The organism is Arthrobacter sp. W4I7 (assembly GCF_030816215.1).
In the GTDB taxonomy this organism is placed as follows: Bacteria; Actinomycetota; Actinomycetes; order Actinomycetales; family Micrococcaceae; genus Arthrobacter; species Arthrobacter siccitolerans_A.
In genome coordinates this window covers 2,464,010-2,521,680 of the sequence record NZ_JAUSXU010000001.1, presented here as the reverse complement: position 1 = coordinate 2,521,680, position 57,671 = coordinate 2,464,010, and the positions used below count along the sequence as shown (strand labels likewise).

General features: G+C 61.7%; 48 protein-coding genes and 1 pseudogene (2 of these 49 running past the window's edge). 27 read left to right on the top strand and 22 right to left on the bottom strand.

Going from position 1 to position 57,671, the window contains the following annotated elements; translation table 11 throughout:
- The 3 genes in view from QF047_RS11510 to QF047_RS11500 are tightly spaced (at most 32 nt apart) and all read left to right on the top strand, a layout consistent with a single transcriptional unit that may run on beyond the window.
- Positions 1 to 351: the 3' portion of a TetR/AcrR family transcriptional regulator gene (locus tag QF047_RS11510; RefSeq protein WP_307277044.1), read on the top strand. It extends 255 nt beyond the left edge of the window; only the last 351 of its 606 coding nucleotides appear in the window; its start codon lies off the left edge, out of view; it ends in the stop codon at positions 349 to 351.
- Between the two features lie 10 nt (positions 352 to 361).
- Entirely contained in the window at positions 362 to 1,123 is a 762-nt protein-coding gene (locus QF047_RS11505; RefSeq protein ID WP_307277040.1) for an SDR family NAD(P)-dependent oxidoreductase, read from the top strand.
- 32 nt (positions 1,124 to 1,155) lie between these two features.
- Positions 1,156 to 2,400, top strand: coding sequence for an acyl-CoA dehydrogenase family protein (locus QF047_RS11500; RefSeq protein ID WP_307277037.1), 1,245 nt, complete (start codon positions 1,156 to 1,158; stop codon positions 2,398 to 2,400).
- Positions 2,401 to 3,490: 1,090 nt separating this feature from the next.
- Here the strand turns inward: QF047_RS11500 and QF047_RS11495 are convergent.
- Genes QF047_RS11495 through QF047_RS11480 form a run of 4 tightly spaced genes read right to left on the bottom strand, consistent with a single transcriptional unit; the run spans position 3,491 to position 8,673 of the window.
- Positions 3,491 to 4,657: a CaiB/BaiF CoA-transferase family protein gene (locus tag QF047_RS11495; RefSeq protein WP_307277035.1), complete on the bottom strand. Its 1,167-nt coding sequence runs from the start codon at positions 4,655 to 4,657 to the stop codon at positions 3,491 to 3,493.
- Complete coding sequence (locus QF047_RS11490; RefSeq protein ID WP_307277031.1) at positions 4,654 to 5,796, bottom strand: acyl-CoA dehydrogenase family protein; 1,143 nt, start codon at positions 5,794 to 5,796, stop codon at positions 4,654 to 4,656. The genes QF047_RS11495 and QF047_RS11490 overlap by 4 nt, the downstream gene beginning before the upstream one ends.
- Before the next feature lie 16 nt (positions 5,797 to 5,812).
- A complete protein-coding gene (locus QF047_RS11485) occupies positions 5,813 to 7,060 on the bottom strand; it encodes a CaiB/BaiF CoA-transferase family protein (protein ID WP_307277028.1) in 1,248 nt (415 codons plus the stop codon).
- Positions 7,061 to 7,062: 2 nt separating this feature from the next.
- Complete coding sequence (locus tag QF047_RS11480; RefSeq protein WP_307277026.1) at positions 7,063 to 8,673, bottom strand: class I adenylate-forming enzyme family protein; 1,611 nt, start codon at positions 8,671 to 8,673, stop codon at positions 7,063 to 7,065.
- 297 nt (positions 8,674 to 8,970) lie between these two features.
- Here QF047_RS11480 and QF047_RS11475 point away from each other — a divergent pair, with 297 nt between their 5' ends.
- Positions 8,971 to 10,089, top strand: a complete 1,119-nt coding sequence (locus tag QF047_RS11475; RefSeq protein ID WP_307277023.1) for a Rieske 2Fe-2S domain-containing protein — start codon at positions 8,971 to 8,973, stop codon at positions 10,087 to 10,089.
- A gap of 609 nt (positions 10,090 to 10,698) precedes the next feature.
- Here the strand turns inward: QF047_RS11475 and QF047_RS11470 are convergent.
- Both QF047_RS11470 and QF047_RS11465 read right to left on the bottom strand, forming a co-directional pair.
- On the bottom strand, positions 10,699 to 11,418 hold the full coding sequence (locus QF047_RS11470; protein WP_307277020.1) for a FadR/GntR family transcriptional regulator: 720 nt from the start codon (positions 11,416 to 11,418) through the stop codon (positions 10,699 to 10,701).
- Positions 11,419 to 11,638: 220 nt separating this feature from the next.
- The gene (locus tag QF047_RS11465) at positions 11,639 to 12,781 is read right to left on the bottom strand and encodes an acyl-CoA dehydrogenase family protein (protein WP_307277017.1); all 1,143 of its coding nucleotides are present in this window, start codon (positions 12,779 to 12,781) and stop codon (positions 11,639 to 11,641) included.
- A gap of 146 nt (positions 12,782 to 12,927) precedes the next feature.
- Here QF047_RS11465 and QF047_RS11460 point away from each other — a divergent pair, with 146 nt between their 5' ends.
- Together QF047_RS11460 and QF047_RS11455 are read left to right on the top strand one after the other, a co-directional pair.
- Entirely contained in the window at positions 12,928 to 14,124 is a 1,197-nt protein-coding gene (locus QF047_RS11460; RefSeq protein ID WP_307277014.1) for an acyl-CoA dehydrogenase family protein, read from the top strand.
- Positions 14,112 to 15,227: an acyl-CoA dehydrogenase family protein gene (locus tag QF047_RS11455; protein ID WP_307277011.1), complete on the top strand. Its 1,116-nt coding sequence runs from the start codon at positions 14,112 to 14,114 to the stop codon at positions 15,225 to 15,227. Before QF047_RS11460 ends, QF047_RS11455 begins: the two co-directional genes overlap by 13 nt.
- A gap of 745 nt (positions 15,228 to 15,972) precedes the next feature.
- On the opposite strand, the gene lhgO is transcribed toward QF047_RS11455, so the two are convergent.
- The 5 genes from lhgO to QF047_RS11430 form a co-directional block, all read right to left on the bottom strand.
- Positions 15,973 to 17,175, bottom strand: a complete 1,203-nt coding sequence (gene lhgO, locus QF047_RS11450) for an L-2-hydroxyglutarate oxidase (RefSeq protein WP_307277010.1) — start codon at positions 17,173 to 17,175, stop codon at positions 15,973 to 15,975.
- A 470-nt stretch (positions 17,176 to 17,645) separates the two neighbouring features.
- Entirely contained in the window at positions 17,646 to 18,401 is a 756-nt protein-coding gene (locus QF047_RS11445; RefSeq protein ID WP_307277008.1) for an SDR family oxidoreductase, read from the bottom strand.
- 16 nt (positions 18,402 to 18,417) lie between these two features.
- A complete protein-coding gene (locus QF047_RS11440; protein ID WP_307277006.1) occupies positions 18,418 to 19,869 on the bottom strand; it encodes an aldehyde dehydrogenase in 1,452 nt (483 codons plus the stop codon).
- A 104-nt stretch (positions 19,870 to 19,973) separates the two neighbouring features.
- Entirely contained in the window at positions 19,974 to 21,176 is a 1,203-nt protein-coding gene (locus QF047_RS11435; protein ID WP_307277004.1) for an iron-containing alcohol dehydrogenase, read from the bottom strand.
- Entirely contained in the window at positions 21,154 to 22,140 is a 987-nt protein-coding gene (locus QF047_RS11430) for an acyl-CoA dehydrogenase family protein (RefSeq protein ID WP_307277001.1), read from the bottom strand. The genes QF047_RS11435 and QF047_RS11430 overlap by 23 nt, the downstream gene beginning before the upstream one ends.
- A 92-nt stretch (positions 22,141 to 22,232) precedes the next feature.
- On the opposite strand from QF047_RS11430, the gene QF047_RS11425 reads away from it, so the two are divergent.
- From QF047_RS11425 to QF047_RS11370, 12 genes are all read left to right on the top strand, one after another.
- A complete protein-coding gene (locus QF047_RS11425) occupies positions 22,233 to 23,363 on the top strand; it encodes an acyl-CoA dehydrogenase family protein (protein ID WP_307276999.1) in 1,131 nt (376 codons plus the stop codon).
- Positions 23,364 to 23,524: 161 nt separating this feature from the next.
- Positions 23,525 to 24,511: a nitronate monooxygenase family protein gene (locus tag QF047_RS11420; protein WP_307276995.1), complete on the top strand. Its 987-nt coding sequence runs from the start codon at positions 23,525 to 23,527 to the stop codon at positions 24,509 to 24,511.
- Positions 24,512 to 24,640: 129 nt separating this feature from the next.
- Complete coding sequence (locus QF047_RS11415; RefSeq protein ID WP_307276993.1) at positions 24,641 to 25,414, top strand: electron transfer flavoprotein subunit beta/FixA family protein; 774 nt, start codon at positions 24,641 to 24,643, stop codon at positions 25,412 to 25,414.
- 36 nt (positions 25,415 to 25,450) lie between these two features.
- On the top strand, positions 25,451 to 26,419 hold the full coding sequence (locus tag QF047_RS11410) for an electron transfer flavoprotein subunit alpha/FixB family protein (protein ID WP_307276990.1): 969 nt from the start codon (positions 25,451 to 25,453) through the stop codon (positions 26,417 to 26,419).
- An 81-nt stretch (positions 26,420 to 26,500) separates the two neighbouring features.
- Positions 26,501 to 27,373: a cytochrome b/b6 domain-containing protein gene (locus QF047_RS11405; protein WP_373427809.1), complete on the top strand. Its 873-nt coding sequence runs from the start codon at positions 26,501 to 26,503 to the stop codon at positions 27,371 to 27,373.
- An 82-nt stretch (positions 27,374 to 27,455) separates the two neighbouring features.
- A complete protein-coding gene (locus tag QF047_RS11400) occupies positions 27,456 to 27,818 on the top strand; it encodes a hypothetical protein (RefSeq protein WP_307276985.1) in 363 nt (120 codons plus the stop codon).
- The gene (locus QF047_RS11395) at positions 27,806 to 28,564 is read left to right on the top strand and encodes an SDR family NAD(P)-dependent oxidoreductase (protein ID WP_307276982.1); all 759 of its coding nucleotides are present in this window, start codon (positions 27,806 to 27,808) and stop codon (positions 28,562 to 28,564) included. The genes QF047_RS11400 and QF047_RS11395 overlap by 13 nt, the downstream gene beginning before the upstream one ends.
- Positions 28,561 to 29,769 (top strand): acetyl-CoA C-acetyltransferase, encoded by a 1,209-nt coding sequence (locus tag QF047_RS11390; protein WP_307276979.1) that lies wholly within the window; start codon positions 28,561 to 28,563, stop codon positions 29,767 to 29,769. The genes QF047_RS11395 and QF047_RS11390 overlap by 4 nt, the downstream gene beginning before the upstream one ends.
- A complete protein-coding gene (locus QF047_RS11385; protein ID WP_307276976.1) occupies positions 29,766 to 30,590 on the top strand; it encodes a crotonase/enoyl-CoA hydratase family protein in 825 nt (274 codons plus the stop codon). The genes QF047_RS11390 and QF047_RS11385 overlap by 4 nt, the downstream gene beginning before the upstream one ends.
- Positions 30,587 to 31,390, top strand: coding sequence for an enoyl-CoA hydratase/isomerase family protein (locus QF047_RS11380; protein WP_307276973.1), 804 nt, complete (start codon positions 30,587 to 30,589; stop codon positions 31,388 to 31,390). The genes QF047_RS11385 and QF047_RS11380 overlap by 4 nt, the downstream gene beginning before the upstream one ends.
- Positions 31,387 to 32,229: an NAD(P)-dependent oxidoreductase gene (locus QF047_RS11375; RefSeq protein WP_307276970.1), complete on the top strand. Its 843-nt coding sequence runs from the start codon at positions 31,387 to 31,389 to the stop codon at positions 32,227 to 32,229. The genes QF047_RS11380 and QF047_RS11375 overlap by 4 nt, the downstream gene beginning before the upstream one ends.
- A 58-nt stretch (positions 32,230 to 32,287) precedes the next feature.
- Positions 32,288 to 33,481: a thiolase family protein gene (locus tag QF047_RS11370; RefSeq protein WP_307276966.1), complete on the top strand. Its 1,194-nt coding sequence runs from the start codon at positions 32,288 to 32,290 to the stop codon at positions 33,479 to 33,481.
- Positions 33,482 to 33,986: 505 nt separating this feature from the next.
- Here the strand turns inward: QF047_RS11370 and QF047_RS11365 are convergent.
- The 7 genes and pseudogenes from QF047_RS11365 to QF047_RS11335 all read right to left on the bottom strand — a co-directional run bounded on the left by QF047_RS11365 (position 33,987) and on the right by QF047_RS11335 (position 40,297).
- Complete coding sequence (locus tag QF047_RS11365; RefSeq protein WP_373427808.1) at positions 33,987 to 34,544, bottom strand: MarR family winged helix-turn-helix transcriptional regulator; 558 nt, start codon at positions 34,542 to 34,544, stop codon at positions 33,987 to 33,989.
- Positions 34,545 to 35,166: 622 nt separating this feature from the next.
- A complete protein-coding gene (gene panD, locus QF047_RS11360; RefSeq protein ID WP_307276960.1) occupies positions 35,167 to 35,592 on the bottom strand; it encodes an aspartate 1-decarboxylase in 426 nt (141 codons plus the stop codon).
- Positions 35,593 to 35,675: 83 nt separating this feature from the next.
- On the bottom strand, positions 35,676 to 35,903 hold the full coding sequence (locus tag QF047_RS11355; RefSeq protein ID WP_307276957.1) for a hypothetical protein: 228 nt from the start codon (positions 35,901 to 35,903) through the stop codon (positions 35,676 to 35,678).
- Positions 35,904 to 36,054: 151 nt separating this feature from the next.
- Positions 36,055 to 37,191, bottom strand: coding sequence for a bifunctional 2-methylcitrate synthase/citrate synthase (locus QF047_RS11350; RefSeq protein ID WP_307276954.1), 1,137 nt, complete (start codon positions 37,189 to 37,191; stop codon positions 36,055 to 36,057).
- 27 nt (positions 37,192 to 37,218) lie between these two features.
- Positions 37,219 to 38,125, bottom strand: a pseudogene (gene prpB / locus QF047_RS11345) (methylisocitrate lyase).
- Positions 38,125 to 39,645, bottom strand: a complete 1,521-nt coding sequence (locus tag QF047_RS11340) for an MmgE/PrpD family protein (protein WP_307276950.1) — start codon at positions 39,643 to 39,645, stop codon at positions 38,125 to 38,127. The pseudogene prpB and the gene QF047_RS11340 overlap by 1 nt, the downstream one beginning before the upstream one ends.
- Positions 39,638 to 40,297 carry a GntR family transcriptional regulator gene (locus tag QF047_RS11335; RefSeq protein ID WP_307276947.1) on the bottom strand — a complete coding sequence of 220 codons (660 nt, stop codon included), beginning with the start codon at positions 40,295 to 40,297 and terminating at the stop codon, positions 39,638 to 39,640. The genes QF047_RS11340 and QF047_RS11335 overlap by 8 nt, the downstream gene beginning before the upstream one ends.
- 433 nt (positions 40,298 to 40,730) lie before the next feature.
- On the opposite strand from QF047_RS11335, the gene QF047_RS11330 reads away from it, so the two are divergent.
- Both QF047_RS11330 and QF047_RS11325 read left to right on the top strand, forming a co-directional pair.
- Positions 40,731 to 42,704 carry an MFS transporter gene (locus QF047_RS11330; RefSeq protein WP_307276943.1) on the top strand — a complete coding sequence of 658 codons (1,974 nt, stop codon included), beginning with the start codon at positions 40,731 to 40,733 and terminating at the stop codon, positions 42,702 to 42,704.
- Positions 42,701 to 43,270 carry a TetR/AcrR family transcriptional regulator gene (locus QF047_RS11325; protein ID WP_307276941.1) on the top strand — a complete coding sequence of 190 codons (570 nt, stop codon included), beginning with the start codon at positions 42,701 to 42,703 and terminating at the stop codon, positions 43,268 to 43,270. Before QF047_RS11330 ends, QF047_RS11325 begins: the two co-directional genes overlap by 4 nt.
- 414 nt (positions 43,271 to 43,684) lie before the next feature.
- Here QF047_RS11325 and QF047_RS11320 read toward each other — a convergent pair whose 3' ends face one another.
- The 3 genes from QF047_RS11320 to QF047_RS11310 form a co-directional block, all read right to left on the bottom strand.
- Entirely contained in the window at positions 43,685 to 43,894 is a 210-nt protein-coding gene (locus QF047_RS11320; RefSeq protein ID WP_307276939.1) for a hypothetical protein, read from the bottom strand.
- Between the two features lie 462 nt (positions 43,895 to 44,356).
- Entirely contained in the window at positions 44,357 to 45,193 is an 837-nt protein-coding gene (locus tag QF047_RS11315; protein ID WP_307276936.1) for an SDR family oxidoreductase, read from the bottom strand.
- 183 nt (positions 45,194 to 45,376) lie between these two features.
- Entirely contained in the window at positions 45,377 to 46,837 is a 1,461-nt protein-coding gene (locus QF047_RS11310) for an aldehyde dehydrogenase (protein WP_307276933.1), read from the bottom strand.
- A gap of 715 nt (positions 46,838 to 47,552) precedes the next feature.
- Here QF047_RS11310 and QF047_RS11305 point away from each other — a divergent pair.
- The 3 genes from QF047_RS11305 to QF047_RS11295 all read left to right on the top strand — a co-directional run bounded on the left by QF047_RS11305 (position 47,553) and on the right by QF047_RS11295 (position 52,270).
- Complete coding sequence (locus QF047_RS11305; protein ID WP_307276930.1) at positions 47,553 to 49,211, top strand: sulfite reductase flavoprotein subunit alpha; 1,659 nt, start codon at positions 47,553 to 47,555, stop codon at positions 49,209 to 49,211.
- Positions 49,212 to 49,239: 28 nt separating this feature from the next.
- Positions 49,240 to 50,742 (top strand): aldehyde dehydrogenase, encoded by a 1,503-nt coding sequence (locus QF047_RS11300; RefSeq protein WP_307276924.1) that lies wholly within the window; start codon positions 49,240 to 49,242, stop codon positions 50,740 to 50,742.
- A 295-nt stretch (positions 50,743 to 51,037) separates the two neighbouring features.
- A complete protein-coding gene (locus QF047_RS11295) occupies positions 51,038 to 52,270 on the top strand; it encodes a cytochrome P450 (RefSeq protein ID WP_307276920.1) in 1,233 nt (410 codons plus the stop codon).
- A 333-nt stretch (positions 52,271 to 52,603) separates the two neighbouring features.
- Here QF047_RS11295 and QF047_RS11290 read toward each other — a convergent pair whose 3' ends face one another.
- Positions 52,604 to 53,407, bottom strand: coding sequence for an SDR family oxidoreductase (locus tag QF047_RS11290; protein ID WP_307276917.1), 804 nt, complete (start codon positions 53,405 to 53,407; stop codon positions 52,604 to 52,606).
- Positions 53,408 to 53,671: 264 nt separating this feature from the next.
- Here QF047_RS11290 and QF047_RS11285 point away from each other — a divergent pair, with 264 nt between their 5' ends.
- The 4 genes in view from QF047_RS11285 to QF047_RS11270 are tightly spaced (at most 51 nt apart) and all read left to right on the top strand, a layout consistent with a single transcriptional unit that may run on beyond the window.
- Positions 53,672 to 54,484: an enoyl-CoA hydratase/isomerase family protein gene (locus QF047_RS11285; protein WP_307276915.1), complete on the top strand. Its 813-nt coding sequence runs from the start codon at positions 53,672 to 53,674 to the stop codon at positions 54,482 to 54,484.
- Position 54,485: 1 nt separating this feature from the next.
- The gene (locus QF047_RS11280) at positions 54,486 to 55,598 is read left to right on the top strand and encodes a CoA transferase (protein WP_307276913.1); all 1,113 of its coding nucleotides are present in this window, start codon (positions 54,486 to 54,488) and stop codon (positions 55,596 to 55,598) included.
- Entirely contained in the window at positions 55,595 to 56,818 is a 1,224-nt protein-coding gene (locus QF047_RS11275; protein ID WP_307276910.1) for a CaiB/BaiF CoA-transferase family protein, read from the top strand. The genes QF047_RS11280 and QF047_RS11275 overlap by 4 nt, the downstream gene beginning before the upstream one ends.
- Positions 56,819 to 56,869: 51 nt before the next feature.
- Positions 56,870 to 57,671: the 5' portion of a thiolase family protein gene (locus tag QF047_RS11270; RefSeq protein ID WP_307276907.1), read on the top strand. 326 nt of this gene lie beyond the right edge of the window; the window shows 802 of its 1,128 coding nt (coding positions 1-802); it begins with the start codon at positions 56,870 to 56,872; its stop codon lies beyond the right edge, outside the window.

Sequence of the window (57,671 nt, the reverse complement as noted above, 5' to 3'; positions counted from 1 at the left end):
GAGGGCCCCTTCACCGCGCTCCAGCAGGCCTACACTGTGACGTCGCGAACGACGCCGGAGCTGCGACAGGGCATTCGTGACCGGGCGCGGATACTCGACGGTGCACCGGCCCTCAAGGCAAGGGCGGCCGGCGAGATCGCCCTGCGCGCCCGTGAGGTGAGCCGCGTGCTGGAGCAGCGGTACCCGGAGGCGGATGCCGGCCGGTTGCGGGTGCTGGCCTCAGCGATGGCGGCCGTGGCGGCCGATGCGTGGAACAGGTGGGTGGAGAGCGATACCGACGACGACCCTGCGGACACCATCGCCGCCGCTATCGACCAGCTCAGGGAAGGCGGTGCAGGGTTCAATGGGTGAGGTGAAGGCTATGCCGGGACCGGATCTGACCGGCCGGGTCGTGTTGGTAACCGGCGGCAGCCGCGGGATCGGCCGCGCAATCGCCGCCGCGATGGCCCGCCACGGCGCGACCGTGGTGATCGCCAGCCGGAAGCTGGGGGCGTGCGAACAGGCCGCGGCCGAGATCCATCAGGAGACCGGTGCCCCCACGCAGGCACGCACCTTCCACGTCGGCAGGTGGGACGAGTGCACGGCCCTGGCCCAGGGGGTGCTCGCCGACCACGGCCGCTGTGACGTGCTCGTCAACAACGCGGGCATGTCCCCGCTGTATGACGACCTCGCCGGCATCACCGAGGAGTACTACGACAAGGTGATGGCAGTGAACCTCAAGGGAGCCTTCCGCCTCGGGGCGCTCCTCGGCCGGCACATGGCCACCGGAGATGGCGGCAGCATCATCAATATCAGCACCATCGGCTCCCTCCGCGCCGGCAGCGACGAGCTTGTGTATGCCATGGCCAAGGCCGGCATGAACGCCCTGACTGTGGGCCTCGCCGAGGCCTACGCGCCGCGCGTGCGCGTCAACGCCATCCTTCCCGGCGCGGTGGCCTCCGACATTGCCCAATCCTGGAGCCCGGAGTATGTCGCGGAGCTTGAGTCCGCTATCCCGGTCGGCCGTCTGGGCCGGCCCGAGGACATGGCCACGGCAGCCGTGTGGCTGGCCAGCGACGGAGCGTCGTTCGTCAACGGTGAGCTCCTCCGTATCGACGGCGGTCAGTACCGCCAGACCAGCTAAAACAAACAACCAACCCACGACGGGAGCACCACATGATTGACTTCACCATCCCCGACGAGGTCGTCGCGCTGCGCAAGCGCGTGGCGGACTTCATCGACACCGACATCGTCCCCTACGAGTCGCAGGTCGGGACCCGCCCCTTCCTCGATATCGTGGGCGAGCTGCAGGAGAAGGCACGGGCCGAGGGCCTGTGGTGCCCCTTCATCCCTACCGAGCTCGGGGGAATGGGCCTAGGCCACCTGGGCAACGCCGTCATCCAGATCGAAGTCGCGCGGACCCGGCACCACCTGGCGGCGTGGGCGATGAACTGCATGGGCCCGCAGGACGCCACCATGCTCGCACTGATGGAGCTCGGCACGCCCGAGCAGAGGGAGAGGTATCTCGGGCCCACCATCGACGGGACCCTGCGGCTATGCTTCGCGATGACCGAGCGCGCGGCGGGAGCCGACGCAACCGGGATGCAGACCACTGCGGTGCGCGACGGTGATGACTGGGTTATCAACGGTGAGAAGTGGTTCACGAGTGGCGGTGCGATGGCCGACGTGGCGCTAGTGATGGCCAAGACCGACCCTGACGCCCCGCGCCATGAGCAGTACACGACCTTCCTGGTCGAGCTGCCGAATCCCGGCTACCAGGTCATACGCAACATCCCAGTGCTCAGCGAGGCGGTCGAGCCGCGTTACGGCGAGGAGGTGCACTTGGCAATGGGCCATGCCGAGATCCGGCTGGAGAACCTGCGGGTGCCGCACGCGAACATTCTCGGTCGCCAGGGCGGAGGGTTCGAGGTCGGACAGCTGCGCCTGGGATATGGCCGCCTGCGCCACGGTATGTGGAGCATCGCCCGGGCCCAGCAGGCACTGGACATGGCCGCAGGCTACGCCAACAAGCGCGAAACCTTCGGTGCACCGGTCGGCAGCCGTCAAATCATCCAGGGCAAGCTGGCCAAGTGCGCCCAGGACCTGTACCTGTCGCGCCTGCTTGTCCTGCACCTGGCGTATAAGCTGGAGAACGGCCAGGACATCACGCAGGAGAACTCCATCGCCAAGAACTTCATCGCCGACATGGAGTCCAACGTCATCGACACCGCGCTGCAGATCCACGGCTCCCTCGGCTACACGATGGACACTCCGCTGGCTGCCTGGTACGCCGAGGTCCGCCAGCAGCACATCGTCGACGGTCCCGACGAGGTCCACGCCTGGCGCGTCGGCCGCAACGTACTCAAGGCCCAGGAGCGGTTCGGGACGACAGCCTCTGCTGCCGGCGGCGACCTGGTCTGAGCGGGCGAGGAGGGTGTCCGGTCCGGCTGCACCTCCTTCCCCAGTCGCCGGACAGGTCCGGCGAGACGCCAACCCAATTAACGATCCCCGACTCCAACGAGTCCGATAAAGAGCAACCACGTGAAGCTGAAGAATGCCGGCGTCGTTGTCACCGGTGCCGCAGGAGGCCCCGGCGCCGGCCCGCGACGCCGTGGCACACGGAGTAGTAGGTCGGTTATGCGCGAGAAGAGAACGACGGCGCGCGGGCGCCGTACGCCCTGGCCACCGGTGACGGCTCCCTTATTGGTGCTGCTACCGCCCGAAAGCTGGCAGAGGCCGGCGCCCTGATGGTCGCCGCGACTTCGACCTCGCCGAGCTCAGCGCGGGGTTGACCAGCCGCTGGACAGACCTCGGGACCTACAGCCACGAGCACTACCGACGCATCACGTCCGTGAACCTGGACGTTCTGTACTGGGCGCCCAAGCCGTCATACCGGGAATGCGGCGCCTTGGCAGCGGAGCGATCGTTGTGGTGGCGTCGGCCCCCGGAGGGGCCCGCCCGTCCTGGTGACCCGCTCTACCGACCACGAAGCACGCCTTGGTCGGGTTCGTCCGGTCCGCTGCGCCCAACCTCGCGTTGCAGGCCGTCACCATCAACTGCCTGTGCCCTGGTCGCGCTCGACACCCAGCTGTCGGGCGCGACCATCGCCGCGCTGCTGGCCAAACCGGGCCGAGGCTGCTTCAGGCCGACGAGGTCGCGGCTTCCATCGAGGCCTTGTTAAATAGACGACTCCGGACGAGTTGTGCTTCAGTCGGGGCACATCGTGGTCGACGTCGAGGCGCCAACCTACGGCTGACGGTCAACTCTACGCACGCAGGCGCCAGGAAAGGGGTGCGATCGGGTGATCGATACGGTCGTAGGGTTCGTGGGACACCAGGACTGTCGTATTGAGCGAGTTCGCCAGGTGATCAATCTTGGCCACCGGCCCGGCTCGGGAGATAAGCCACCTTCTCCTCCAGGGGACTTTCACATCCGAAACAAATGCCCTGTCGTCGCTGACATGCCCATGCCGGCCGCTGGCGTGTACGTCCCGCGCGCGAGACTGAAAGGGTCAGGCCTGCTGCGCGATGCCATCTGCTATCAGCGTATCGACGTCCGGAAGACCCCATCTGGTGAGGGCTTCGCGGGTGTCCGCGCCTGTCGCAGGTGGGGTCCCCTGGATCTGCGCTGGGGTGGCAGAGAAGCGAGGCGCCGGGGCGGGTTGCAGAATCCCGTCGTGTTCGACGAGGACGCCTCGAGCAAGCAGTTGGGGATCCCTTTCCGCCTCGGCGAAGGTCCGAACCGGCGCCACGCAGGCGTCAGAGTCCGAGAAGAGGGCATCCCAATGCTCGAGGTCGCGGGAGGCGAACGCCTTGGCGAGGGCGGTTCTAATTAGGGGCCAAGTGCCCCGGTCATCGCGATCGAGCGGGGCGATCTCTTCGAGATCGAGCAGACGGAGCAGTTCGCCGTAGAACTGCGGTTCCAGCGGGGCCACGGCGACGTGCCGCCCATCGGCGGTGCCATACGTGGCGTACCAGGGACAGCCACCGTCCATGAGATTCTCCCCACGACGGTGGCTCCAGTCGCCGGTGAGCATGAGCTGTCGAATCCCGGTGGTGAGTAGTGCCGTGCCGTCGGTGATCGCTGCATCGACAACCTGGCCGGGAGCACCGCATTTTACCGCGTACAAGGCGGACACGATGCCGATGACGGCGAAGGCGCCACCGCCGCCGAAGTCGCCGACCAGATTCAGCGGGATCACGGGGGCATCGGGGGCGCCGATCGCGTGCAGCACACCGGTCCGGGCGATGTAAGTCAGGTCGTGCCCGGCGGTGTGGGCGAGGGGGCCGTCCTGTCCCCATCCGGTCATCCGGGCGTACACCAGGTCGGGGTTGCGGGCATGGCAGGCGGTTGGTCCGATCCCGAGCCGCTCGGCCACACCCGGACGGAAAGTCTCGAGCAGCACGTCGGCTGTCTCGACCAATGACAGGAGTGCTTTGAGGCCTCGTGGGTGCCTGATGTCGAGGACTACCGAGCGACGACCTCGGTGCAGTGTGTTGAGGCGGGGGTTTTCCGGGCCCATCAGCCCGCCGCCGCCGGGCCGGTCGATGCGGAGCAGGTCGGCGCCCATGTCGGCCAGCATCATAGCCGCGAACGGTCCGGGGCCGATGCCGCCGATTTCGAGGACGCGGACGCCGGCCAACGGGCCGGTCGCGGTGCTCGTCGCCGGGGCGCTCATGATTCGAGAGAGCGGCCGATGAGGTCCTTCATGACCTCGTTCGTGCCGCCGTATAGGCGCTGGACGCGGGCGTCCCGCCAGAGCCGGGCGATCTCGTATTCGTTGATGTAGCCGTAGCCGCCGAACATCTGGAGGCAACGATCGACGACGCGCCACTGCAACTCGGTGGTCCACCACTTCGCTCCTGCGGCCTCTGTGTCGGAGAGCGTGCCGGCGTTGGCAGCCATGACGCATCCGTCAACGTAATGCTCGGCGATCCCCAATTCGGTCACCATCTCCGCGAGCGCATGGCGGTTGACCTGGAATGTGCCGATAGGCTGCCCGAATGCGTGGCGGTCCGCCGCGTACGCCCGGGTGAGGTCGAGCGCACGCTTGGCCTGGGCGACGGCGGTGTAGGCGATGCTGAGGCGCTCTTGGGCCAGGTTGCGCATCATCAGGTAGAAGCCGCGGTTCTCCTCGCCGAGGAGGTTCTCTCGCGGGACGCGGACGTCCTCGAAAATCAACTCGGTTGTGTCGAGCGAACGCTGGCCGATCTTGTCGAGCTTACGGCCGCGGGAGAAGCCGGCCATGTCTGACTCCAGCACCAGCAGACTAATGCCGCGGTGCCCTGCGTCGGGGTCGGTCTTGACCGCAACGAGCACGAAGTCGGCGAGCAGGCCGTTGCTGATGAATGTCTTTGAGCCGTTGACCACGTAGTGGTCCCCGTCGAGACGGGCGCGAGTCTTGATGTTCTTGACGTCGGAACCGGCTCCCGACTCGGAGATCGCCAGCGCCGAGATCTTCGTGCCGGAGACCAGGTCGGGCAACCACCGCGCCTGCTGCTCGGGGGTTGCCAGCCCGACGAGGTAGGGGATAATGATGTCGTTCTGCAGGGGGAAACCCAGTCCGGTCGCCCCGGTGCCGTAGTACTCCTCGGCCATGATCATATTGAACCGCAGGTCGCGGATGCCGAGGCCGCCGAATTCCTCGGGCGCTTCCCAGCCGAGGAGACCGGCCTCGCCGGCGGCCAGCCAAGCCTCTCGGTCCCCGTGTCCGGCGGCCTCCCAGCGTTCGACGTTCGGCACCGCCTCCCGTTCGAAGAAGGTGCGAGCAGTCTTACGGAAATCCTCGTGCTCGGGCTCAAAAATGGTGCGCTTCACGTCGGGTGCTCCTGGATCAGATGATATCGTTGGCGCGCAGCTCGGCTTGGGCGCCCTTGTCATAGCCGAGTTCCGTGAGGATCTCGGCGGTGTGCTCGCCTAGCAGCGGTGCATGGTGGCGCACCTCGTACTGCTGTCCTCGCACCATGCCTGGCAGGGCGATATACGTGAAGTCGCCCGCGTGGGGGTGGTGGCCCTCCACGAACAGTCCGCGCTCGACAAAGTGCGGCTCATCGCGGAGCTCGCCTGCGGAGCCGGTCACCGGGCCCAGCGCCACGTTGCAGCGTCGGGCGACCTCGATCCACTCGGCGGACGTCCTTGTATGGAAGACATCGGCCAGGGTGCGGCGGAGCCGCTCGTCGGTAGCGAAGTCGACCGGCTGGTCGGCATCTCCCTCGCGCCACTCTTCCAGCTCAGGACGATTGACCTCGTTGAGGAAGTTAGCCCAGAACTTCGGCTCGATCGCGCAGAAGAGCACGATTTTGTCGTCGGCTGTCGCGTAGTACTGGTACCGAGCGTCGTCGCTCTCGGCGTACAGGTTGGTCGATGCCGTGGCGACGGTGGTACGGTCGGTGACTCGGTGCTCGTTGAGCGCCCAATTGACGCCGATCCAGGCGTTCGCCACAACGGCGTCGGCGGCAGCGACGTCGAGGAACGCCCCCTCGCCCGTGCGTAGGCGCTGGGTGTAGGCGGCCAGCACCATCATTGCGGCGTAGGCGGCGCCCGTCGAGGTTCCCTCGCCGCCGAAGTCGACCGAGTTGCCAGTGCTGCGCTGCTTGTCCCACTTGACCAGCCCGTCTTCGGCGATGCGGACGTGTACCGACCCGGCGAGAGCGTCCATCATCTGTCCGTGGGTGGCGATGTCGGCGTAGGGACCGCGAGCGCCGTACCCGGTGTAGGAGCAGTAGACGATCTCGGGTCGCCGTGCTGTGATGGCTTCGTACCCGACGCCGGCCTTCTCGAGTGCGCCGTAGCGAAAGCCGTCCACGACGATGTCGGCGTCGGCGATGAGCCGCCAGAACACCTCACGGCCCTCGTTTCGTCGGAAGTCCAACGTCAGGCTTCGCTTGTTCTTGTTGACCTGGAGGTGGGCCGGGCTCTGGCGTTCGCCGATCTGCCCTCCAAAGTCCCTCAAGTAGTCACCCACCTTCGGGGACTCGACCTTGATGACGTCGGCGCCGAGGTCGCCTAGGAGCTGTCCCAGCCGGTCACCGTTGAACAGGGCCGCGCACTCGACGACTCGCACTCCTTCCAGCAGTCGCATGCTCAGCGCACCAATTTGAAATCGGAAGTGTCACGGTCCCAGTCGTTCTCGGACCTGCCGCGCTTTCGCAGCAGGAACTTCTGGAGCTTTCCGTTCTCGTTGTGCGGCATCTCCTCGATGAACTCGATGAACCGGGGAACCAAGTAGTATGGCCCGTTGTCGTTGATGTACCGGGCTAGCTCCTCCGCGGTGACGGCCTGTCCCTCCTTGAGCATCACGAACAGCTTGATTTCGGCTTCGTGCTCAAGCTCCTCCGAGGTTACGCCGACAGCACCAACCTCGGCGACGGCGGGGTGGTTGATCGCGAGGCTCTCAACCTCGAAGCTCGCGACACTGCGGCCCTTGTAGCGGATGTAGTCCGCCTTCCGGTCTGCGAAGAACAGCTCGCCGTCCTCGTCGAAGCGGCCAAGGTCTCCGGTGTGGAACCACCCGTTCCGGAACGCCTCTGCCGTGGCCTCGGCGTTGTTAAAGTACCCGCTAAACATCATCCACGGATCGTCTGTGCGGATGCAGATTTCGCCCACGCTGCCGGTGGGCACCTCCCGGTCGTCGTCGTCGAGCATTCTGACGGTGATGCCGGGAACGGGCTTACCGGAAGAGCCGGGCTTCCATTCCTTGGTACCTTCGGCGAAGGAGACGTAGACGATCTCGCTCTGGCCGTAGGCAGCGTAGATGTCCTCGATGCCGAAGCGCTTGGCGAACTTTGACTTGATGTCCGGGGGCATGGGGATCATGCCTGCGCCGCGCAGCGGGTTGTCGGCGTCATCAGGACGTTCCGGCTGGTTCCACAGGAACATGTGCATGGCCCCGACAGTGAACGTATGGGTGGCGCCGTAGTGCCGGATGCGGTCCCAGAAGTTACTGACGGAGAACTTGGCGTCGATGCCCATCGGGATGCCGCGAACGAGGGCGGGGAACGTGTTGACCGTCCAGCCGCCGGAGTTGTACATCGGCATGCAGCAGTAGATGACGTCACCCTTGCGGATGCCGCGGCGCTCAGCGTTGAAGTCGGCCTGCATAAGCCACACGTGGTGGCTTTGGACGACTCCCTTCGGGCGACCTGTCGTCCCGGATGTCCAAAGGATGGCGGACGGCTGCGACGGCGTCAGCGTGACGCTGACCTCGTTGGACGATCCGGTGGAGAGGGCATCGAAGTCGTGCATGATGGTGCCAGGGATCGGCTCGACGTCATCGATGCCTCCGCGCACGAAGACGTGGCTCTGCGGTATTCTGCCGAGAGCAGCGAGCCGGTCGACGAACTTGGCATCGGTGACGAGGACGTCCGATTCCGCCCGGGTTATCGCGTCGAGGAGGTGAGCACCGCGGAAGTCGGTTCCCGTAGTCGTCCACGCGGCCCCCAGCTTGTTGATGGCGAATGCGGATCGGACCATGTCATCGGAGTTCTCCATGACGAGCGTTACGCGCCGGTCCTTGCCGACGCCGAACCCCGCGAGAGCGTTTGCAATCTTATTCGTCTGTTCGTGAACTTCGGCGAAAGTGCTTCGTCGCTCACCGTCCATGAGGAAGATGCTGTCGCCGATGTGCTCTGCCTGGTCCCGGAGAACCGTGCCGATCACGCGGTTCTCATAATCGTCGATGCGTGGTCGTCGCATGACATCCTTTCGTACGGGTTTCGTCTGGGTTTCCTCGGTGCGTGTCTCACGTCACCTATCAGGCCCAATCAATCCAATATATACCACTCTTTTACCAGCCGGGCGGGAGGCCTATTAGATTTCCTGGCTGCGTGAGGACCCCTGGCTCTCGGCCGTACCCAGTAATTAGAAGGTAAAATGGCGAAGATCTTGTCATCGCAGATCTTGACAAGCACTCGAGCGAGTGTTAACAATAAGTGTACTCTAAATCATTTGGGCCGATTGGTCCGATCCTATGCTCAATGAAAGGTGGCGTAGATGGCTAAGCCGGCGCTATCCATGAAGCCCACTGGCTGGTTTCAGGTCCTGTGGTCCGCTGAGCTGGAAGTAGGCGAGGTCAAGCGCCTGCACTACTTCGGTCAGGAAATGGTCGCCTGGCGCGACGAAGATGGTGAGGCTCATGTGATGAGCGCCTACTGCGAGCACCTTGGTGCCCATTTGGGCTATGGCGGGACCGTGAAGGGTCTGAACATCCAATGCCCCTTCCATGGCTGGGAGTGGAACGGCAAAGGCCGCAACACCTGTATTCCCTACCAGGAAAAACCCAACCGGACCCGGAAGATCCCCGTGTTCCCCGTCACCGAGCTCAATGAGTCCATCTACATCTGGCACGATCTGCTGGAACGCGAGCCCTATTTCCCCGTCCCTGACGTTTTCTCCATGTGGGAGGGCGACGACGACGTCTCCCCGTCCGACTACTACCGCGCTTACCCGGAGGGCGCGCTCATCCGTGAGAAGCTCGCTCTCCACCCTCAGTTCGTGGCAGAGAACGGTGTTGACTACGCACACTTTAAGTACGTCCACCGCGCCGAGGACATCCCACGGTTCACCCGGCGGGAATTCGATGAGTACAGCTTCCGGTCGGACTTCGAGATGTGGTTCGGCAAGGGCAAGGAGTCGACCGTCATGACACCGAACGGCGCGATGCTCGGTACCGTCTCGGCAATCTCGTGCGGCATCGGCGTCGGATTCAGCAAGTTCTCCGGCCCGGACAACATGCGCACCTTTGTTGCCGTCACGCCGATCGACGACGAGGTGGCCGACATCCGTTGCACGACGTGGCTGGACCGAATCCCCGGCGATGACGCACCGGGCATCCCTGAGACGATGACCCGGCGAATGCGGCTGGCCGACAATCAGTTCCTCGCCGACGTCGCCATCTGGGAGCACCAACGGTACACAACGCCTCCGGGATTGGCGACAGCCGAGGCTCAAGGTTTCCGCGACTACCGTAAGTGGGCGATGAAGTTCTACCCGCCCGGCGAGCCCGGCAGCGCCGAGTCCGAGCAGGATGCAGGCCGCGAGGCGGGACCCAACCATGTGTCGGACGAGCCGCAGGCCATCGACCTCAACAAGGTCAGCGCCGTTCGCGACTAATCCCTGGTATCCCGGGGACGTGTCCAGCCGGACACGTCCCCGTTGCATTGCACCGACGATGAAAACAGTTGGAGCAGAGCTGAAGCGCGAATACGACCTCGTCGTCATGAATGCGGGGCTTGTGGGCCTTGGCGCGCCCACGAATACCTTCTGCCTACCGCCATCAAGTCTGTCCCCGTCATCGACGAAGGATCATGAGCCCAGACACAGTCCCCCTGTTATTCACTACGCCGTCCAGTACCAGCCGGTTTTCACCAAAGCCCGCCTGCGCGCCAGGGCTGCCCGCCTCATATATGAATTTGAGCGGACTCGAGCATGGTCCACGACCGGCACGGGAAGATGACTGTGTCCACCAATTCCTCCGAGCCGCGTCGCCGTGAGGAGTTCAAAAGCAGGGTGTGGGGTCGCGCAGGTACCGAGTCAGGAACTTGTGTAGAGGGGGCGCCAAGGACAGCCCAGATAACCAAGCCGTCGCAGTGGCAATGGGAGTGGCAGAGTTTTTCCTGTTGCGCCACCAGAGCGCGAAACGGACTGTGGCCCTCCCCCCGACCATGACTGCCACCGGCTGGGTGCTTTGCTGAGTCCTTTTGCCTGGCTGTGCCGCGAGCCTTAGGCTGCCGTCGGAGAATTTCCGTTCCGCGCGTAAAAATGGGTTGCTGTGGCGGCCAGGTGGATGCGCATGCGGCGCTGTGCCAGGGCGCCGTCGCCAGCAATGAGCGCTTCGATAATCGCCCCGTGTGCCCGGTGCAACTCTGCAAGCTCTTGGGGTTCATACGAGCGGCCAGAAGTCCGCTCATGCGTGAATCGGACAAGCATTTCCACGAACAGCTGCAGGGCAGGATTTCCGGTGAGTTCGGCAATCAGGACATGGAGATCGTGCGGTGCTCGGGTGTGGGCCGCGTGTTCGCCCTCTTCCAGCTCCCCATCCAAGGCTTCCCGGAGCCGAAGGACGCCTGCTTCGTCGAGATTGCGCACTACGATGTCTATGCAGGTCAGTTCCAGGGTGCTGCGAACCGTGAAGAGGTCCTCAGCGGAAACGTTGGCGAAATCGAGGAAAAGCGTCGCGGGCCATTGGACCGCCCGCAAGTCTGGCTCGCTAGCAATTAGTCCACCTTTTGGTCCTCGGCGCATCCGTGCCACACCGTGGTGCTCCAGAATTCGCACGGCCTCGCGGAATACTGCGCGGCTGACCTCAAACTGTTCGATCAGCTCTGTTTCCGAGCCCAGGAGCTGGCCCGTGGGCCATCCGCGCTCCATGATCAAGGTCTCCATCCGGTAGGCGAGATCCTCGGCCATCTTGGCCTTCGTGCCAATAGAATCTGCGGCCATACGCACCGACCACGGCTGCGGCCCATCCTCGGATGTCCGTATGGACTCATCACTGGGCACCAAAGTACTACCTTCCGTAATGCTAGGGGCAGTGGAGATTGTTTCCACCGTTGTCTCCATCCGCACTATGTTCTTCTACTAAAATTAGCATACTCAGTTTCCGAATCCTTGAAGTAAGGAGACGGACTCGCCCCCCAAAACGGTGCGGCTGCACGAACTCTCAACGGGCGAGATCCCGCGAAATGACCAGACGTTGAATCTGGTTGGTGCCCTCGAAAATTTGCATTACTTTGGCTTCTCGCATGTACCGCTCTGCGGGAAAATCCCTGGTGTAGCCGGCACCACCCAGTACTTGGACGGCGTTTGTGGCCACGTCCATGGCATTGTCGGTGGCGACGAGCTTAGCGATAGCTGCCTCGCGCCTATAAGGACGTCCGGCATCACGCAGCCGGGCCGCGGCCAGATAGGTTGCGCGCGCGGATTCGACAGCTGCTGCCATATCGGCCAGAACAAAGGCCAGGCCCTCGTGGTTGATGATGGTGGTGCCGAAGGCTTCCCGTTCCTTGGCGTAGGAGACTGCAAGGTCAAGCGCGCCCTGGGCGAGGCCGGTTGCGACTGCAGCGATCCCCAGCCGTCCTGCGTCGAGCCCTGCCAGCGCGATCTTCAGTCCTTGTCCCTCATCCCCGATGCGGCGTTCGGTGGGGACAAAAACTCCGTCGAAATTCATCGTGGCGGTCGTTGAGCCGGTCAGGCCCATCTTCTGTTCGGGCTGTGCTGCGCTCAGGCCCTCGGCGTCGGCCGCTACCAGAAAGCAGGAAATACCGCGACCGCCATTGTCGGAGGTCCGGGCCATCACTGTGTAGAAGTCGGCCTGTCCGCCGTGGGTTGTCCAAGCCTTGGCACCTGTAATGACGTAGCCGCCCTCGACGCGGACGGCTTTAGTCCGCATGGCGGCCGGGTCGGAGCCAGCATGGGCCTCCGAGAGGCAGTAAGCGCCGAGCAATTCGCCGGACAGCATGTCCGGGAGCCATTTCTCCCGCTGTTCGTCCGTTCCGAAGCTAACGAGTGGAAAGCACGAGAGGGCATGGACGCTGACTCCCACACCCACACTGGCCCACGCGGTGCCGAGCACTTCGAACACCTGGAGGTACACCTCGGCTGCCTGCTCGCCGCCGCCGTACTGCTCGGAGTACGGCAGACTCAGCAGGCCTGCCCGGCCAAGGGTCCAGAACACGTCCCGGGGAAAGGTTTCGCTACGTTCCGCCGCAGCGGCGCGGGAAATCAAGTCCTTGGCGGCAATGCTGTGGGCCAGGTCAATCAGGTCCCGTGCCTCTTCCGAGGGCAGCAGACGGGAAACAGGCATCGGGTTCCTTTCAGAAAAATCTGGTTGAGTAAGATCCGGATCGGAAATTTAAGTATACTCATTACTGGCAACAACTTGAGTATACTCATTACATTGGCAAGAATAGGGTCGGCTCGAATGTCATAACCGGCGCCGTCGACAAAAAGGTGTGTAGCAGCGTGGATGCTCAGGAATTTCGTGTGCATGTGCGGGAGTGGCTTATAGCCCACGTCCCCGAGAATTGGCGGGAACAGCTTAGGGGTTCCTCCCACGATGAGTATGTGCAGTTTCAACAGTGGTGGTTGAAGGAACTTCGTGCCGGCGGACTGCTTGCTCCGCACTGGCCTGTTGAGTGGGGCGGTGGCGGCAGGACGCTGGAAGAACAGGTCGTGCTCTATGAGGAGATGGCCCGCTTTCCGGCGCCGCGCCCGAACATACACTTGGTTGGCCTCCACCACACCTTCCATACGCTTCTGGCGGCCGGAACCGAGGAGCAGCGTGCCAAGCATCTTCCTGCCATCCTCGACGGTGAGATATGGTGTCAGGGTTTCTCGGAGCCCGAAGCCGGTTCTGACCTGGCGTCGCTCCGTACCAGGGCGGAGAGGGACGGTGATGTTTACGTCGTGAACGGGCAAAAGGTATGGTCAAGTTACGCTGCCGACGCCAAGTGGTGTCTCCTCTTGGCCCGTACTGATCATCAGGTCTCCAAGACCCAGGGCATCACTTTCCTGTTGATGGAAATGGACAGCCCCGGGATAACCGTTCGACCTATCCGCCAAGCTACGGGCAACCAGGAGTTCAGCGAGGTATTTCTCGACAACGTGCGGATTCCCGTGGAGAACCTGGTTGGTGAGGAGAATCAGGGCTGGCAGCTCGCTCAGGTGACCTTAGCCGCCGAACGCGGGCCGGGCGCCATTGAAATGGCCGAGCGTGTAAGGGCAGCCATCGACCGCCTTATCGTGGACACGGTTCGCCGGTACGGCGATTCCCAACGCGTGCCCACCGAAGTCAAGGCAGCCTTGTCCCGCTACTGGTCCCGGGCAGAGATGCTCCGCGAGTTGTGCATCCAGATGATTTTCGCCTCGCAGCAGACCAGGTCCACCGGCTATGAGTCTTCGGTGATTAAACTCGTTTTTAGCGAGCTTCTCCAGGACCTGACGCACTACGCAACGGAGCTCTCCGGACCGTTGGAGCATTACCGTGCCGAACCCATGCCCGGCGAAGGATGGGACAGCCACAACTGGTTGCTGGACTACATCGGATCCTACGAGTGGACAATCGCCGGCGGCACCAACGACATCCAGCGAAATCTGATCTCAGAACGCATCCTCGACCTGCCAAGGGAGCCCAGATGGACCGCATAACCACCACAGACGAAACCCCGGGACTGCGCGAAGCCTTCGCCGCGCTGCTAGCGACATACTGCAGGGGTGAACAGATCCGCAGTACTGACGAGCGGTTCGACAAAGACCTCTGGTCTCAGTTGGCCGAACTGGGCTGGACATCGGTCGGTGTCAGTGAAGAAACTGGCGGACTCGGCGGCGGTCCCAGCGACGTCGGTGCAATCTGCTGGGAGACGGGGCGGGTTCTGGGACCGACCTTGCTCTCCCTTACCGTTGCAGCGGTTACGCCGACTCTGGCTGCCGCCGGGGCATCCATCCAGGAATTGTTGCTCGAACCCATTGTCACGGGGGCAGCCCGGGCCTCCGTGGCCCTCACTGGCCTTGGGGGAGTGCCTGGTTCCGCCGGTCTGTCCGCCAGCTGTACGGGGGACGGCAACGGGTACGTGATCAACGGATCCGCGGCATTCGTTCCGGATCCAGACAGCGCAGATTGGATCATCGTCGCCGCCCGGCACGAGGGCGGTATCGGACTTTTCTCCGTGCCTACGGAGAAACTTGGCATCACCATGACGCCTATGACCGACCTCACCCGCAGGCTGGGGACGATCGAACTGCGGGACGTACGTGTTGACGCCGATCATGTGATCGCTGAGCCTGACGGTGAACGGGCCTACCGCGAAATTCTGGCCCGGACGATGTATGCGCTCATCATGGAATCCCTCGGCGGAATGGAGCGCGTTCTTGAGATGACCCTCGACTATGCCTCACAACGTCGGCAGTTTAACCGGCCTATCGGTTCTTTCCAGGTCATCAAGCACGCCCTGGCCGACATCTACCGGGACCTGCAGACGGCAGCCGTTTCCTCGATCCTGGCAACTCGGGAGACTGCGTCAACCACCTTGCGTCCCGAGAGCCTTTTCGCGATCAAAGCGGACACCGCCGACGCCTTTGGAGCTGCGACGGCCACCTCGCTCCGGATCCACGGCGGGATCGGTTACACGTGGGAGCATGATCTTCACCTTTACCTGAAGCGGTCCGAATTCAACCGTGCCTGGTTTGGGACGTCGAGCTGGTGCCGCGAGAACGCCTTCAGCGCGATCGCAGCTCCACTGGTCGGGCCCTGATCAGGCGTTCGAACCACAGTCGAATGCAGGAACGCTTCGGACCGATCCACGAGGTTCGATCCGAAGCGTTCCTGATTGACCAAATCATTTTTTGGCAGCTGGGTTGAAGAGCGTCCATAACGTCGTCGACGTCCGGTGCTGCGGTTCAACTTGCGAGAGGATCGACGCGGGATTGGAGCGGAGAACGTCTGGCCGGCACAACGATGGTGCCGAATTGGACTCTGGAACCGAAAACCTGGACGATCAGCGGACCTGTCACCAACGTGAGCCGGCAGCCGGCAGCGGAATCAATAAATCCCTACCATGCTTTCCAGTTCCATGCAGGATCTTTCGTCGCGCCATTACCGCTCTGGCCGGTGCCCACGTCTCTGGCCGCTGAATTCATCAGAACGAGGAACCTCTTTCGGCGCAGGACGCCCGTCGCCTCTGGCGTAACCGTGCCGTGCTTCGGATTCCACGGGGGTCACTTGTCCTCACTAACAATCCAGTGTCTCCGACCGACCCGCTACTCCCATGCGCGATCCTGTCAGCAGTCTTCACTTCCATGAGTGTTCCGGAAGGTCGCCGATGGACAGTTTACGGTCTCGGGCGCTGGGTCATCCGCTTTGAGGTTTTAGATGATTAGTACCAAAACAAAAAATGGGCGATGCCAGAAGCAACCTGCTTATCTCATCCATAGACTATGCAGCCCCGTCCTCTGGCATCTGCCAGCCGTTTCGATTCGGCGGGTTTAGGGAATATTTTTTCAGGCGGCCCTCGGTGCGAGCAGATGGTGTTCGATCACATAGTCGGCGATCGACATTGCAGAAGTCGCCGCGGGTGAGGGAGCGTTGCGTAGCAGGGTCACCGGACCCACTTGGTCTATCGCGAAGTCGTCCAGTAGGGAGCCGTCCTTGGCCCACGCTTGGGCACGAACCCCGGCGGCTGTTTTTGCGCTGAGGTCAGCCATGGTCAGTTCAGGGACGAATTTCCGCGCCGCCTGGAAGAAGAGCGGCTTGACCAACGACGCCGAGATCTCATTTACGCCCATCCGCCAGTGCTTCCTGGCCAGCGGCAGTGCGCCCGGCCAGAGCAGGGAATCAAACGTGTCCTTGACCGAGATCTTTCCCCAGCCGTAGCCTTCCCGGGCAAGTGCGGGCACTGCATTGGGGCCAATGTGTACCTTGTCGTAAACGCCGCGAGTGAAGTGCACGCCCAGGAACGGGAACCGCGGGTCCGGAACGGGGTAGATCATGCCCCTTATCAGGTCCTGCCGTGCTGCCGGGAGTTCCCAGTATTCTCCCCGGAAGGGAAGGATCTTCGGTGACGGGTTTGCGCCCACCATCCTGGCTACCAGGTCTGACTGCAGCCCCGCGCAGACAATCAGCCGGTCAAAAGTATGCTCCGCAGTGGTGGTCCTGATGTCTACTTTGCCTCTCCGCTGGCTTATCCCGGTCACCTCCTGGCCTAGCAGGATGGCACCGCCGGACATCCGTACGTCTTGGGCCATAGCCTCGGTGATAGCGGCGAAGTCCACGATGGCAGTCCGCGGCGAATGGACGGCTGCAAGCCCGGTGGCGTGGGGTTCGATTTCGAGCAGTTCGGCCGCGTTGAGCCGGCGCATGCCGGGAACATTGTTCTGTCGGGCGCGGCTCTCGATATCGTCCAGTCGCGGCAGTTCTGCCTCGGAAATGGCCACCACCAGTTTTCCAACTTCCCGGTAGGGCAGTTGTTTTTCGGCGCAGTACTCCTTGGTCATGTCTCGGCCCAGCGCGCACAGCTTGGCTTTGAGTGACCCCGGGGTGTAGTAGAGCCCGGCGTGGACGACGCCGGAGTTATGGCCCGTCTGGTGGGAGGCGACGCGATGTTCCTTTTCCAGCACGGTCACGTCAATTCCCTTGTTGCACAAGGCACGTGCAATCGCGATGCCCACGATTCCGCCGCCAATAATGCCTATATGTTCAGTCATGTTCCTGTTCTTCCTTGATCTGGCTGTTGCGGATCAGTGGCCGTTCCGCACGCTGTGTCGGGGCGCCCGGCATGTCCGGGAACTTCGCCGTCTGGTGGCAGTACCACAGCCTTGATTACGTTGGTGACCATGGCTTAGACCTCTGGACGGCGCGGCGGCCATCAGCCCGATGGCAGTGAACGTAGTCCGTCTCGGGGGGATCCACCTCGGTTCATGCATGATGCCATTCGGACAAGTTGCTGCGGGTTTGCCTGAAGTCCTGCCCATTGCAGCTGATGCTTCCGCGCCGCGGGCGAGCCAGTGGTCCTGAGACCGGGAAGAGCGGACATAGCGCAAAGTCTCCTCCTCCTTGCCGGTCGGGGGCAGGAAGCCAGCGCCGGCTCGGCGCCTGGTGCAATCAGGCCTGGATTCGATTCAATGTCGGTCACATTTAGCTCCCATAAGCAATGGGGGAAGCCCTTCACAGGTGCTCAACTCGCTATCCAGCCGCCGTCGACCATCAACAGCTGGCCGGTTACGTAGCCAGCGGCCGGTGAAGCGAGGAAAACGGCGGCACCGGCGAGGTCTTCCGGATCTCCGAACCGTTGCATCGGGATTCGGTCCATCAGCTGCTGCTGCCGCTCCGGGTCTGCGAAGACCGCCTCGGTGAGCTTGGTACGGAAGTATCCGGGGCCGATTCCGTTGACCCGGATTCCGTACCGCGACCACTCAGTGCTGAGGTTACGGATCAGGCCGTAGATACCCGATTTACTTGCCGTATAAGCAACCACGTCGGGAAGGGAGATGTGGCTGCTTAGCGAGCCGATGAAGATATGGCTGCCCTCCATTCCACGTTGGATCTGGCGCTTTCCGATCTGCTGGCTCAACAGGAAGGGCGCGGTCAGGTTTACATTGATAACCCGATCCCATTCGGCCGGGTCGAAGTCCTGTGCCGGCTGGCGATGTTGGACACCCGCGGCGTGCAGCACCACGTCAATGGCGCCGCCGAGTTTTTTCTCGATTTCATCAAGCATCCCTGGGATGGCAGCCGTAGCCGAAATATCCCCCGGACAGGCCACCGCGTTCGCCCCGATCGCCGCCGCTACCTCTTCGATTTCCGCGGACGTGCGGGAGACCAAAGCCACCTTGGCGCCGGCCGCTGCGAGTCCTTCAGCCGTGGCACGTCCAAGGCCCCGTCCGGCGCCTGTGACCAGCGCACGTTTTCCGGCAAGGGAAAATTTATCCATAACAGACACGGGGCTCCTAGTGGGTCCGGAGGGCAATGGTTTTGACCCGCGTATAGAAATTCAGGGCTTCCAGGCCCTGTTCCTTGAAAGCGGAACCGGAGTCCTTGAAGCCGCCGAACGGCTGGTGGATGTCCCATCCCGTGGTCGGCTGGTTCACCGAGACCTGACCGGTGTCTGCTGACTCCACGAACGCGAATGCCCTGCCGAGATCCTTTGTGAAGACGGCACTTGAGAGGCCGTAATCCGAATCATTGACGGCCTCGATCGCCTCCTCGAAGGAGTCGACGACCACCATGGCCAAGACGGGGCCGAATACTTCTTTCCGCCAGATGGCATGCTCGCGGGAGATTTTCAGGAAGGCCGGCTGGACGAAGCAGCCTGTGCTTTCGAGATCCTCGCTCAGGGTGGCCGTGGCCAAGACCTCGGCTCCCTCGTCCAGAGCACCGGCCACATGGTGGTTGATGTCCTGCTGCGCCGACTTGCTCACAACAGGTCCCAGATTCACCCCTTCGGTGGCGCCGGGCCCGACCCGCAGCGTAGAGACGGCCTTGACGATCCGTTCCGTCACTTGGTCCTGGATCCCCTTTTGGACAATCAGCCGGCTGGTTGCAGTGCAACGCTGTCCCGCCTGAGCAAACGCGCCAGACACTATGGCGGGAACGGCAAGGTCCAGGTCTGCGTCGTCGAGCACGACCACGGCATTCTTGCCGCCCATCTCCGTCTGCACGCGTATTCCGGTGCCGGCCAGCTGCTTCTGGATGCCCCGACCGATTTCGGTGGATCCGGTGAAGGAAACGGCCTTAACTGCCACATACGTAAAGAGCTCGTCGCCGATCTCACTCCCGCGTCCGGTAATGGTCCCCAGCACTCCCGCCGGTAGCCCGGCGTCCGTGAGGATCTCGGCCAGTTTCAAAGTGATAATCGGCGTCACCGTCGCGGGCTTGATGACGACGGCATTCCCCGCCAGCAGGGCCGGAGCCATCTTCCGGGCCGGGGTTAGGAGCGGATCGTTCCACGGCGTAATCAGGAGGACGACGCCGATCGGCTCGCGCAGCTGGCTGGCAAAGGTTCCGGGACGGCCGTCTGGCAGGTATTCGCCGAAGGGCAAACGGGCCATGCCGCCGTAGTATTCGAAGAATTCGGCTGTCTTGGTGACCTCCCCGGTGGCTTCCGCCGTGGTCTTGCCCATCTCGGTGACAATGATGTCAACAAGTTCTTGGTGCCGTTCGCGGATCAGCCGCCCTGCGTCAAGCAGTACCCGGCCCCGGCCCAGGTGATCCGTCGCCTTCCAGGAGCGGGCCCCAGCTTCCGCGGCCCCGAAGACGGCGTCGAGGTCCTCCTTGCCCATAGCAGGAACGGCGCCGACCACGTCGCCGTCGGTAGCGGGGCTGGTTACCTCGATTGTCTCCCCGCTCCGGGCTTCAACGTAACTTCCGTTGACTAGGTTCTTCACCAGTCCGTATTTCATTGCTTTGACTCCTCTGGACGCTTCGGCTTACGCCGGGTGGAATGTGGTGGTAGTACATGTGCCGGCGGGAGACCGGACCGGTATCGGCCAACTGGCCGGGCAGTTCAGGTGGGCCGTGCTGTTACCTTGAAGGCGGCGTCCAAGTCTCCGGTGCGCATGGCCTTGAGCAATTCAGTGAGATTCTCTTCATCCAGCGGTTCGGGATTGTTGGGCCGCGGATATTCGCGCACGCACAGCTGCGCCATCCGCCCCTCGGCGTCAGCAGGGATGCCGGCCTCGTCCAGAGTGACCGGCAGCCCGAGCCGAACGGCCATCTGCATCACAGAAGTTGCCGCCGCCCACATCTGGGTGCTGGCACCGCCCGTGATGGTCAAAGCAAGCGCCTCTGAACGCAGGGAGTCAATGGTCTGGTTGTAAGCCATGCAGTAGGGCAGGGCAAGTGCACACGAGGTTCCGTGGGGCATGGGCACCTCATGCGCGAGGCAATAAGCAATCGAATGGCCCAACACAACGCCCGCATTGAGCGCCTGCCCGGCGAGATGTGACGCCCAGAGACAGTTTGCCCGAGCATCCGCGTCACCGGCGGCGGCCGATTCCAAGTTGGCCACAAGCAGCTCGATGGCGCGCATTGCGTGGTGCACGGACCACGGGGAGCTGTTGGTGGACATCACCGATTCAATGGCGTGCGCCAGCGCGTCCATGCCAGTGGAGGCGACAACACGGGGCGGCAGCGTTGCAACCAGGTCTGGGTCCAGGACTGCCACCGAGGGAACATACTTGGCGCAGGAGGAAGCGCGCTTGGAGCCCTCGACGGTCACCATCGCTATGCGGGTGGCCTCTGAACCGGTGCCGCAGGTGGACGGGACCAGGATGAGGGGTGCCACACCGTTAGGCGGATCGACGACGCCAACCCAGTCAGCGGAGCCGCCCTCGTTGCGCACCATCAGTGCCAACAGCTTCGAAGAGTCCAATACGGAGCCGCCGCCGACCCCGATGACAGCCTGGACCGACGCTTCGCGCGCCACAGCTGCTGCCGCATCGATTGTCTCGCTGCTCGGCTCGGCACCGAAACCGCTGGTGAGCGTGACGTCGAAACCGCCTTCGCGGAGATCGTCAAGCAGGCCCGTAAGCAGGCCTGCGTCCAACACCGCGTCATCCGCGGCTACCAGGACCGGCCCGGCGGGAACCTGCAAGTGGCTCTTAAGGATCGAAGCGATCTGGCCGGAAGTGCCGCGGCCACTGAATATGGCCGCCGGTGCGAGAAACTGGGCGGGCGCGTCGCCCTTAGGAAACCAGTTCTGGGACATGATTGCTACCTTCCGTAGTCCGGGGACGATGAAGAGTGGGGATTTCGTCAATGTAGTCTCCAAGAGCCGAGCGGGTGCGCCCGAGGCTCAGCGGTTGATAGCGACGAAACTGCAGATATTGGCTGAGCACGGCGAGATCATGCTCAAAGCAGAATCCAATCGCTCCGTGTATCTGATGAGCATTGCGCATTATGGACTCAATGGCTTCAAGATGAACCAGACGCAGAGTCAGGGCGGCGCCGGTTCCCGGGCCTTCCTCTCGGACGAGGCGCCACGCCGTGAAAGCGCAGAGTTCGCGCAGACCACGCTGGACCACGACCGAATCCACAAACCGATGTTCAAGGGCTTGCCGTGCCTTAAGCGGCTTCCCGAACTGGATCCGCTCTTTAAGGTGGCTTTGGCACAGCTCGAGGACCTTGTCCAGCGCACCTAAAGCGGAAAAGGCGGAGAACAGTTCGTGCCATGCCCACACGTTGACATCCGGACTGAGGGGTGAATCCGGCTGCGGCAGGACGCGGGCTGCAAACGGAGCGAGCATTCGTGCCGTAGGCGGCGAAGGCAGCACCCTCGTTGCAAGGACCTCCCCATTCGGTGTGACAAGACGGGAACCTTCAAAAACCCGTGCGTAATCCACCAGGACCGCAGGCCCCCCGACTTCGGAGACTGCGTGTACCGGTACGTCGAGACCAGCGATCTTTCCTGTCAGTAGTGCAGCGACCGGGACCGGAAGTGCAACCCTGCCCGCTTCCTCGGCCAGCGCGGAAGCTGCCAATGCAGTCACGAGATCCCTTGGGGCATCCTGCATATCGCCAAGTCCCAACGACAGGAGAATATCGTACGCGGCTGAGTGCTGTGGCGAATCAGCAGGCGGCTCCCGCCACACGTCGCCCAAACCCTTGCCGGTGAAGGCCTGACGCGCTGACTGCGCAAAAGCGACTACCTCAGGCGGCATAGTCAGATCCATGGCACCTCCCTATTGCTCATCTCGAATTAGTGTCCTTTATAGAATAGTATACTCAAAGGCATTAAAGTGGATCCGAACCAGAAGGGCCGAGCATGGATTACGAGTTCTCGTCAGACGAGGAGCAGTTCCGGTTAGAGATGCGGGCGCTCATAGCAGAAAACATGTCTCCCGATTATCCGGGGATATTCGTCGAGGATCCACAGTCCCTGCGGGAGGCACAGGCCTTCTCACGGGTCCTGGGCGCAAAGGGGCTGCTGACCCGCGCCTGGCCGGCCCGGTATGGGGGACAGGACGCACCCTTGTGGTCACAGGTCGTTTTTAACGAAGAGATGTGGTCACACAATGAGCCCCGGGGCGGCCAGTATATGGGGGTAACCTGGATCGGCCCGGCGCTGATGATTCACGGGACAGAGGAGCAGCGGCGCAAGCACCTGCCGCTCATCGCCCGAGGCGAAGTTCAGTGGTGTCAAGGCTTTTCGGAACCTGATGCCGGCTCGGATCTGGCCTCACTGCGTACCAGTGCCCACCGCCAGAACGGCAGCTTCCGTGTGAACGGTCAGAAAATCTGGACTTCGTACGCAAATCACGCCCAGTACTGCGTATTGGCAACCCGCACGAGCAGCGACGGTCCCAAACAGCATGGCATCACCGTTTTCCTGGTGCCTATGGACCGCGCCGGAATTACCGTTCGACCTATTGATAACTTGCTGGGGCCAAACCACCTCCATGAGGTGTATTTTGACGACGTCGAAGTGTACGACGACGAAATCCTGGGAGAGCTGGATGAGGGCTGGAGAGTCATGACGGCTGGTCTGGCATACGAACGCGTCGGCATTCCCCGGTATGCGCGGTCTGACAGGATTCTTGCGCAGCTGCGTGAGTTGACCGACGATGACGACGCACCTGTGATTGCAGCCTCGATGGCCCATACGCTCGTGGCCAGGCTTTTGGCCTACAGGGTGATATCAACCCAGGAGAACGGGGAGCCGGTGGGTGTGAAGGGATCCATTGCTCGTGTCATGGTGACACAGCTTGACCAGGAAGTCGCTGACGTGGCGATGGATTTACTGGGCACAGAGGCTCTCGCCACGCATGAGGAGGTCGAAAACCCCGCGCAGGCCCACATGGAACACCACTGGCGCTATGCGCAGGCCTCCACGGTCGCCAGCGGGGCACTTGAAATCCAGAAGATGCTCATCGGCCGGGCCCTGCTGGCCGACTGAGGTCTGCAGCCTTTGCCACCTGCTGCCCCGGCATGGCCTTGGCGATGCGATGGGGCCGCGTGTCGCGTTCGCAACCTCACCGCAGCCGGTAACAGTGCCGGACCAACATGCACAGACATGCCATTATCGACCACAGCACCGTAAGAAAGAGAAGAAAAGCCATGATTCGCACGGATTTCACTGAACTGTTCGGTGTCGAGCACCCCATCCTCTGCGGTGGAATGACTGGACTCGGCACCGCCCAGCTGATTTCCGCCGTTGCCAACGCCGGCGCCCTGGGCTTCCTGACCGCCCTGACCCAGCCTTCACCGGAGGCACTCGCCAAGGAAATCGCCCGTACGCGTGAACTTACGGACAAGCCGTTCGGTGTCAACCTTACGATTCTTCCCACCATTTCTCCGGTGCCTTACGATGAGTACCGCGCGGCGATTATAGAGTCCGGTATCACGGTGGTCGAGACAGCCGGATCCAGCCCGGAGCCCCACCTGCCCGACTTTCACGCCGCCGGTGTAAAAGTCATCCACAAGGCGACCGGGGTCCGCCATGCCGTTTCGGCCGCAAACAAGGGCGTCGACGCCATCAGCATCGATGGGTTCGAATGTGCCGGCCACCCTGGCGAGGACGACGTGCCGGGTCTGGTGCTCATTCCCGCTGCAGTGGCTGCGCTTGATATTCCGGTCATCGCCAGCGGCGGCATCGCTACCGGCGCAGGTCTGGTCGCAGCCCTGGCGCTCGGAGCCAGCGCTGTCAACATGGGAACGCGCTTTATCGCAACGGAGGAAGCGCCCGTGCACGAAAACGTAAAGAAGCAGATCGTCGCAAACAACGAACGTGACACTCTGATCGTCTTCCGCGAGTTCCACAATTCGGCGCGCGTGGCGCGCAATTCAATTTCTGAGCAGATCGCCGAAATCAGCAAGCAGCCGGGCGCCACCTTCGCCGACATTGCGCATCTAGCTTCTGGCGCCCGCGGACGCGACGCCGTTCTGGCGCGCGGGGAGATGGAAGAAGGTATGTGGTGGGCCAGTCAATCGCAGGGTCTGATCAACGACATCGACAGCGTCAGCAACGTCGTCAACACGATCATGCGCGATGCTCTCGCTGTCATCACCACCCGTTTGGCGTCGACCGTAGTGTCGGTGTCCTGAGCCTCCTGGCTGGGCATCGTAGCTTCACAGAACCCAACCGCGTCGTATAGAGTGCACTAATTACTGCTGATCGCAGTGGCTGGTGTTCCAGGAAAAGATTCAACATGCAGAATTTGAGGAAGTGAAGCCATGAAGATTGTCGTCTTGGTAAAACAGGTCCCTGATACGTGGGGAGAGCGCCGTCTAGACCCGTCCACCGGACGTGTGGACCGCGACGCTGCCGACCGGATAATTGATGAAATTGATGAGCGGGCACTGGAAGTCGCCCTCAGCTTCAAGGACAAGAACAAAGGCACTGAGGTCGTGGTCATGTCCATGGGTCCTGAAGCGGTGACGGATTCACTGCGCAAGGCCCTGTCGATGGGTGCGGATTCCGCAATACATATTCTGGACGACGAACTCGCCGGTTCCGACGCCGTCTGGACCTCAGCTGCACTTGCCGCCGCGCTGCGGCAAACGGACTTCGATCTGGTGCTGGCAGGAAATGAATCGACCGACGGGCGGGGCGGAGTGGTTCCGTCGATGGTCGCGGAGCGGCTCGGGTTGCCTTCACTCAGCTCTCTGAACATGCTGGAGATTGCTGGCGGGTCTGTCCGAGGAGAACGCGGAACGGACAATGGCGCGGCGCAGGTCCATGCCACGCTGCCAGCAGTCGTGAGCGTGACTGAACGGACACCGGAAGCCAGGTTCCCGAACTTTAAGGGCATCATGACAGCGAAGCGGAAGCCGGTCACAGTACTCCCGCTGAGCCAGTTGAGTGTTGACGCGACAATTACCGGGGGCCGGTCCGTGCTGCTGGCCGCCATTGAACGTCCGGCACGAGTGGCAGGTAAGAAGGTTCTCGACGAAGGCAACGCCGGCATCGAACTGGCCGAGTTCCTGGCTTCCCGGCATCTGGTCTGAGTTCCGGGCATCTGACCTACAAAGGAGTAAGAGAACATGTCAAAAGTATTGGCTTTGATTGAAGTTTCACCCACGGGGGAAATCAGGAACACCGCTGCCGCACTGCTTGGCGCTGCGGCCAAGCTGGGGGAGCCTGTCGCGGTTATCGCCGTGGCTCCTGAGTCCGGCGATGTGATCGCCGAACAGCTCGGGTCACTGGGTGCCACCGAGGTTTATGTCGGCGAATCCGACCTGGCCGGAAAGGTGATTGGCGCCTGCGAGGTCGAAGCTGCAGTTGCCGCGATCGCAGCAACCCAGCCCCTCGCGGTCCTGATCTCCAACTCGGTGGAAGGCCGCGAAGTTGCCGGTCGGGTCGCTGTGCGCGTGGGCGGCGGATTGATGATGGACGTCATTGGGCTGCACGCGGACACCGGCAAAGTAATCGGCACGCATTCGGTGTTCGGGGGTGGATTCACGACCGAATCCACCGTCGAGGGCGGCCTGCCGATAGTCACAGTCCGGCAGGGCGCCATTGATGATCGCGCCGAGGCATCAAGCGCCGCAGTAACGGCACTACCGCTGTCCGTGGCCCACGTCCCGGCGGGGATCGTCGATTCGATCGAAGATGCCGTGCTTGACTCCGGACGACCCGAACTTCGCGGTGCGTCAACGGTTGTATCCGGCGGACGCGGTCTGGGATCCAGGGAAAACTTCGCGCTGGTTGAAGAGCTGGCCGATGCCCTCGGGGCGGCCGTGGGAGCATCCAGGGCCGCCGTAGATGCAGGCTATGTTCCGCAGACCTACCAAGTCGGGCAGACCGGCACCACGGTGGCGCCGCAGTTGTATGTTGCCCTCGGTATTTCCGGCGCCATCCAGCACCGCGCCGGGATGCAGACGGCCAAGACGATTGTCGCTATCAACAAGGACGAGGACGCACCAATCTTCGAGATCGCCGACTTCGGTATCGTCGGCGACGTTTTCACGGTCGTACCACAGCTGGTTGAGGCACTGGCAGCCCGTAAGTAACCGAGCACCCGAAAGGACATCGAGATGTCACTGACGCAAACGTCTAAGGCCGCCAGAAGCAAGTGGGCCAAACTGGCGTGGATGGTTCCCGCTGGGCTTGTATTCCTGTTTCTCGTGGTCTTGGCGGCGAAGTGGTTGCGGGAGCTGCCCGAAGTACAGGAGTTCTTGGCCGCCTATCCTGGTGAAACGCACCTTCCTGAGGGTGCTCCGGTCGGCCTGCCGGCGTGGCTTGGCTGGCAGCACTTCCTTAATGCCTTCTTCCTCCTCTTGATTATCCGATCCGGCTGGCAGGTGCGTACCAACCAGCGCCCGGCGGCCTACTGGACCAGGAACAACCAGGGTCTGTTCCGGACTAAGAACCCGCCAAAGAAGATCAGTCTGGACTTGTGGCTGCACCTTTCACTGGATGCTCTGTGGGTGCTCAATGGAGTCGTCTTCGGCATCTTGCTGCTGGCCACGGGACAGTGGATGCGGATTGTACCGACGAGTTGGGATGTACTTCCCAATGCCCTCTCCACAGCGATCCAGTATGCGTCACTGGACTGGCCGACGGAAAACGGATGGGTCAACTACAACAGCCTGCAGGTCTTGGCGTACTTCGTCACTGTGTTCATTGCAGCGCCGCTGTCCCTGATCACGGGAATCCGAATGTCCGGTGCCTGGCCCACGAATGCCCCCCGGCTGAACAAGGCGTACCCCATTGAACTGGCCCGGGCTGTTCATTTTCCGGTGATGCTGTACTTCGTCATGTTCATCATCGCTCACGTGACGCTCGTGCTGGCCACCGGTGCGCTGCGAAACCTCAATCATATGTATGCTTCGCGCGACGACGGCTCCTGGGTCGGATTCTGGTTCTTCGCAGCCTCCCTGGTTGTCATGATCCTCGCGTGGATTTTAGCCAGACCGATCATCCTGCGGCCCATTGCCGCGCTGACCGGGAAAGTCGGTCGATGAGGACGAGTCCCGCGCGACAGAGAGGCACCTTCGCGGTTCCCGCCGATGAAGCTACGACTACCCGGCAACCTCAAGGAAGACGATGAAGATCTCAGGAATCACGGCAAAAGTCCTTGGTCTAGATCTGCCGGCCAGCTCCAAGAATTGCGAACCGGTAGAAGACATCCGTTACGTTGCCGCTACCGTCACCGATGAAGGCGAAGTTGGCTCGGTCCTGGCAACTATCAGCGCCACCCACCAGCAGTTACGCCAACCCAGGGCTGAAGTCCGTTTCTTAGCAGCCTCTCCGATCTTGCTGATCCTCACATGGGCTGCGGCCAGACCGATCATCCCGTGGCGTAGTGCCGCAGCGACCGGAAAAACCCAGTCGGTAACGACGGGGCTCTCGCGATCACGACGCACCTTCCCAATTTCCCCACCTCAAGGAGCACAATGGAAATCTTAGGAATAACGGCACTGGTCACCGGTGCGGCGTCTGGTCTCGGAGCCGCCACAGCGCTCGAACTGGCCGGCCGGGGTGCCTCGGTCCTCGGTCTGGACCTGCCGGCCGCTCTCGAGAACTGCCAGCCCGTAGACGGTATCCGCTATGCGGCCGCCAACGTCACCGATGAAGACGAAGTTGGCGCGGCACTGGAAAGCATCAGCGCGGACCAGCCACCTCTCCGTTTAGTAGTCAACTGTGCCGGCATCGCTCCGGCTGCCCGAGTGCTGTCCTCGCGCGGCACCCATGACCTTGCTCTGTTCCGCAAGACCTTGGAAGTGAACCTTTTGGGCACCTTCAATGTGCTGCGACTGTCCTCGGCGGTGATTGCCCGCCAGACGGCAGATGAGAACGGCCAACGTGGCGTGATCATCAATACGGCCTCGGTGGCAGCTTATGAAGGACAGATCGGCCAGATCGCGTACTCGGCCTCCAAAGGTGGTGTTGTCGGTATGACCGTGCCGGCAGCCCGTGATCTCGCACGCTCCGGAATCCGCGTTAATACGATCGCCCCGGGCATCGTCGATACGCCCATGCTCGCCTCGTTAGGGCCGGAGGTCGGCGAATCGCTGGCGAACGGAATTCCCTTTCCCAAACGGCTTGCACAACCGGCCGAATACGCCCGGCTCGTGTCAATGATCGTCGAACACGACTACCTGAACGGGGAGACCATCCGCATGGACGGCGCCCTGCGGATGGCACCGCAGTGAGCGCCGGAACGGAGACAGTGATTGTCGCGGGAGCACGCACGCCAGTTGGACGGCTGCTTGGGTCGCTTTCAGGATTCTCCGGGGCTGAGCTGGGCTCCTATGCCATTCGGGGGGCCTTGGAGCGCTCCAAGGTGACTCCCGCAACAGTCGACTATGTGATCATGGGACAGGTCCTTACCGCAGGTGCCGGCCAAATGCCCGCGCGGCAGGCGGCCGCCGGGGCGGGCATTCCCATGTCCACGCCGGCGCTGAGCATCAACAAGGTCTGCCTCTCGGGCATCCAGTCGATCATCTTGGCCGACCGGTTCATTCGAACGGACATGTTTGAGACCGTCATCGCCGGCGGCCAGGAGGCGATGAGCCAAGCACCACACCTGCAGATGGGCTCGCGTGCCGGAAAGAAGTATGGCGCCATCACGATGGCTGATCATATGGAATTCGACGGGCTGCACGATGCGTTCACCGGCCAGTCCATGGGGCTGCTGACCGAACGGTACAACGATGAGCAGCCGCTCACCCGCCTGGTCCAGGACGGATTTGCTGCCCGGTCCCACCACCTGGCCGCCGAGGCGCAGAGCGCAGGCCGGTTCGCCGCAGAAATCGCGCCGGTCCAAGTATCCAGTCGCAAAGGCGCATCCATCCTTGTCGACCGTGACGAGGGCATCCGACCCGGGACGACAATCGAAACCCTTGCCGGGTTGCCGCCAGCCTTCCGCCCTGATGGCACGGTCACCGCCGGAAACTCCTCGCCCATCTCCGACGGTGCCTGCGCAATGGTGCTGATGAGCAAACAGCAGGCCGAAGCGAGGGGCCTTGAGTGGCTAGCTGAAGTCGGCTCCGCCGGCATGGTGGCAGGTCCGGACTCCACGCTCCAGTCGCAGCCAGCCGGTGCGATACGCGACGCCTGCAAACGCGAGGGGCTTGCCCCCCAGGACCTGGATCTGGTGGAAATCAATGAGGCCTTCGCGGCTGTGGCGCTGGCATCCATCTCCGAACTGGGCATTGAGCCGGACCGTGTGAACGTGAACGGCGGCGCCTTGGCTCTGGGCCATCCTATAGGCATGTCGGGGGCGCGTATTGTCCTGCACCTGGCATTGGAACTGGCACGGCGTGGCGGAGGAGTCGGTGCTGCGGCACTATGTGGCGGCGGCGGGCAGGGCGATGCGCTGATCGTGCGCGTCCCAAAGAAAGGACAGGACAGATGAGTGCGAATACGAGCACCGAATCCGAGACCCGGGAACTGCTCCAGGACGGGGTCTTGCAGTTGGAGAGGATTGGACATGTCCTGCTTCTGACGCTGAACAGGCCCGAGGCGAGAAACGCCATCAATGGAGAGGTCGCTGCCTCGCTCGGCGCGGCTCTTGAGCTGCTGAACCGCGATGACGATCTACGCGTGGGCATCCTTACCGGTAACGGTGCCGCGTTCTGCGCAGGCCAGGATCTGAAGGCATTTGCCGCCGGGGAACCAGTGATTCCACGGGAAAATCCCCATTGGGGGTTCGCAGGCTTTGTCCGCCATTTCACTGCCAAGCCGCTCATCGCGGCGGTAAACGGGTACGCCTTCGGGGGCGGTATGGAACTGGCCTTAGCTTGTGATCTCATCGTGGCCAGCGACACGGCGCTCTTCGGGCTTCCGGAAGTAAAACGGGGACTGTTCGCCGCTGGCGGGGGAGTCCCGCGCCTGGTACAGCAATTGCCCGCGAAGATCGCCACGCAGATGGTCCTTACGGGGGATCCGATCACGGCGCAGACTGCCGAACGATGGGGGCTGGTCAACGAGGTGGTTGACGGAAAGGTTCTGGAAGCGGCGTCGATCGCCCTTGCCCGGTCCATTGCAGTCAATGCGCCTCTCGCGGTCCAGGCAAGCAAGCGCATAATTGCCACAGCGTCTTTCCAGTCCACTTGGAATTCGGAGCCGTGGGAACAGATCGGCCGCGAACTGGATGCGGTGTTCGCCTCCGAAGACGCCGACGAGGGCAGCTCTGCCTTCATCGAAAAGCGCGACCCCGTATGGAGAAGCAGATGAAGGCAAGCTCAATCTCTTCTTCCGTCCATGTCCGGCAGGAGGGGCCGGTTGCGTGGCTGACACTGAACCGTCCGGAGTCGGCAAATGCGGTAGACCTTGAACTCGCAACCGCATTCCGGGACGCCATCCTCGAGCTCGAAGCTGTGGAAGTTCGTGTCGTCGTGATTGAAGCTAATGGACAGGTCTTCTGCGGCGGCGGGGACGTCGAAGCGATGCGTGGGGCCGAAAGTGCATCGCAGTACCTTGCCGAACTGGCCGGAACATTTCATCAAGGTCTGGAACTGCTCGCCAGGTCAAACAGCATCATCATCGCCGCCGTTGATGGCGCAGCGGCAGGAGCAGGCTTAGGCCTCGTCTTGAATGCTGACATCGTCGTTGCGACTCCGCGGGCACGGTTTCTGACCGCCTACGCCGGTGTGGGGCTTTCACCGGACAGCGGGGTCTCATACCTCCTTCCACGCAGCGTGGGCACGCAGCGAGCACTGCAGATGAGCCTCACCGGTCGTGTGCTCGATGCCGGGACAGCCAAGGAATGGGGAATTGTGGCCGAATTGGTGGCCCCGGAAGAACTGGAAGGGTACGTTCGAGTCCTTGCGGTGCGCCTGGCGTCAGGCGGCGGAAATTTCCTTGGGGCCACCAGACGGCTGATCCGCTCGAGCACTTCGATGTCATATCCACAGCATCTCGACGCGGAGGTAAGGGCTATCACGACCGCCGCACAACACCCTGACACCCTTGCCCTCCTGCGGGAATTTGCCCGGCACAGCAAGGAACCAAAGGCACAGGCAGGGGCCCAATGACAACGGCCACCGGAGCCCTTGGCGGCAAGACCATCATCATGTCCGGCGGCAGCAGGGGCATCGGGCTGGCTATCGCTCTGAAAGCAGCCGCTGACGGCGCAAACATCGTCCTGCTTGCCAAAACCGCGGCAGCGACCACCAAACTCTCCGGTACGATATTCGAGGCCGCTGAGAAAATCGAACAAGCCGGCGGGCGTTCGCTGGCAGTGGTCGGAGATGTGCGGTCGGACGACAGCATAGCGGAGGCCGTTGAAGCCGCGCTGTCGACATTCGGTTCCATAGACATCTGCATCAACAATGCCAGCGCGCTCCACCCGCACGGGACTCTTGCCCTCACACCGTCCCAGTACGACCTAATGCAGGACGTCAATACAAGAGGGACATTCATGCTCACCAGGGCATGCCTGCCCCATCTGCTTGCCGCCGAGAACCCGCACGTGCTCACCCTGAGCCCGCCGCTCAATCTCACGTCACAGCAGTGGCTGGCCCGGTTTCCTGGCTACCTGCTGTCAAAGTACGGCATGAGTCTGGTTACCCTAAGCATTGCTGCAGAATTCCGTGACCAAGGGATCGCAGTGAACTCACTCTGGCCACGAACCACCATAGCGACCGATGCGGTCGGCAACCTTCTGGGGGGCGCGGAGGCCCTGCTGCGGGCCCGGCGCCCGGACATCATGGCAGACGCTGCTTACGCCATTCTTACCACTGCCAGCGGGAAACGGACCGGCCACCTCCTGATCGATGACGAGGTGCTGCGCGAAAACGGGGTCACAGAATTTTCCCGGTATGCGGTGTCCGGCATCGACGACAACCTGGACACTGACTTTTTTCTCGACTGAAGCATCAGCATCGACCGGATTCTGGTGATTGCTAGACCACACATCGAAGGAGCAAAACATGTCCCGCGCCGTCATTGTCGACGTCATCCGTACCGGGTCCGGAAAGGGCAAGGCAGGCGGCGCCCTCTCCGGCGTCCACCCCACCGACCTACTCGCCCAAGTACTTCGCGCAGTCCTCCAGCGGAACGGACTAGAGTCGACCCAAATCGATGACGTTCTCGTTGGCTGCGTGAGCCAGTTCGGCGAACAAAGCACCAATATCGCCCGCGCCGGGGTTCTGGCTGCCGGATTCGACTCAACGGTGCCCGCGACAACAATCGATCGCCAGTGCGGCTCCAGTCAGCAGGCCGCGACGTTCGCCGCCCAGGGTGTGATGGCAGGGGCATACGACGTAGTGATCGCCGCGGGCGTCGAGTCAATGAGCCGCGTCCCCCTCGGCACCGCCAGCAGTGGGCAGGACCTTTTCGGCGACCTCCTCAAGAAACGCTTCCCGGAAGGACTCGTAAACCAGGGGGTCTCGGCAGAACTCATCGCCGAACGCTGGAAGCTCAGCCGCGAGGACTTGGACGCCTTTGCCGCGGAATCCCACCGCAGGGCAACTGCAGCGTTTGGGCGGGGAGACTTCGACGCCGAAATCCTTCCCATCGAGGTTACCGACGAGCACGGGCACATCGCCATGTTCGCCTCGGATGAAACAGTGAGACCCCAGACCACAGTGGAGGCACTCTCGACGCTACAGCCGGCCTTTGCCACGCCGGAACTGAAGCGGCGCTTTCCGGAACTCCAGTGGTCGATTACGCCGGGCAACTCCTCACCGCTTACGGATGGAGCTTCAGCAGCATTGATCATGAGCGAAGATAGGGCTCAGCAACTGGGCCTGAGACCTCGGGCCCGGTTTCACAGCTTTTCTGTGGTAGGCGATGATCCGCTCTACATGCTTACCGGGCCGATTCCTGCCACTCACAAAATACTCCATCGCTCAGGGTTAGCCTTTGCCGACCTCGACGCCTACGAGGTAAACGAGGCTTTTGCCTCCGTGCCCTTGGCCTGGGCCAAGGAATTCGACGCAGATCCAGAAAAACTCAATCCGCGCGGCGGGGCCATCGCGCTAGGCCATGCTCTCGGTTCCTCCGGCACCCGCATTCTCGGCTCCCTGTTGAACTACCTGGAGGCCACTGGCGGGCGCTATGGGCTGCAGACCATGTGCGAGGGCGGCGGCATGGCCAATGCCACGATCATCGAACGTCTCTAAACTGCAGGAAGGCTTCTGTTTCTGAAAATCGTCCTTGTCACCGGAATTGGCAACTCACCTTTCCATAAAGCCCTTGAAACTCTTCCGTCCTGGGGACTGGCAAGTTTGCACATACTGGGGGAGCGGGCCTGGTATTCGTGTGCCCAGTTGCGGGTGGTTGAGACGGTTATTCGCCCGCAGGGCCCGGCCAAGAGCCACCAGCGGTACTACGGGGGCGAGACATCTTGGCCGCGACTTCCGGGAAGGGATTCCGTCCGGCGATGCCCGAGATGCCGACATCGCATTCTCAACGAGAGAGCCGTCCCAAGGGGGACCTACAGCGCGTAAGTCTGAATTATCGGTGGCTTGCCGAAAGCCTCCGCCGGCTTTGATCTCATAACGGCCAGATCCACATCATCACTAACCCGGTAATCATTCCTTGCGTCCGCTGGGCCTCCTCTTGTGCACCACTACGAACGGTCCCACAGGACCCAGGAAGGTCCCCAGCCTGTGTCCCGAAGTGGTGTTACCGTTGTTTCGCCTGTGCCGCCATTCCTTCGAACGAGCTTTCAGGATCCGGTGGACTTGGACGGTCCTGCTGAACCGCTTTCAGCGGGACGCCCTCAGGTAGGCCGCTGCTATAGACGTCATTGAGCCGCTCCATGTAGTCGGCCAGCCGCTGCAGGTCCTCCAGCGGCCATCCGCCGAGACGGTCACGGAACACCTGCTTACGCGCCTCCTGGACCCGGTGCATCTCTTTTTCGCCCTTCTCCGTCAATCGGATGACCTGTGCCCTGCGGTCCAGTGGATCTGCTTCCTTGCAGACAAGGCCTTCGCTTTCCAGGAACGTGATCTGGCGGCTTACCGATGGCTTGCCCACACAAATAATCGTGGCAAGGCCCGTGAGCCGGACGAAGCCCTCCCGGTGGATAGCAGTCAGCAGCCCATAAGCAGCCGGTTCCATCTTCCGGTGGACCTGCCGCGACAACTGCAGCGAGATTGAACGAGCACGGCTCCAGAGCAGGGTCAATTCATGTTCCACCTGCTGAAGTACAGGGTTGCCTCGCACGTCCCGATCCGGCATGCTACAGCGAGGACTACTCATAGCAACTATTCTAGAGTGTCACGCCCGAGACTCGACTTGCCAGGTTCGCCCATGCTTGATTCTTTCGCGGTCGCCGGCATGCTCGACGACGGGGCTCCGCCGGGGCGAGGAACAATTTCGCACCGGATTCACCGGCATTTAGATGTCAGCAAAGTTTTTGCCCCTTCCAGCCCGCCGCGGTCAAATTCCCCACCGCAGCGTTCGCGTCAGAGCAGACCCCCACGCTGCATAGAGGAAGGAGCTGTCGTGAGGGAGAGTTGCAGGATACGCATCGCCTTCTGGAGTTCAATGGCGGGACGCGTCATCGAAGCCCATAACTTTGAGTTCTGCTAGTTGGCCCAAATCAGCAACAACTTTATTTGCGGATGCGATCGAGTGTTCGCAGTGCGCGTGGTCCGTGTGGATGACCCTTTGGACGTTGTCGCGAACTTCTTCGGCCGAGATCAGGGCAGAGACGTAGCCTAGGGTCTTCCTTGTGTGAAGGAAACCAGCCCGCCCGCCACCCCGGCGGTTATCGTTTGACAGGGCAGGGCACGATCCGCTGCACTGATATGCCACGGCCTCGTAACTATAGCGTCACCTGAGGTTATTGCCAGTCCTGTTAGAGTGTCGCGTTATTAAGGGCGTACGGCGGGCGCAGGAGCCCGGGGGTGAGGCCCTCGGCTGGGTCGTTGCCGAGCTGGATCACTTTGTTGTCTTGGTTCACATGGACTACCCGGGGCTTGTAGGCCAAGGCTTCCTCGGTGGTCATTGCCGCGTAGGTAATCAGAATGACAATGTCATTTTCGTGCACCAAGTGGGCAGCCGGGCCATTGATGCCGACCACGCCCGAGCCGCGCTCACCGGGGATGGTGTACGTCTCCAACCTGGCGCCGTTGGTAACATCCACAATGGCCACAAGCTCACCGGGCAGAATGTCAGCAGCATCAAGCAGGTCCAGGTCAACGGTGACTGAACCTACATAATGTAGGTCAGCATGGGTGACAGTGGCCCGGTGAATTTTGGACTTAAACATTTGTCGATTCATCAGAAACTCCTGTAGTAGTCACTTTGTCACAGGGAGTCGGACACCCTAGACGTCTGAACGCAAGCCCATTGCATGATCCCGGCTTAGTGGTCGTCATCGGGCGAGGCAGGCAGGAAATGCGTGAAAACCTGATATTCATCTTGACGGGAAATCATTTGTCTTAGAGAGTTTCCTTCTGCGGAAATCCAGAGAAGCGAATCGTCTGGCATGACGGCCTCCACCGTTCCTCTGCGCACCAATTTTCCCCGTCTCCAAACTTCTACCCGTTGCCCGAGAGCGCGTTGCCAATCTGGTTGCAGATGAAGGTCCATCGTTTGCTCCTAAATGCACGCGGATTAGATTTGGAAGAGTTGTACTCGGCTACTTGGGCAGCCGGCGGTGAGGTGTCATAAGCGTTGGATTAGTCGATAATCAGGGGATCATTGATACCTCACCGCACAAATTGGGGCAGTGGCCTGCCGGTTAGAGGGAACGCTGGTCAGGGCCGTTGTATGCGCTGAGCGGGCGGATCAGGGAATTGGCTGCGGCTTGTTCCATGATGTGCGCCGTCCAGCCGGTGATGCGGCTGGCGACGAAGATGGGTGTGAACGTGGGGGTGTCGAAACCCATGAGGTGGTAGGTGGGGCCCGCCGGGTAGTCAAGGTTGGGTTTGATGGCTTTGGCCTCGTCCATGGCCTGTTCCAAGCCGTTGTAGAGTCCCAGGAGTTCAGGCCGGCCGTAGTGGGCGATCATCTTGTCCAGCGCGGCTTTCATCGTGGGCACCCGGGAGTCGCCCTGCTTATAGACGCGGTGGCCGAAGCCCATGACTTTCTTCTTCTGGGCCAGGGCGTCTTCCATCCATGCCTTTGCCCGGGCGGCTGCCACCTCGAGGGACTCGTCGCTCCGGATGCCAATATCCTCAAAGGTGTGCATGACGGCTTCGTTGGCTCCGCCATGCAGAGGGCCCTTGAGGGCACCGATAGCCGCGGTGACGGCGGAGTGGAGGTCCGAGAGGGTGGAGGTCACGACGCGGGCAGTAAAGGTGGAGGCGTTGAAGGAGTGCTCCGCGTAGAGGATCATCGAGACGTCGAAGGCCTCGATGACCTCGTCCGCGGGCTCTTCGCCGAAGGTCATCCAGAGGAAGTTGGCGGAGTAGCCCAAGTCATCTCGTGGTTCCACGGCTTCCTGACCGCGGCGGCGGCGCTGGTCGTAGGCGACGACGGCGGGCATCGCTGAGAAAAGGTCGATGGCCTTGGTCATGTTGGCTTCGGGCGACGAATCTTCTGCCAGCTCGTGCCGTGCTCCCAGAACCGAGGCTGCCGTGCGGCAGATGTCCATGGGGTGGGCGTTTGGCGGCAAGGCGTCGATGATGGCCTTGAGCGCAGGGTCGAGTGCACGGCCGGTCCGTTCTCGGGCTGTAAATTCAGCGAGCTGTTCCGGGGTTGGCAGTTCGCCGTTCCAGAGCAGGTAGGCCACTTCTTCGAAGTTGCATTTGGCGGCGAGCTCCTGGACCGGGTACCCGCGGTAGAGCAGTGAGTTGGTGTCGGGGTTGACCTTTGAGACGGCGGTGTAATCCACCACGACGCCTGCCAGGCCCTTTTTAATCTCCGTGTCAGTCATGCTGAACTCCTTCGTTGCAGCCCTTTATTAGCGGGTGTGGGGGATCTGGAAGTTAAAGATGCCGGAATCGAACTTGTTGTAGGCCTCGTAGTCCACGAGGTCATAGAGACGGGCCCTGGTGAGCATTTCAGGAACACGCACTTCTTGGGTTCCCAGACTCTTGAGCGTGTCCAAGACCCGTTCAGCTGCCCCCATGGCACTACGAAGCAGCGTGACCGGGTAGATGACCATGTTCACGCCCACGGCCTGCAGCTCCCTCGTCGAGAAGAGGTCGCTTTTGCCGAATTCGGTCATGTTGGCCAAGATGGGCACGTCGACGGCGTCGCGGATGGCCTGGAATTCGGCGAGATCGCGCATGGCTTCGGGGAAGATTGCGTCCGCGCCCGCGTCCACGAGGGCTTTGGCGCGGTCTTTGGCTGCTTGGAGTCCGTCGGTGGCGCGGATGTCGGTGCGGGCCATGATGAGGAAGTTGGGGTCCCGCCGTGCATCGGCCGCGGCGCGGATGCGTTTGGTGGCGGTGTCCAGGTCCACCACGTTTTTTGCCGTCGAGGTGGCCGCAGCGTTTGGGGTTGAACTGGTCCTCGATGTGCAGCCCGGCCAGGCCGGCGTTTTCGACTTCCTGGACGGTGCGGGCCACGTTCATCGGTTCGCCGAAGCCGGTGTCGGCGTCCACGATGGCCGGGAGGTCCGTCATGCGGGCGATCTGCCCGGCACGGGTGGCAACTTCGGTGAGGGTGGTCAGGCCGATGTCGGGCAGGCCGAGGTCGTTGGCCAGGACCGCGCCGGATATGTAAACCCCCGCGAACCCTTTCTCTTCGATGAGCCTGGCCGAGAGGGGGTTGAACGCGCCCGGGAACTGGGCGATGGTGCCGGAGGCGAGCAGTTCGCGGAACCGGATCCTCTTCTGCTCGGGCGTGACTTTCGAATACAGCATTAGAAGAGTCCCTTGGGTGCGGCGGTCAGGTCGATCACGCCGGGAGCGGCGGTGATGTTGAGCTGGTCCAGTTCCCCTGCGGGGAGTTCGGGCAGGCGTTCGACGGCGGCCAGGAACCTTTCGATTTCGGCTTCCTCCACGAGGCCGGCGGCGAGGGTGCGGAACTTGTGGATGTACTGCTCCCGGCCGAACGGGCGGGCACCGAGCGGGTGGGCGTCCGCCACGGCAATCTCGTCGGTGATGACGGTGCCGTCGGTGAGGGTGATCTCAACGGAACCACCGAAGGCCTTTTCGTTGATGTCCAGAGAGTGGTAGCGGCGGGTCCATTCCGGATCTTCCTCGGTGGACACCTTCTGCCACAGCTCCACGGTGTCCGGCCTTGCTGCCCGGGCGGGGGAGTAGGAGTCCACGTGGTGCCAGGCGCCGTCCTGCAGTGCGACGGTGAAGATGTAGGGGATGGAGTGATCCAGGGTCTCCCGCGAGGCGGTAGGGGAGTACTTCTGGGGGTCGTTGGCGCCGGAGCCGATCACGTAGTGCGTGTGGTGGCTGGTCTTGATCAACACCGACTTCACGTTGGCCGGGTCGGCGGCTTCGGGGTGCTCCTTGTTGAGTTTCCGGGCGAGGTCGATCCAGGCCTGGGCCTGGTACTCGGCCGAGTGTTCCTTCGTGTAGGTGTCGAGGATCGCGCGCTTGGCCTCACCGGGGGTAGGGAGCGGAACCTGGTAGGACGCGTCCGGGCCGTCCAGCAGCCAAGCGATCACGCCGTCTTCGCCTTCGTAGATGGGCACCGGGGAGGTCTGTCCGCGCATAGACCTGTCCACTGCTTCCACGGCCATCTTCCCGGCGAAGGCCGGGGCGTGCGCCTTCCAGGTTGAGATCTCACCCTTGCGGGACTGCCGGGTGGCCGTGGTGGTGTGCAGTGCCTGGCCCACTGACTGGAAGATGGTCTCCACGTCGAGCCCCAGCAGGGTTCCGATGCCGGCCGCGGCGGAGGGGCCAAGGTGGGCGACGTGGTCGATCTTGTGCTTGTGCAGGCAGATCGCCTTGACCAGGTTCACCTGGATCTCATACCCGGTGGCGATGGCCCGCACCAGGTCCCGGCCGTTTGAGCCAACATGCTGGGCGACGGCGAGGATAGGCGGGATGTTGTCTCCGGGGTGGGAGTAGTCGGCAGCCAGGAAGGTGTCGTGGTAGTCGAGTTCGCGGACAGCTACCCCGTTGGCCCACGCCGCCCACTCAGGGGAGACCCGTTCGCCAATCCCGAAGACCTTCGCGCCCTTCCCGCCAGTGGAAGGCCCATGGGTGAGGGCTTGGGCCCGGGCAGCGACGATCGGGGCCCGGTTCAGCGACGCGATGGCCACCGAGGCGTTATCGATGATCCGGTTGATCACCATCTCCGTCACCTCAGGCGTCACTTCGATCGGGTCGGCGGCGACCAGGGCGATCTTGTGCGCCAACTGGTCCTCGCGGGGAAGGTTTTCCTCGCTTTTGTACACGCGGACGTGATGTTCCTTAACCATGGTGTTCCTTCGAAAGTGGGGGGTGAGTGGCTTTGATATGAGCAAGACTGCGGTGCAAGTGGAGTGTGGTGGCCGCCTCGGCCAGCCGAGGCTTCCCATCGGCAATGGCCTCGGCTATGGCTGCGTGCTCTGCCGCTGCGGCTGTGAGCCGATCAACGTCTTCCGCGGCTAGCCGTCGGATCCGCACAAGGTGCACGCGGAGGGTCCGCATTGCCTGGGCAAGGTAGGAGTTGGAGATGGATGAGTCGATGGCCTCATCCAACCGGGTCACCAGGGCGTAATACGTGTGTCGGGCAGGGTCAGCTGCGGTGAGGAGCGTTGGAGCATCCCGAAGTTCCCAATGGAGTGAAGCAAAGACACTGGGGTTGCCTCGTTGGGCAGCCAAAGCAGCCGCCCTGCACTCCAGGATTTCGCGCAACTCGAAAAGTTCAGCGACGTCGTCCAGAGAGATATCAGTGACGACCACCCCTCTCCCCCCCGCAGCCTGGGTGAGACCCTCAGCGCTCAGCCTGCCGAGAGCCTCCCGTAACGGTGTTCGGGAAACGCCAAGCCGTTCCGATTGTTCGACTTCCGCCAGAACAGTTCCGGGTAAAAGACGCCATGCCACAATGTCTTCACGAAGAACCTGGTAGGCCCGTTCACTGGCACGCATAAGTACACTGTATACAGAAATCGCGCTAAGACAAGTGTTTCGGCAGCGGATTACCCCCACTGTATACACCGACGTGCAAGTGTCGACCCACCGCCCAAGCATCCCTCCGGACCACCGCGTTCGGGCAGGCTATCGATAGATGTGTGGCCGCGCCCACAGGATCAGCAGGGAGACCGTCTGTTAGTGCCTATGTCACGCCAAACCCGAATGGACTCCTCGCCGCAAGGGTCGGCTTACCCCGCACGGCCCTGCCTTGCCTGGCCTGGCAGAATTTCCATCACCGGTGTTTCATGCCGGTCCCGTGGTGAGTTAGTGAAGCATGGCCGCTGCCTAATGACCAAACAACCACAGCTTCGGTGTTGCGGATAGGGTGTACGTCGTTTAACTTGAAGGTAAACACGCGTTCACCCGAACCTCCTCTTGAAAGCAGCCGATGCCGCGCTCCCACACTCCCGATCCGCGACGGCGCTCGTCCCCGTCCGCGGTCACTGCAGTCCTGGCCCTTAGCGGCACCCTGGTGGCGTTGATGCAGACGCTGGTGGTCCCGCTCCTGCCTGATTTTCCTGGGATCCTGGGTGTAACGGCCGACGACGCCTCCTGGCTGGTGACCGCTACGCTGCTTTCCAGCGCCGTGGCAACACCCATCGTTACCCGGAGTGCGGATATGTACGGTAAGCGCAAGATGATGATGGTGTGCCTGGCCGTTATGGTGCTGGGGTCTGTCGTAGCTGCCCTTGGCGGCTCCTTTCTGTGGCTGATCATCGGGCGGACACTCCAAGGCTTCGCCACGGCCCTGATACCGGTGGGCATCAGCATCATGCGCGACGAACTGCCCAAGGAGAAGATGGGCTCTGCGGTTGCCCTCATGAGCGCCACCTTGGGCATCGGCAGCGCCCTTGGCCTGCCCCTGGCGGGAGTGCTGTACGAAAGCCTGGGGTGGTCCTCGATCTTCTGGGTCTCCGCTGCCGCAGGCGTTCTGTTGCTCCTTGCGGTGGTGCTGGTGGTCCCGGAATCCAAAGTCCGCACACCCGGAAGCTTCGACTACGCAGGGGCCCTGGTGCTGTCCGGAGCGCTGGCCACCCTCCTGCTGGCGATCTCCAAGGGAGGAGCATGGGGCTGGGGGTCCGAGCCGGTTCTGCTGCTGTTCCTCACTGCGGCCATATTGCTCGCCGTCTGGGTCCCGTTTGAACTAAAAGTCCGTCAGCCGATGGTTGACCTGCGGACATCCGTCCGCCGCCCGGTGCTGATGACCAACCTGGCCTCGCTGCTCATCGGCTTTTCCATGTTTGCCAATATGCTTCTGACCACACAGCAGCTCCAACTTCCCGCCGCTACCCGCTACGGCTTCGAACTGAACGTGACCACGGCCGGTCTGTGTATGGTCCCTTCCGGCTTGGCAATGGTGATTTTCGCACCGCTGTCCGGACGCATCATCAGGATCTTCGGCGGCAAGACGGCACTTATGGCCGGAGCGCTGGTGATGATCGTGGGCTATGTGGGCCGGGTCTTCTTCCACGACTCCATAGCCTGGGTAATCATCGGTTCAACCGTGGTGGGAGTGGGCACGGCCATTGCCTACGCCGCCATGCCCACGTTAATTATGGGTGCCGTTCCCATCACCGAAACGGCGTCCGCGAACGGCCTTAACAGCCTGGTCCGCGCCATTGGCACCTCAATCTCGAGTGCGGCAATTGCTGCCGTCTTCACCTCCGTCACCATGGCAGTCGGCGACACCCGGCTTCCCTCATTTGACGCGTTCCAGGACATATTCTGGCTGGCGGCCGCGGCTTCGGCAATGTCGATGCTGGCCGCGGTTTTCATCCCCCGCGCCGCCGCAGTCCGTGACCCGACAGCTACCGTTGGCGGTGCCGCCGAGCTGGTGGTGCACGGACGTGTCCTGGCATCGGATCATCGCCCGCTCACCCCCGCCGTCGTAACCGTTCTCCAAACCGACGGCGATCCGGTGGATTGGAGCCGCGTAGACACGGAGGGCAACTACTCCGTGGCGCTCCCCGGCGCCGGTAAATACCTGATGGTGGCCAATGCCGGCGGGTGGGCGCCCATGGCCGAGGTCTTCGATTTCGATGGCCGCACCCTGAATCGGAACTTCCTGCTCGGGGAGCGGCTGGAGCTGGGCGGTTCCGTTATGGCTGGCGGCAAAGCTGTTGGCGGGGCCATGGTGACACTTCTTAAGGCCAGCGGTGAGCATGTGTGGACCACTCGGACCGACGAAGATGGCGTGTATGCCTTTCCGCTGCCTGTCCTCGGCCGCTACGTTGTCACAATGCTTCATCCCGTGACCTTGCTGGCTGTTGCGCGGAAACTCGCAGTGGACAACCGTTCGGTGACGCTCGACTTCGCCGCTCCATCCATGGCGGACACCTCCGGTGAGCGGGGAAGAGTTTGAGCAGTCGCAGCCACGACGCGATCCTCCAGTCCGCCGGACGGCTTTTCGGGGAACGCGGCTACCGCGCCGTCACCGTGCGGGACATCGCCGGCGACGCCGGTGTTTCCGCCGCCCTCGTCATGAAGCTGTTTCAGTCCAAGGAGAAGCTCTATGCCGCCGTGCAACCTGACGATTCGCTGCTCGCCGAGCCGGACGTCCCGACTTCAGAACTTGGCAGGGCCCTCGTGTTCCGCGTACTCATGCGACGCGAACGCAGCATGCAGGAGCCCTGGGCTAATATCCCCCTAGCCGTACTAAACTCCCCCAACCCCGACGCCGCGCGGGCAGACATCCACGAACGCTACCTTGATACCATCACCCAGCTCATCGGGGACGCAACCCAGGACCGCCGTTTCGCCTCCACCGTGATCGCCCTGATGACTGGATTCGGCGAGGCGATTCGCACCCTGGGCCTTTTTGACAGCTGGGACGTTGACGAACTCGTAGGGCACTACGGAGCAATCGTCCAAATCCAGATCGACGCGTCTAAGGCTGCCACACAGACCGGAGCTCCATCCCCGGATTGACGATGACTGGCAACCGGCCCTGGCCGTGCCCATGACGATGCCATGCTTGAGCCCGGACAAGCGGCATTTGGCAGGACCGGCCATACCTCTGGCCCATGATGCCTTTTCGTATTACATGTGAGCTGGGGTTCGGAACCTTCGACGAACGTGAACCAGGCACTCCGGAATACCGGGGCATTGCCAGAGAATCGCGCACCACGACCAGCAGCGCCGGACCGTCGAATGTATGGAGAACTATCGTTTCTTTGGCGCCCGCGCATGTGCCGCAGGCGGCAAATTCCTTCCGGACGTAGCAGTGCAGAACTTGATTAGATCGCAAAGACGCATCTTCTCAAGCAGCAGGCCGAACTGTGCCTGCCCGAGGAAAATGCGTCCTTTTCTGCGCCCTCAAGCGGCGGGGGAGTGCCTACCGGGTCAGGTCTCCTGCATGAAGATGCGGCATTCGGTGGTAAAGAGCATCCTGCGTTCCCCGGTCCGCTTGTCCCGCAGCCAGACGATATTGAACTGGGGCAAGGTGTCCTCCACCACTCCACGGCAGGGTACGTGGCCGGTTTCCTGTACTTCAACCAGGTCGCCTGGACGGAGAGTGGCGCAGTCGGCGAGGCGGAGTGAGTCGCTCGTCATAGTGGAGTTACCTTTCCTTGGGTTCGTCACACTTTGCGCAAGAATTCCTCCCTGGAAGCCGAAAGCGTACACAGGCCACCAGGCCAGTAACTGTCTTGGCTATGCGCCGGTGCCAGCGGGTCATGATGATGTTGGCTGCCGAAAGTGTCGAGGAACCCCAACTGAGGCCCAGTACGGCTGCCAACGTGTGGAACAGGCCAGTGTTCGGGGCAAAGGCGATACCGGCCACGGAGGCCATGGCGAGGATGCCGCCGATGTTAAGGTGCGATTACCCGTGCGGGGTCTGTCGTAGAGATCGACGTTGTCGATCGCGTAGCGCAGCAGCCGTCGTCGCTGCGGAAGCGAATCACTGCCCGGCACCTGGCGTAACGACTCGTTCATGCCTGGATTACGGCTGCTGCGCGCGAAGGTCGCAGCTGTTGCTGCTACTCGGATGAGGAAGCGATATCGCCGCCCTATTCGTTACTTGGACGGCGCTCCGACACGGAGGGCGCCTTGACCGGTGTAGATCCCACCGGAGAAGCCGTAATCGACCACCAGGTCCGTGCCACTGATGTATTCGGCTTCCGTGCTGTTGAGGTAGAGCAGAGCGTCTGCTTGGTTGCGAGGAGTGGACGGAGCACCAATGGGCGAGACACTTTTCGCGCCGGCGTCCGGGGACGAACCGAACTGGCTCAGCATCGGCGTCTGAGTCGCACCGGGACTGACGGTGTTGATCCGGATTTGCTGGGCCGCGAGCGACCAGGACCTGTATTTGGCATAGAGCACAGTCGCTTCCTTCGAGAAGGTATAGCCGCGGTTAGCTTCTACCGGGCCGCCGAGAACCGCTGGATCTTCCTCATGTTCTTGGAGGTAGGCGACGGCCTCACTGAACGAAGACGTCTGCAGCAAGGGAATCACCGCGGGAATGTTACCGATCCACCCCATTCCACCCATCGAAGCGATAAGCCCGATGGAGCCACCGGCACTCATTCGCGGCACTAAAGACTCGATGAGGTGGCGGTGGCCCACGAAGTTGATCGTCGCCGTCAAAAGAGCTGGCATTCCCTTCCCAGAAACGCCAGCGCAGGCGAACACAGAGTCGACATGTGTGGGGAGGTGCGTTAGTGCTTCGTCGATCGAGCTCTCTTCGGCCAGGTTCACCGTGGTAAAGCCGGCCATGTCGTTCTCGACCTGTTGGATATCCAGCCCGTGAACCTCAGCACCGAGAGCAACGAGCTGCTCTGCCACTTCTCGTCCCATGCCAGAGGCTGCTCCGGTAACGACAACGGTCTTGCCGCTGTAGTCGATGTTGTTCATCAAATTCCCTCACTTCGTTGTGCAGTCGAGCATTGCTGTGTGCTGGCCCAAGGCTCTCCCTGTCCGCTCTGACGGATCACGTTCAGCAGAACCCCTTATTTGCCACGTTCATACTTGGCCGGAGACTGGTGGTGTGTCTCCACAATAAATTCTTGCTGTACGGGGCAGGGTGTCAGGCCGTGCTCACAGCCCAACCCAGACGTTCCTCATCCGGGTGAACTCCTCGATTCCCCACTTGCCACCCAGACGTCCGACGCCGCTCATTTTGTTGCCGCCGAAGGGCGCCGAGGCCGGAATGCCGGCGAAGCCATTGACCCAGACGTTGCCGACATCGAGCTGGTCGGCCACTCGATGCGCCCGCTTCAGGTTGTTGGTGTAGACGTATCCGGCCAGCCCGAACTCGGAGTCATTGGCCATCGCGATGGCGTCTGCCTCGTCTGAGAACCGAAGGATCGACAGCACGGGACCGAACACCTCGTTCTGCGCAATGTATGAGCTGTTGTCAACATCGGCAAGAATAGTCGGCTCGATGAAGTATCCATCTGCCAGCTCGCCGCCCAGACGGCCTCCGCCGGTGGTGAGCCGGGCGCCCTCACTATCTGCGCGATCGATCATTCCAAGAATCCGTTGGCAGGCCGCATCGTTGACGACGGGGCCCATGACGGTGTTCACGTCGTTCGGATCACCCATCGGGATGGCAGCCATCGTCTGCGTGGCGATGGCGACAAACTCTTCGTAGATATTGTCCTGCACGATCAACCTGGTGGGGTTGATGCAACCCTGCCCAGAGAGGGTGATGATTCCGTGCAGGAGAGACGGCACGATGGAGGTGTCGATGTCGTCGAACACGACGCTGGCCGACTTGCCACCGAGCTCGAGACCGACAGGAGTCATGTGCGGTATTACGGCGGCAAGAATGCGTTGAGCAGTCGGACCGCTACCGGTGAAGTGCACCTTGTCGATTCCGGCGTGGGAAACCAGCGCGTTGCCGCCCTCGGGCCCGCCGGGTATCACGTTCAGCACACCTGGGGGGATGCCGGCCTCAAGAGCTAGTTTCCCCAGGTGCAATACGGCGTAGGGCGCGAGTTCCGGAGGCTTCAGCACCACGGTGTTGCCTGCAGCCAGTGCCGGAGCTACGGTCATGCCTGCGCTGATCGAAGGTCCGTTCCACGGCACGATGATTGCCACCACGCCGTATGCTCGCGGCACGGCATAGTCGAGCGCAGCAGCCGGCCAGGTAGGTAGAACCGAACCCTCGAGACGATCGGTCCACCCCGCGTTGTAGCGGAAGAGCTCTGCTGTCACCATGCCGCCGCGCTGAGCCTGCACGCGTGGGGTTCCAGTGTCGATGATGGCCAAATCCGTGAGCAGGTCGGCGTCGCGCTCAATCAGGTCGGCAAAAGCATTCAGCAGCTTTCGGCGCTGCGGAGGTGGCATCCGTTCCCAGCCCGGCTGGGCGGCACGGGCGGCGGACACGGCACGGTCCACCTCCACTGGACCCGCCATGGGCACCTCGGATGTCAAGGCGCCGTTGCCGGCATAAAGGTGCGGGTGCGTACCACCCGATGAGTCCGAAACCCGCGTGTCGCCTATGATCAGCGACGTGTCTGGGAGATTTCCGACAGGCGGTGTCAAGAGTGGCATGTAGCCTCCAGGTTGAGCGACACCGCAAAGAGCGGCGACGATTGATGGGTAATAAAGAGCATACTCAATCCGACGGCTGCGGACTAGAGGCACTTACTGTTCCTTGATGTGGAGGGCCTAAAGGCGATTGGGCTCACTGATCAGGAGACTCAGTTCCCGGCGGATCTTGTACAGCCTGGTCATAACAGGGGAGTCCCAGAAAGGCGTGACGAGACCGGCACTGGGAGACTGTAACGGCCTCCCGTCCCAGTCAACGGGCTGGTTAAAAAAACCTTGGCCCAACTTGCTTGTAGTGCGGTCGTGAGAGAGCGCCGACAGCATGCTCACGGCGGAACATTTCATTTTGAGTTCCTTAAGCCCGTTCTCGAGGTACTCGACGCCTTCCGGCGTAAGCAACCTTCGCCAGGGTAGCCACTCCTGACTTAAATTGGTCGCAGAGAAGTCCTGGAGAAGGCCGTGCAGCGTGTCTGCCAATGCGCCTTCGATCACGTCCTGAAGCGCGCGGTAATTGACGATCCTGTCAGCCTCGCGTCGAACCTCGTCACTTCCAGCCGTGCCATTCTCTCGGATGCGGCCTAATTCTGGGGCTCGACGTGAAAGAGGAGTTACGCTACGATCGCTTCAACCAACCGGTTGATGTAATGGTGATCACGTCCGTGGCAATCGGAACAACGTCGCCGCAGGAATTCAGCCGGGCACCCGGCATCGAGGAGAAATGGTGGCCATGGAGTCACAGCTTCTGAATAAGCCAAAGGTCGAAACGGTGGGAACTGCGACGATCGAGGTGATCTACGGGTCCCAAACAGGCAACACCGAAGGCGTTGCCCACAATTTCCAGGCAGCTGCTGCTGCTCGGGGCATCACGGCCAACGTAATGGATCTCAATGAGTTCGGCGTACGTCGGCTGACGGAAGCGTCTGTGGTGGTCGTTCTGTGCTCTACGTACAACGAGGGCAATGAGGGCGACATGCCGGATAACGCAGTGCTCTTCTGGCGGGACCTTGTCGCTGAGGACGCGCCACGCCTGGATCACCTGCGCTTTTCCGTGCTGGCCCTGGGCGATGACGGCTACTTTGACTTCTGCCATGCAGGTCAGCTCATCGACGAACGGTTGGCGGAACTTGGTGCCGAACGCATCACCGAACGCGTCGATTGTGATATGTACTTTGAAGACCCTGCAGAAGAGTGGACGGCGAGGTTGGTCGGATTGTTGGCAGCAGCGCTGCCTGTCTCAGGCGTGGTCCCAGCAACCACCGCTACGTCCGCTGGCCCGGTATGGGATCGCCGCAATCCCTTTTCCGCCCGCTTGGTCGCCCGGCGCACCCTGTCGAAAGCGGGCAGCCAGAAGGACGTTCGCCACTACGAATTTGATCTCACTGGAAGTGGTATCACCTACTCCGCAGGCGATTCGGTCGCTATACAGCCCGTCAATGACCCGGCTTTAGTTGATCTCCTGGTGACCAGGCTTGGCTTCGCCCCCGACGCCGTAGTTGACGGTCGATCGCTTCGGGAATGCCTCCTTGATGCGTGGGAGATTCGGACGCCTTCGTTTGAACTAATCGATACAATCAACGACCAAGATCCAGAAGGTGAACTTGCCCGCGCGTCGGAGGATCGGGTGCAGCTGGAGCAGTGGCTCTACGGTCGGGACATCCTCGACCTCCTTGAGGGCAGCCCTGACGTGAAATTCGGGCTCAATGATTTGACGCGGATCTTCCGGCCACTGCAGGCGCGGCAGTTCTCCATCGCCTCCGGTCCCAGCGTTAATCCCAATTCCGTCGAGCTCACTGTCGCAACCGTCCGCCACGGACAGGAACGCGTCCATGGCGGTGTGGCAACGACCTTTTTGGCCGACCGCGTTGATATTGGTGACGTGATCAAGCTCTATCCGCAGCCGAACTCAGCGTTCAGCCTCCCTGCCGAAGACGACACCCCCCTCATCATGATTGGCCCCGGCACAGGCATCGCTCCCTTCCGCGGCTTCCTTCAGGAGCGCCAGGCCCGCCGAGCCAGCGGCCGATCATGGCTCTTTTTCGGCGATCGCAGCCGTTCAACGGACTTCCTGTACGAGGACGAGATCGGGGCGTGGCTTAGCGACAGCACCCTCACGCGGGTTGATCTCGCCTTTTCCCGGGACCAGGAACAGAAGGAATATGTTCAAACCCGGATGTTGGAGAACGGCGCCGAATTGTTCTCCTGGATCGAATGCGGCGCGCATATCTACATTTGCGGCGATGCGGAGCGCATGGCAAAAGACGTCGAAGCAGCCCTGTTGACCATCATTGAGGAGCACGATGCCCACGACGGGCGTTCGGCCGAGGCCTATCTCGAAGAACTCATCCTCGCGAAGCGCTATTTGCGCGACGTTTACTGAAAATTAAAAAGCGAAGAAAGGTCAGTCAATGACGATTGCAGATGTTCAGGCTCCGGTTCGTTTTCCTGAGTTTGACCCGGAACGCCAGTACGGGATGATCATAGCCGGGCAGAGCGTCCAGGCTGAGACGGGAAATACCTTCCGCTGCTATGACCCGTTCGAGGAAGCCGAGTGGGGCTATGTGCCCGACGCTTCGGCCGCAGATGTGGATCGTGCCGTAGCCGCGGCACAGGCGGCGCAGCCGGCCTGGGCAGCAACGCCGCCCGCCCGTCGCCTTGCATTGTTCCAGCGCTGGGCAGCCCTCGTAAGGGAGCATGTGCCCGAACTTGCCCGCACCATGGTGCACGAGAACGGCAAAACCATCACTGAGATGACGATGGCCATGGCCGCGACGCCAAACACCATCGAATTCTGCGGTCACTACGCAACAGTGATCCACGGTGACACAATCACGCCGCAAATGCCTGAACACAGCGCATGGACGACGCGAGTACCGGTTGGCGTTGTGGCGGCAATTACTCCATGGAACAACCCCATTGGATTGCTCGCTTGGAAGCTGTTCCCCGCCCTTGCCGCAGGCAATACCGTCATCGTCAAACCCAGCGAAGTGACTCCGGTTTCGACGATCCGGCTTGTGGAGCTCGCCCTTGAGGCCGGCTTCCCGCCGGGAGTCGTCAGCGTTATCACCGGTGCCGGCCTCGCAGGTGCCGCCCTCGTAGACCACCCTGGTGTCGATAAGGTAGCGTTCACCGGCTCAACGGCGACTGGAAAGCGAATCGGTCAGTCAACCGGTGGCCGATTGGTCCGCACGACCCTCGAACTCGGGGGGAAGGGGCCAAACATCGTCTTTCCCGATGCGAACCTCGACAAGGCCATCCAGGGACTGGTCACTGGCCTAACGGCCGGTACAGGGCAGGCCTGCAACGCTGGTTCACGCATCATCGTCCACGAAGACATCAAGGACGAAGTGGTTGCACGGCTCATTGATGCGCTTGCACATCTGGTTATTGGTGATCCCCTCGACCCGGATACCGATATCGGACCGATCGCATCCCGTGCCCAGTATGCCAAGGTGTCCAGTTACTTGGACATAGCCGAGTCCGAAGCGACGACCACGTTTGTGACCGGAGCGCGGCGGGCCAAGCAGATCCCCGGTATCGAACATGGCCTTTTTATCGAACCCACGGTTTACGAGACGCCCGACCCGCGTTCACGGGTTCGATGCGAGGAGATCTTCGGACCCATCGGTGCGCTGATTACCTTCCGAACCGAAGATGAAGCGATTCAGATAGCGAATGACACCGAATATGGGTTGGTCGGCGGACTCTGGACGACGGACATCAACCGGGCACGCCGGGTCGCCACCAAGCTGGATGTCGGTGTGGCTTGGATCAATACCTGGCGTGCTTTCAGCGGAAATGTGCCCTTCGGGGGTCGCAAGTCCAGCGGCGTCGGCCACGAGATGGGCATCGATATCTTCGAGGAATACACCGAGGTCAAGGCGTATTGGCTGGGACCGGACGATTCATAACGGCTCCCTACCTATCTGATCCGGGCGTCATCCAGCCCTGCGCAATTGATTCATCCCAGAAAAACGTCGACGAAAGCAACAACAGGGAGGTTGAAGCGAATGACAAACACAACAACGGGCCACGACCACCCCCGCGCACAGGACCCATCCGGCGAGCTACTCACAGAGAGGGCTGACGCGTCTGCAGCACCATTAGGGCTGCATCCACATGACACGACCGGAGACATCTCCAAGTGCCCCTTCGCACATCTTGCCAGCTGAGCCCACAGCAACCACTAAAGGAACAGGAACAAAGATGACCACATCCGAGGTACAAGCCACTCAGGCGTTTCCCAACCTCGCTGACCCAGCGACATTCGCAGACGCTGTCCCCTACGAAGCGTTCGCCCGTATGCAGGAACTGCCCGGGCTGCACTGGAATCCCACCGAAGCGGCAACTCGCAACGGTGGCTTCTGGGCCGTGACTCGCTGGGACGACATCGTTGCAGTGGAGAAGGACACGGAGACGTTTACCTCCACCAAGGGCGGTGCCTATCCGATGATGTTTATTCCGAACCTGGACGAGGGCCGAACACTTATGGCCACGGACCCTCCCGTGCATACCCGTCTGCGCCGGGCAGCCGCCAAGGGTTTTGGGCCACGAGTCGTGGCGAATTTTGAGCCATGGGTTCGTGACATTATTGCCCCCGTCATGGATCACATCGCTACTCTGCACGAATTCGATTACGTGAAGGAAGTCGCCCAAACTATCCCAGCCCGCGTCGTCGCCCGTGTTCTCGGCATGCCCGAAGAAGACGAGGAACAGATGGTGGAATGGGCACTGGCGGTGTTCGCGGCTCTCCAGCCGAACGCAGACAACAGCGCATTCAGCAACATGATGAAAGCCCACAAGGAAATTGCGGCTTATGCTGTAAAAGTTCAGCAAGTCAAACGGGACAACCCTGCCGACGATATGTTTACCGAGCTCGGACTGTGCGTGGAACGGGGTGAAATCAGCCAGGACGAATTCGTTCACTGGATGTTCCTCATGATGAGCGCCGGCTTTGAAACAACGCACACGGCCATCGGTCAATCCATGCGCCTGTATGCCGAGAGCGCCGACATCGGGGAAAAGGTAAACCGGGCCGTTGCAGAAGGACTTACCGGCCGAGTCGTCGACGAATTCCTCCGGCTTATCAGCCCGCCGATGGAAATGGCACGCGTAGCAACCACTGACACCGAAATCGCTGGACAGCAGATTAGCAAGGATGATGTCATGGTCCTTTATTTTGCCGCCGCGAATCGCGACCCGCGCAAGTTCCAGGACCCCAATGAATTCGATCCTTGGCGGGCCGAGAAGGAAACACTCGCTTTCGGCAGCGGTGTGCACCGGTGCATCGGCGCCTACTTGGCCCACCTCGAAGTACGCGTCCTCTGGGAAGAGATCATCAAGCGAGGGCTCATGTTCGAGACAGCAGCCGATCCCAAGCGTGGATGGTCAGTGTTTATCAACCAGCTCACTGAACTCCCGCTCAAGCGCATAGCCTAAAGACAAATCGAACAAACGACCCTGACGCAACAAACTGTTCCCCAGGAATTGGACCGTGGAATTCGGTTCATACTCCTGGGGAACAGATGTTTAAGGCGCTCACTTGAAACGAAAGTCCGATGAAATCCCCTTGGCGTGCGAGAGGGAAGGACAAAGCAGCAATTCAGTGCCCGAGTGCCCCGGCACCTCAATTCGGCACGGTAGAGGATTTGGGTAACACCAAAGGGCCTGGCGCGGTGTTTCGCCGCGGCCAGGCCCTCAGGGCTGGGTCATGGTTGGCCTGTCCTGCTTCCGAAAACAGGCCGTGATGATGTGATTCTTGTTTGAGCTGACTCAGGCGTCGAGTTCCTCGGCCCAGGCATAGTCGGACAGGAGGCCTTCGGCGCGGGCGCGCGCAAAAGGAACCGACTTGGGATTGGTGACGATGACGCCCCGGCCCTGCAGCAGGCCCTCGAATGCAATCTTCGCAACGAGATCGCTGGACTGGGCATAGGGCAACACGGCGTTGGCGAATGCTTCGGACTTCTCAATCAGGTCGCTAACCGTTTCTGTCAGCACCCATCCCGGCGCAACGAGGGAAACACCCACGCCAGCTTCTGCAAGGTCCCGCCGCGTGACCTCGGTGATTGCGAGGCCGGCTTGTTTGCTGATTGTGTAAGGGCTCAATGGCATGACGTGGGGAGGCACACCAAGCGAGTGTTCGGACCCTACGTTGAGTATGTACGCTGCTTGGCCTGCAGCCGCCGCTGACCGAAGATCGTCTGCGAACGTCCGGATACCGTAGACGTAGCCCAGAATGTTGGTGTTGATAACCTCCTGCACCGCTTCAAGCGATACATCCGCAAGCGATCCGCTGGCGTTGCCTCCTGCCGCGTTGTTGATGACGACATTGACCTGGCCAAAGGTCGTGATCGCGAACTCGCGCAGCGCCGCCCAGGATTCGGGTTCCCGTACATCGGTCGGAAACCATTCCGCTTCGGCACCCAGTTCCCGCAGTTCATTGACCGTATCGCTGGCATCACTGCGCGATGCGATCAGTACCTTGGAGCCTCGTTGGGCCGCTTCCAAAGCCAGTGCTCGCCCCACCCCGACCCTACCTCCGGTCACTACTGTGACTGCTCCTTGCAGATCGATCATTTTCCGCCTCCTCGCGTAAATTCGATCCCTAGCTCTAACGTGTCGGCTGTGGGATTCACCACAAATGTTAGCGCCTAGTGAGCAGTTCAATCAACTAGATAGTTGACTGCATCCAACATATTTACTAGTGTCAACCATACGGTTGATAGATAGAGGTAAAGCCTCCACCTGACCGTCCAAGAGTTGGCGCACGATGGAGTGGCGGGAACGGCCATTGGAGGCCGGTTGTCACCTCGTCGGCGATGCTGAGAGCGAGGAACAATCATGCCGGAACCTGATGCCCGGACCGAGGCCGCCAAGACCCGTTACGAGGACCTTGTTCTCGTTGAAGACCGCGGCCGCTACGCGGTACTTACCATCAATCGCCCTGAAAAACGCAACGCCATGAGCCAGGACGCAGTCAGGCGCCTGCGCGAGGCGCTTGTCCAGGTGCGGGACAAGCAGGCCGTTGTCCTTACGGGAGTAGGGCCTGCTTTCTGCGCCGGCATGGATTTGAAGGAACAGGCACAGCTCATCGGTGAACACCGGTACAGCCAGGACGTCCGTGAATGGACAACAGTCCAGTCGGAGATAAGGTCCCATCCTGCTGTCTTTATTGCCGCAGTTAACGGTTACGCCCTGGGCGGCGGGTCAACGCTGATTCACAGCTGTGACCTGGCGATAGCAGCAGAGTCAGCTCAAATAGGCGCTCCGGAGATGGGTTTTGGGGGCTTTCCCACCCAAGCTGGACCATCAGCGGTGAAGCGCGTAGCTCCCAAGCATGCTGCGGAACTCATCCTCATGGCACGGCGCGTGGATGCCCGTGAGGCTTTCCGGATGGCGATCGTCAACAAAGTCGTCCCTGACGAGGAACTTCTGTCGGAGGCAATTGCATGGGCCGAGCAGCTGGCCGGTTTCAATCCTGTAGCCCTCGACTGGGGCAAGAAGACGATTCAGCGCATGGAGAACCTGTCTTGGGATGACGCGATGGACTACTGCAGCATTACCAGCCAGATCACCAGCATGAAGAGCACTGCAAGCCGCGAGGGAATTGATTCCTTCCTGCAGGGCAACCGCGGCGTCGGCCAGGGGGCCTAAGGTGACAGGTGAGCGTAAAACCGCGCTGCTGCCCGGCGTGACGAAGGTCGTCGAACTGGGGGAACGGGTCTCCACTGCGGTCAGCGGGAGATATCTTGAGCGGCTTGGAGCGACGGTAACACGGGTTCTCCCGGCCCATGAAGCGTCAGAGCTGGCAGCCCTGGGGCCTTGGATTGGCGAGGGCGCGAATGCCCGTTCCGCCGTCGCCGAATGGCTGCGCCACGGAAAGTCCCTGTTGCAAGTTGACTTCACGTCAGCGGATGAAAGGGCCGGGCTCGAGACCCTCTTGGGTGAAGCCGACGTCATCCTGGTCGCTGGAACGACGGCTGAATGGGATGCCCGGGGAATTTCACTTGAACGTGTCCGTGAAGTCGCGCCGAAGGCCGTCATCGGCCAGATCACTCCGTGGGGTGATTCCGGCCCCTATTCCGGACTTCGTGGTGGAGAGTTTATGGCTCAGGCCGCAGGCGGCCTCCTGAATCTCGTCGGACAAGCGGACCGGGAACCCGTGAGGCTCGGAGGCTACCCTACCCAGGCAACGGCCGGCCTTCTCGCCTTGGATGGTGTTGTCATCGGCTTGTTCCGACGGCAGTCGACCGGCGAAGGCTACCAATTTCAGACCAGTGAGTTTGAGTCGGTGGCCCATCTGGAATGGAAAATCGCCAGCGCCACCCAAAGCGGACGACGCCGTGAGCAGCGAGGGGACGAAGGCGGCGGCCCAGTGGTCGTGAGGACACGCGACGGACACTTCGGATGCTTCTTCATCCCGCCGAACTGGGCAGACCTGAAAGCCATCATCGGTGATCCACGTCTGGACGACGAAAAGTTTTCCACTCCGAAACTCCGCGCTGCTCATGAGAAGGAGTTCAGGGAAGTCATCCAGGGCGCCACTCTCACCCGGGCGAAGAAGGAGCTCTACCACCAAGCGCAGGAACGGGGCATTCCCGCCGGGCACGTAGCGACAATGACTGACCTGATTGAGTCGCCCCAGTACCGGGTCCGCGATTTCTTCCAACGCATCACGATTGCTGGTGTGGGTGAAGGCGAAATCCCTGATGCGCCCTGGCAGGTACTTATGAGTGACAGTTTCGACACAGAAGGAAATTTCTCATGACCGGGATGCTGGAAGGCTTGAAAGTGGCCGACCTGTCGATCGTTACAGCAGGGGCTGCCGCGACCCAAGTCCTCGCGGACTTCGGTGCCGATGTAGTCAAGATCGAAAGCGGGTCCCGCCCCGACATGTATCGTATGGGCTTCACCGGCGACCAAGGCGGCAACGGCGATCTCGATTTCCCACCCTTTAGGGTGGCAAACCGCAACAAACGCGGCTTATCGGTGAACTTGAAAGACTCCGAAGGGCGTGAGGTTGCCCGACGGCTCATCGCCCAAAGCGACGTCGTGGTGGAGAACTTCCGCCGCGGTGTCATAGAACGTCTTGGGCTGGGCTTCCAGGAACTCATCACCATGCGCCCGAACATTGTGCTCGTCTCCATCTCCAGCCAAGGTGCGACTGGGCCGAACCGCGGGTACACCTCTTTCGGCACGACACTTGATGCTCTGGGTGGAATTCAATCCCTGAGCGGATACGACGAGTCCACGCCAACTTGGTCCAGCGGGCGTGTCAACTACCCCGACCAGACAGCCAACATGATCTCACCCGCGGTTATTATCGCAGCCGTCATGGCATCGCGTGCCGACGGAAAACCGCGATGGATCGACCTGTCCCAGCGGGAAGTTGTGACGAGCCTGTTGGGGGAACAGATCCTGAAAACCTCCGTTGATGGCGTGAATCCGGTTCCTGCAGGGAACTCCGCTCCCGGCGAGACGGCGTGGGTCTCTCCATGTGTCGGAGAGGATTGCTGGGTCGCCGTCTCGCTGACATCGGCTGCGGATCGGGCCCGCTTGGCGGTTGTACTCGGCATCGATGTGAACGAAAGCATGGATGAAGCGTCCCAGACCGCAGCGCTTAGGGCATCGACCGACAGCTGGGCATCTGTTCGGACCAAGGAATCCGCTGCGGTAGAACTGCAGGCGGCCGGCCTGGCAGCGGTTCCGGTCAACAGCGGCGAGGAGCTGCTTGAGGACCCCTACCTCCGTGAGCGCGGTTGGTGGCAGCCCGTTGAAAAACCCGACGGCGAAATCGAGCAGCAGCGCGGCTGGGTGGTTCAGTTCACTAACGGCGGCCCCAGCCGGGTGCGCAAGCGCGCACCACACGTTGGTGAGGAGACGTACGAGGTCCTCCTCGAGCTGGGGTACACCGAAGCTGAGATCGCCCTTCTCCATCAACGTGGAGTTGTCACGTCCAGCGTGCGGGTTCCGGTCGGAGCCGAGTAACAGGACAAAGGCCCGGTTCATCAGTGGAAGAACAAGCGTGAAGGCAGGACAGTGACAGATATCCGCGGTAAGGTCGCGATCGTTGGAGTCGGACATTCCGACCAAGGTACGTTTCCAGGGAAAAGTGCCGAACAGCTCTCGATTGAGGCAATCCAGTCGGCATTGGCCGATGCGCAGCTGACAAAGGAGCAGATTGATGGGCTGATCACGTGCAAGTCGATTCAGGGCGGGAACGTTGATACGTCCCTCGGCGTGCGATTCGGGCTCAGCCCAAAATATTCGCAGACATTGGACTACGGAACGTGCAACTTCTCGCTGCACTTAGCCGTGCAGGCGATTTTGACAGGTCTCGCGGAGACGATCGTGCTCGTGTACGGGGCCAATGCCCGTTCCGCAAAGGTGAACTTTGCGGCCGCAGCGCCGTCGCTGGAAGGGGCCTCCGGTTTCGTGCATATTGCCGGTCAGGCCGGCATGGCTTTGCAGCGACACAAGGCACTGTATGGCACGACGGACGAAGAATTCGGCTGGTTCGCCGTCTCGGAGCGCGAATGGGCCCAGCGCAACCCGCTGGCTATCTTTCGGGATCCTCTGACCATCGAGGACTATCTCGCAAAACCGTACATGGTGGAGCCATTGCGGCGGGACGATGTCACGATGATTTCCGATGGCGGGGTCGCTCTCGTGGTCACCAGTGCCGAGCGCGCCAAGGACTACCCGAATAAGCCTGTCTACGTGCTTGGCATGGCGGAGAACACCGAGGTCCGTGGCGATTATTTCCCTGACTGGCACATGCGGCCGAACATCCAGCAAACCGCTGCCCGGATCTGGCAAAACACCGGTTTTACGCCCAAGG

Excerpts from the sequence above, each read along its gene's own strand:
- QF047_RS11505 (WP_307277040.1), top strand. The coding sequence starts at position 362 with ATGCCGGGACCGGATCTGACCGGCCGGGTCGTGTTGGTAACCGGCGGC.
- QF047_RS11500 (WP_307277037.1), top strand. The coding sequence starts at position 1,156 with ATGATTGACTTCACCATCCCCGACGAGGTCGTCGCGCTGCGCAAGCGC.
- QF047_RS11495 (WP_307277035.1), bottom strand. The coding sequence starts at position 4,657 with ATGAGCGCCCCGGCGACGAGCACCGCGACCGGCCCGTTGGCCGGCGTC.
- QF047_RS11485 (WP_307277028.1), bottom strand. The coding sequence starts at position 7,060 with ATGCGACTGCTGGAAGGAGTGCGAGTCGTCGAGTGCGCGGCCCTGTTC.
- QF047_RS11480 (WP_307277026.1), bottom strand. The coding sequence starts at position 8,673 with ATGCGACGACCACGCATCGACGATTATGAGAACCGCGTGATCGGCACG.
- QF047_RS11475 (WP_307277023.1), top strand. The coding sequence starts at position 8,971 with ATGGCTAAGCCGGCGCTATCCATGAAGCCCACTGGCTGGTTTCAGGTC.
- QF047_RS11470 (WP_307277020.1), bottom strand. The coding sequence starts at position 11,418 with ATGGCCGCAGATTCTATTGGCACGAAGGCCAAGATGGCCGAGGATCTC.
- QF047_RS11465 (WP_307277017.1), bottom strand. The coding sequence starts at position 12,781 with ATGCCTGTTTCCCGTCTGCTGCCCTCGGAAGAGGCACGGGACCTGATT.
- QF047_RS11455 (WP_307277011.1), top strand. The coding sequence starts at position 14,112 with ATGGACCGCATAACCACCACAGACGAAACCCCGGGACTGCGCGAAGCC.
- lhgO (WP_307277010.1), bottom strand. The coding sequence starts at position 17,175 with ATGACTGAACATATAGGCATTATTGGCGGCGGAATCGTGGGCATCGCG.
- QF047_RS11445 (WP_307277008.1), bottom strand. The coding sequence starts at position 18,401 with ATGGATAAATTTTCCCTTGCCGGAAAACGTGCGCTGGTCACAGGCGCC.
- QF047_RS11440 (WP_307277006.1), bottom strand. The coding sequence starts at position 19,869 with ATGAAATACGGACTGGTGAAGAACCTAGTCAACGGAAGTTACGTTGAA.
- QF047_RS11435 (WP_307277004.1), bottom strand. The coding sequence starts at position 21,176 with ATGTCCCAGAACTGGTTTCCTAAGGGCGACGCGCCCGCCCAGTTTCTC.
- QF047_RS11430 (WP_307277001.1), bottom strand. The coding sequence starts at position 22,140 with ATGGATCTGACTATGCCGCCTGAGGTAGTCGCTTTTGCGCAGTCAGCG.
- QF047_RS11425 (WP_307276999.1), top strand. The coding sequence starts at position 22,233 with ATGGATTACGAGTTCTCGTCAGACGAGGAGCAGTTCCGGTTAGAGATG.
- QF047_RS11420 (WP_307276995.1), top strand. The coding sequence starts at position 23,525 with ATGATTCGCACGGATTTCACTGAACTGTTCGGTGTCGAGCACCCCATC.
- QF047_RS11415 (WP_307276993.1), top strand. The coding sequence starts at position 24,641 with ATGAAGATTGTCGTCTTGGTAAAACAGGTCCCTGATACGTGGGGAGAG.
- QF047_RS11410 (WP_307276990.1), top strand. The coding sequence starts at position 25,451 with ATGTCAAAAGTATTGGCTTTGATTGAAGTTTCACCCACGGGGGAAATC.
- QF047_RS11405 (WP_373427809.1), top strand. The coding sequence starts at position 26,501 with ATGGTTCCCGCTGGGCTTGTATTCCTGTTTCTCGTGGTCTTGGCGGCG.
- QF047_RS11400 (WP_307276985.1), top strand. The coding sequence starts at position 27,456 with ATGAAGATCTCAGGAATCACGGCAAAAGTCCTTGGTCTAGATCTGCCG.
- QF047_RS11395 (WP_307276982.1), top strand. The coding sequence starts at position 27,806 with ATGGAAATCTTAGGAATAACGGCACTGGTCACCGGTGCGGCGTCTGGT.
- QF047_RS11385 (WP_307276976.1), top strand. The coding sequence starts at position 29,766 with ATGAGTGCGAATACGAGCACCGAATCCGAGACCCGGGAACTGCTCCAG.
- QF047_RS11380 (WP_307276973.1), top strand. The coding sequence starts at position 30,587 with ATGAAGGCAAGCTCAATCTCTTCTTCCGTCCATGTCCGGCAGGAGGGG.
- QF047_RS11375 (WP_307276970.1), top strand. The coding sequence starts at position 31,387 with ATGACAACGGCCACCGGAGCCCTTGGCGGCAAGACCATCATCATGTCC.
- QF047_RS11370 (WP_307276966.1), top strand. The coding sequence starts at position 32,288 with ATGTCCCGCGCCGTCATTGTCGACGTCATCCGTACCGGGTCCGGAAAG.
- QF047_RS11365 (WP_373427808.1), bottom strand. The coding sequence starts at position 34,544 with ATGCCGGATCGGGACGTGCGAGGCAACCCTGTACTTCAGCAGGTGGAA.
- panD (WP_307276960.1), bottom strand. The coding sequence starts at position 35,592 with ATGAATCGACAAATGTTTAAGTCCAAAATTCACCGGGCCACTGTCACC.
- QF047_RS11355 (WP_307276957.1), bottom strand. The coding sequence starts at position 35,903 with ATGGACCTTCATCTGCAACCAGATTGGCAACGCGCTCTCGGGCAACGG.
- QF047_RS11350 (WP_307276954.1), bottom strand. The coding sequence starts at position 37,191 with ATGACTGACACGGAGATTAAAAAGGGCCTGGCAGGCGTCGTGGTGGAT.
- QF047_RS11340 (WP_307276950.1), bottom strand. The coding sequence starts at position 39,645 with ATGGTTAAGGAACATCACGTCCGCGTGTACAAAAGCGAGGAAAACCTT.
- QF047_RS11335 (WP_307276947.1), bottom strand. The coding sequence starts at position 40,297 with ATGCGTGCCAGTGAACGGGCCTACCAGGTTCTTCGTGAAGACATTGTG.
- QF047_RS11330 (WP_307276943.1), top strand. The coding sequence starts at position 40,731 with ATGCCGCGCTCCCACACTCCCGATCCGCGACGGCGCTCGTCCCCGTCC.
- QF047_RS11320 (WP_307276939.1), bottom strand. The coding sequence starts at position 43,894 with ATGACGAGCGACTCACTCCGCCTCGCCGACTGCGCCACTCTCCGTCCA.
- QF047_RS11315 (WP_307276936.1), bottom strand. The coding sequence starts at position 45,193 with ATGAACAACATCGACTACAGCGGCAAGACCGTTGTCGTTACCGGAGCA.
- QF047_RS11310 (WP_307276933.1), bottom strand. The coding sequence starts at position 46,837 with ATGCCACTCTTGACACCGCCTGTCGGAAATCTCCCAGACACGTCGCTG.
- QF047_RS11305 (WP_307276930.1), top strand. The coding sequence starts at position 47,553 with ATGGTGGCCATGGAGTCACAGCTTCTGAATAAGCCAAAGGTCGAAACG.
- QF047_RS11300 (WP_307276924.1), top strand. The coding sequence starts at position 49,240 with ATGACGATTGCAGATGTTCAGGCTCCGGTTCGTTTTCCTGAGTTTGAC.
- QF047_RS11295 (WP_307276920.1), top strand. The coding sequence starts at position 51,038 with ATGACCACATCCGAGGTACAAGCCACTCAGGCGTTTCCCAACCTCGCT.
- QF047_RS11290 (WP_307276917.1), bottom strand. The coding sequence starts at position 53,407 with ATGATCGATCTGCAAGGAGCAGTCACAGTAGTGACCGGAGGTAGGGTC.
- QF047_RS11285 (WP_307276915.1), top strand. The coding sequence starts at position 53,672 with ATGCCGGAACCTGATGCCCGGACCGAGGCCGCCAAGACCCGTTACGAG.
- QF047_RS11275 (WP_307276910.1), top strand. The coding sequence starts at position 55,595 with ATGACCGGGATGCTGGAAGGCTTGAAAGTGGCCGACCTGTCGATCGTT.